Here is a 57,499-nt window from a genome sequence, read left to right as displayed (position 1 = left end):
GATCGTCGTGCCGGTTTCGGGAATGGAGCGGCCGCTCACCGCCGCCATGATGGCGAGGCCGGCGACATTCGAGGTCTTGCCCTGGTCGGTCGCCATGCCCAGCGTGGTGTAGCGTTTCAGGTGCTCGACCGATTCAAAGCCCTCGCGCTGCGCAAGCTCAATGTCGGAGGCGGTGACATCATGCTGCTGGTCGACGAAGGCCTTGCCCTTGCCGGCGACATGCCAGAGCGGGGTCAGCGAAAAAGCTTCGTCGTCGGCGACCGGCATCGAGCCGGAACCGCCGCCGCGTCCAGCATCGTGCGCCGCGGCAGTGCCCGCTGCAAACCCTTCGCGCAAGCAGGCGCCAAGGCCGAAGGAACCGGTGGCGGCGCCAGCGGCGACCACGCCGGGAGGAGCGCCGTCGGGCACGAAGGCGGCGATGTCTTCGCGCCATTTCGGCCGGCCTCGATGATAGGAGGTCAACCCGACAGCGGGGTTCCAGCCACCGGAAACGGCGAGACCGTCGGCCTCGACCTCGGCGCGCGCACCGCCGGTGAGGGAGACCGCGACTTTGCGGACGCCGTCCTTGCCGCCGTCGACACCGCTGACGGAGCCGTGCAGCACCGGGAATCCGCCCTTGGCTGCCAGCGAACGATGGGCCGGGGACACGTCAGGCCGTGCGTCGATCACCGCCGCGATTTGCAATCCCGCGCCGAGGGCGGTCTCGACCGTGCGCCAGCCGTCCTCATTGTTGGTGAACAGCGCGACCCGTTTTGCAGGCGTCGCCGCGAAGCGCGCAACATAGCTGCGCATCGCGGAGGCCATCATTACGCCTGGCGTGTCGTTGCCGGCAAAGACGATCGGCCGTTCGATGGCGCCGGCCGCGACCACACAGCGCTTGGCCACGATCCGCCACAGCCGCTGGCGCACCTGATGCTCGGGCGGTGAGGGGAGATGGTCGTTGACCCGTTCGATGGCGCCATAGGTGCCGCCGTCATAGACACCGAACAGCGTCGTGCGGGTCATGATGCGGACATCGGGCATCGTTGCGAGTTCAGCCAGCGTTCGCGACAGCCACTCTGCCGCCGGCAGTCCGTCGATCGTGCCCCCATCCGAGAGCAGGCGGCCGCCGAGCGCGAAATCCTCTTCGCACAGGATGACGCGCGCACCCGTGCGCCCAGCAGCAAGCGCCGCCGCGAGGCCCGTTGGACCGGAGCCGGCGATCACCACGTCGCAATGCGCCCAGGCTTTGTCGTAGTGGTCCGGATCGGCGATACCCGCGGCACGGCCGAGGCCGGCGGCGCGGCGGATCGCCGGCTCGTAGACCGCCTCCCAGAACTTCGCCGGCCACATGAAGGTCTTATAGTAGAAGCCGGCGACGAAGATCGGCGCGAACAACTGGTTGACCGACATGACATCGAAACGCAGCGACGGCCAGCGGTTCTGGCTGGCGGCCTCGAGCCCTTCATAGAGTTCGGCGGTCGTGGCCTTGGTGTTCGGCTCGCGCCTTGCGCCGGTGCGCAATTCGACCAGCGCGTTGGGCTCTTCGGAACCCGCGGTCAGGATGCCGCGCGGGCGGTGGTATTTGAACGAGCGACCGACCAGCTTGACGCCGTTGGCTATCAACGCCGAGGCGAGAGTATCGCCCCGGTAGCCGGAGAAAGTCTTGCCGTCGAAGCGGAAGTTAAGCGCTGCCGAGCGGTCGATGAGACCGCCCGATGTGAGGCGATGGGATTGGCTGGAACTCACCATGCCCGGCCCTCACGCAAAAAGGTCGCGCCGCCCCTCATCCGCCTGCCGGCACCTTCTCCCCGTATAGGGACGGGGAGAAGGGAGACGGCCGCAACGCTGGCGCCCTTCTTGCAATGCAGGCTATTGGCGAAATCATCGAAGACAGCGCCCCTCTCCCCGTCTCTATACGGGGAGAGGATGCCGGCAGGCAGGTGAGGGGTAGCGCCGAGGTGGCAGAAAATGTTCATTTCGCAACCTGCCTCGCACCGGCACCAGCCGCCGGCTCAACCGAAGAAATCTCATGCGTCAGCGTGTTGCGGGTGACCTTCAGCCACGCCCGGCAGCCGCCACCGTGATACCAGTTCTCCTCCATTACGCCGGCGATGTTGTCGCGCAGATAGACGTAGTCGTAAACAGCGTCGTCGCCGGCGTCCGCCGCCGGACGTTGTGGCTTGGCGTCGCCGAGATAGGTGAACTCGCCGAGTTCGCGTTCGCCGCAGAAGGGACAGACAATGCGCATGGTTCCTGACCGTCCTCAGTGAAGGTTCGGTTGGGCGCCCTGGCCCTTTTCGTCGATCATGGCGCCGGTGCGGAACCGGTCGAGGCGGAAGCGCGCGGCTTCCTTGTGCGACTCGTCTCGGGCCAGAAGATGGGCGAAGACGAAGCCGGATCCCGGCGTTGCCTTGAAGCCGCCGTAGCACCAGCCGGCGTTGAGGTAGAGGCCATCCACCGGTGTCTTGTCGATGATCGGCGAGCCGTCCATCGACATGTCCATGATGCCACCCCACTGGCGCAGCAGGCGCACGCGCCCGATCATCGGGATCAGCGCCATGCCGCCCTCGCAGACATCCTCCATCACAGGCATGTTGCCGCGCTGGGCATAGGAATTGTAGCCGTCGATGTCGCCGCCGAAGACGAGGCCGCCCTTGTCCGACTGGCTGACATAGAAATGGCCGGCGCCGAAGGTCATGACATTGGGGATCAGCGGCTTGATCGCCTCGGAGACGAAGGCCTGCAGCACATGGCTTTCGATCGGCAGGCGCAGGCCCGCCATCGCGGCGACCCGTGACGAGGAGCCGGCGACCGCCATGCCGATCTTGCCGGCGCCGATCCTGCCGCGCGAGGTCTCGACGCCCATTACCTTGCCGTTGGCATCCCTGACGAAGCCGGTAACCTCGCAATTCTGGATGATGTCGACGCCAAGCTCGCTCGCCGCATGGGCATAACCCCAGACCACGGCGTCATGCCGCGCGGTCCCGCCGCGTCGCTGCAGCAATCCGCCCTGTACCGGAAAGCGTGCATGGTCGAAATTCAGGAACGGCATCATCTTTTTGAGCGCCGGCTGGTCGAGCAGTTCGGCATCGATGCCGTTGATGCGCATCGTGTTGCCGCGCCGCGCATAGGCGTCGCGCTGGGCGTCAGAATGGTAGAGGTTGATGACGCCGCGCTGGCTGACCATGGAATTGTAGTTGAGGTCCTGCTCCATCCGCTCCCACAGCTTCATCGACAATTCATAGAAGCCGGTATTGCCGGGCAGGCCGTAGTTGGAGCGGATGATGGTGGTGTTGCGGCCGGCATTGCCGGAGCCGATCCAGCCCTTTTCGAGCACGGCGACATTCTTGATGCCGTACTCGCTGGCGAGGAACCAGGCGGTGGCCAAGCCATGGCCGCCGCCGCCGATGATCACCACGTCGTAGCGATCCTTCGGCGTGGCGTCGCGCCAGGTGCGCTGCCAGTTCTTGTGGCCGGAAAGGGCGGCCCGGGCGAGCGAGAAGATCGAGTATTTCATCAGGTCATTCCGAGGCCGCTCGCACCGCTGGACGGTTATATGTCCAGCGTGTGGTCGCGCTCCCATTGCGTGAAGTGCGAAGCATAGGAATTCCATTCCTGGTGCTTCAGCTTTAGATAAGCCGACGAGAATTCCTCACCTAGCGCCGCCTTGAGCGATTTGTCCTTGTCGAACTCGCGCAGCGCATCGAGCAGGTTGAGCGGCAGCTTCGGCGCGCCCTTCACCGTATGGCCGTTCTGGTACATGTCGATGTCGTAACGCCTGCCCGGATCGGCCTTGGAGCGGATGCCGTCGAGGCCGGCGGCGATGATGACAGCCTGCAGAAGGTAAGGATTGGCGGCCCCATCCGGCAGGCGCAACTCGAAGCGGCCTGGGCCGGGCACACGCACCATGTGGGTGCGGTTGTTGCCGGTCCAGGTCACCGTGTTCGGCGCCCAGGTCGCGCCGGAAATAGTACGCGGCGCGTTGATGCGCTTGTAGGAATTCACCGTCGGGTTGGTGATCGCGGCGAGCGCAGAGGCATGCTTCATGATGCCGCCGAGGAAGTTCCTGCCCTTGGCCGACAGGCCGAGTTCCATCGAATTGTCGGCGAAAACATTGGTCTTGCCGGATTTGTCCCACACCGAGATGTGAGCATGACAGCCATTGCCGGTCAGGCCCTGGAAGGGCTTGGGCATGAAAGTAGCGCGAAGGCCATGCTTTTCCGCGATCGACTTGACCATGAACTTGAAGAAGGAATGCTTGTCGGCGGTCGGCAGCGCATCGTCGAACGCCCAGTTCATCTCGAACTGGCCGTTGGCGTCCTCGTGGTCGTTCTGGTAGGCGCCCCAGCCGAGCGCCAGCATATGATCGCAGATCTCGGCGATGACGTCGTAGCGGCGCATCACCGCCTGCTGGTCGTAACAGGGCTTTGAGGCGGTATCGTATTCGTCGGAGATGGTTTTGCCATCGGGCGAGATCAGGAAGAACTCGGCCTCGACGCCGGTCTTCACATGCATGCCGTCGCTGGCGGCTTCGGCGATCAGCCGCTTCAGCGTGTTGCGTGGCGCCTGGTCGACATCCTTGTCGTCCATGATGCAGTTGGCGGCGACCCAGGCGACTTCAGGTTTCCACGGCAGCTGGATGACGGAGTCCGGGTCCGGCACCGCCAGCATATCGGGATGCGCGGGGGTCAGATCAAGCCAGGTGGCAAACCCGGCAAAGCCGGCGCCATCCTTCTGCATATCGGCAATCGCCTGCGCCGGCACCAGCTTGGCGCGCTGTCCGCTGAACAGGTCGGTATAGGAAATCATGAAGTATTTGACGCCGTTCTCCTTGGCGAATGCGGCGAGATCGTTCCCCATTATGTAGTTTCCTCGCTATGTGATCTGGGTAGTCTTGTCAGAAACCGTTCTTCCCCGGTATCCAATTGGTGCCGGCCAGCGGGACGCCGGCCATCGCGGCTGCCTCGATCGTCAGTGCGACGAGGTCCTCCGGTTCGAGATTGTGCAGGCTGTTCTTGCCGCAGGCACGGGCAATGGTCTGAGCCTCGAGCGTCATCACCTTGAGGTAGTTCGCCAGCCGGCGGCCGGCGGCCACCGGGTCGACCCGCTTCATCAGATCGGGATCCTGCGTGGTGATGCCGGCGGGGTCGCGGCCCTCGTGCCAGTCGTCATAGGCGCCGGCCGTGGTGCCGAGGTCGTTATACTCCGCCTCCCAGCGGGGGTCGTTGTCGCCAAGCGCGACCAGGGCTGCCGTTCCGATCGAGACCGCGTCGACGCCAAGTGCGAGCGCCTTGGCGACATCGGCGCCGTTGCGGATGCCGCCTGAGATGATCAGCTGCACCTTGCGGTGCATGCCGAGATCCTGCAGCGCCTGCACTGCCGGCCTGATGCAGGCGAGCGTCGGCTGGCCGACATTCTCAATGAACACTTCCTGCGTGGCCGCCGTGCCGCCCTGCATGCCGTCGACGACGACGACATCGGCGCCGGCCTTCACCGCGAGCGCTGTATCGTAATAGGGGCGGGCGCCGCCGACCTTGACGTAGATCGGCTTTTCCCAATCGGTGATCTCGCGCAGTTCGAGGATCTTGATCTCGAGATCGTCCGGCCCGGTCCAGTCGGGGTGGCGCGAGGCCGAGCGCTGGTCGATGCCTTTCGGCAGCGTGCGCATTTCGGCGACACGGTCGGAAATCTTCTGGCCGAGCAGCATGCCGCCGCCGCCGGGCTTGGCGCCCTGGCCGACGACGACTTCGATGGCGTCGGCGCGGCGCAGGTCGCGCAGGTTCATGCCGTATCGCGACGGCAAATATTGATAGACCAGTTGCTTGGAATGGCCGCGCTCTTCCTCGGTCATGCCGCCGTCGCCGGTCGTGGTCGAAGTGCCCGACAGCGTCGCGCCGCGACCGAGTGCTTCCTTGGCGGGGCCCGAGAGCGAGCCAAAGCTCATGCCGGCGATGGTGATCGGGATCTTCAGTTCGATCGGCTTCTTGGCGTGGCGCGAGCCAAGCACGACTGATGTGTCGCAGCGCTCGCGATAGCCTTCCAGCGGATAGCGCGAGATCGAGGCGCCGAGGAACAACAGGTCATCGAAATGCGGCAGCTTGCGCTTGGCGCCGGCGCCACGGATGTCGTAGATGCCGGTCGCCGCGGCGCGGCGGATTTCGGAAAGTGTGTAATCGTCGAAGGTCGCGGATTTGCGGGGCGTCGTCGGCGGGTTGCGATAGGTCATGCTGCCTCAATACGCGTCGGCGTTGTCGATGTTGAAATTGTAGAGGGTGCGCGCCGAGCCATAGCGCTTGAACTCCGACGGCTTGACCCCGGTGACGCCGGCACGGTCGAGCAGGCCTTGCAGCAATTCCAGATGCTCGGGCCGCATCTCCTTGGCGATGCAGTCGGCGCCGAGGCTGTCGACCTTGCCGCGCACGAAGAGCCGCGCCTCATAAATGGAATCGCCCAGCGCGTCGCCTGCGTCGCCCAGCACCACCAGGTTCCCAGACTGCGCCATGAAGGCCGACATGTGGCCGATATTGCCGTGGACGACAATGTCGATGCCTTTCATCGAGATGCCGCAGCGCGACGACGCATTGCCCTCGATGACCAGCAGGCCGCCCTTGCCGGTGGCGCCGGCATACTGGCTGGCGTCGCCTTTCACTGTTATCGAGCCCGACATCATGTTCTCGCCGACACCGGGTCCCGCCGAGCCATGCACGGTGATGGTGCCGCCGGAATTCATCCCGCCGCAATAATAGCCGACGCTGCCGCGCACATCGATGCTGACAGGCTGGTCGACGCCGACGGCGACCGAATGGTTGCCCTTCGGGTTGAGCACTTCCCACGCCGTTTCGTTCGAGCCGGGGGCCAGACCGTGCAGCGCCTGGTTCAATTCGCGCAGCGACATGGCGTCGAGGTCGAAGACGCGCGCATGGGCTTGATCGCGCGTTGCCTTGGAGGTTGCCGTCATGAACTCAATGCTCCCAGAAATAGACGGTTGCGGGCTCCGGCTCCCAGACCCTCGCATTGTCTATGCCGGGCAGTTTGGTCAGCGCGCGATATTCCGAGCCGAAGGCGACGTACTGGTCGGTCTCGGCCATGACGGCGGGCTTGCAGGCGATCGGGTCGCGCACGACGCCAAAGCCGTTCTTGGTGCCGACGACGAAGGTGAAGAAGCCGTCGAGGTCCGACAGCGTGCCTTCCAGCGCCTCGCCGAGATTCTTGCCATGCGCCATCTGGGAGGAAAGGTAGGCGGCCGCGACCTCGGTGTCGTTTTCGGTCTCGAAGCTCATGCCTTCGCGGATCAACTCGCGGCGGACATTGTTGTGGTTGGACAGCGAACCATTGTGCACCAGGCACTGGTCGGCGCCGGTCGAGAACGGATGCGCGCCCATCGTCGTCACCGCCGATTCGGTCGCCATGCGGGTGTGGCCGATGCCATGCGTGCCGGTCATCTTGCGGACATCGAAGCGATCGACGACCGCTTCGGGCAGGCCGACCTCCTTGTAAATCTCGACCACATCACCGGCGCCCATGATGCGGATGTCAGGGCGCAGCGCCTGGATGGCCTCGCGGGCCTCGTCGATCTTGTCGGGACGGGTCCTGACGACGGCGTGGGTCGACTTCACCGCGATGCTCACCGGCACGCCGAGCGCCTTGGCAAGCTGGGTATCGAGGTCGCGAAAATCGCGGTCTGGTTTCGCCGATTGGATAGTGATCTTGGCTTCGTTGCCGGATGGGGCGCCATAGATGGCGATGCCCGCGCTGTCCGGGCCGCGATCGCTAAGCGATACCAGCATTTCCGACAGCATCGCCCCGAGCTTGGGCTCCAACGATTTGTCCTTCAGAAACAGCCCGACGATTCCACACATGTCAGCCTCCGACCTTTGTTCTCTGGAGATGTACCGAATGAGTTCCGGGAATTCAATGGGATGAAAAAAATATTCCTGTAGTTATATATCTGCCTGCGCACCGCCACCGGCTGTATTGCCCTGGTGACGTTCGCTGTGGACCCATTTGGCGGTACGGATGCGGGCGCTCTTATAGGCGTCGAGTATCGACAGCGCATAGATCAGGAGACCACCCGCATGGCGGCCGACGAAGCTGGCGTCCGGCGGCGCGATCTTCATCGTTACCCACGCCAGGATCACCATGAAGAAGATGAACTGCAGGCCGCGCACCGGCACACCGAGAATGACGTGTCCGCTTGCCGGCAGGATGATTGCCGCGCCGAGAACCAGATACGGGTTCGGTGGAGCGGGCGCGTTGGTTGTGCTGGTCATGCGGCCTGCCTTTCAGCATGGTTGATGGCGTCGCGAAGCGCCGAAATCGAAGTGAGCAACCTTTCGACCAGTGCCGGATCGAGTATTGCACCGCCGAAATCGGCCTGCCGGAACACGCCGTAGCGGGCGCGCTGCGCCTCGGCCAGGAGCCAGACGATCCGTATCCCCTTGGGTGTGATGAGCAGCTCCTTGGCGCGTCCGTCGGAAAAGGGGTCGAGATGGCTGGCAATCAGGCCCTGCGGAAAGCGTGCGCCCCTGCCGTCTGTCCGCAGCACTGCCTCTGCCGGAAATCCCGGGGCCTTCGGCAGCGTGTGTTCCAGGTGGTCGAAATTGGAGAACGTCGTCGGCGACCCCGGCCGCATCATCATGTCGAAAGTGGCGGCGATCGCGATCTTTTCGAGGATCGAGATCGATAACCAGCGTGCCGGCAGTTTTCGCGTAGCCAGCGTATCGACGATGGTCCGCACCTGGACGCGCCGGCCGTTCCATGAGCCTTCCCAGGTGACGATTCCGGCGGTGCCGTCCGAGACATTGGCTGCATCCGAAATGACGGAACGAAGGTTGGCTTGTTCGACCGCGAGTGCGGCCGAAGCCCTGTTGCGGCTGGCGCGCACCAACCACATCAGGTGAAGGGCGAAAGCCAGGGCAATCGCCCCGGCGAGCAGTGCTGACGTCACCTCGGACACCTTATCATGCCATGCCCGCCCGGGGTCCGGACGGGCCTTCTTCCATCAATACCCCTGCGGCTTCGGCCACGGCATGGAGAACTGATCGCCGCGACGGACGAACTTGTAGCGGTAGAAATGAAACCATACCGAGATCAGGAAGTAGAACGCGACCATGGCGATCAACTGCGAACCGAAGCCGAGGAAGATGGCGAAGTAGGTGACCACGCACAGGCAGAACAGCACGATGGCCGGCAGCGGATGGAAAGGATGCGTGTAGCCACGGCGGATGGTACCCAGCGGCCACTTCTTGCGGAACATCATGATGTTGATGCTCATGAACGTGTATTGCAGCACGCCAGACAGGATCGAGAAGGTGATCGCCTGATTGAGGTCGGCGATGAAAGCGAAGGCGAGCGCGATCGGCAGCAGGAACAGGATCGAGCGGTAGGGTGTGCGATATCTAGGATGCACGGCCGAGAACCAGCTCGGCAGGTAGCGGTCGCGGCCAAGCGAGAACCAGGCGCGCGCGGCGTCATTGATGCAGCCATTGGCGGACGCGATGGCGGCAAGCAGCGTCGCGACGAACAGGAGGTTTTCGAGCAGCGGACTGCCGGTCAGCTTGCCCGCGTCCCAAAGCGGATAGGGCGTGATACCGAGATATTCCCATGGCATTAGCGAGGCGCAGACATACCAGGTCATCGCGGCCGCGATCAGAAGCGTGATCATGCCCGCCATGGTGCCGTAGGGCAGCGAGCGTGCCGGCGAGCGCACTTCCTCGGCGGCCTGCGTGGTGCCCTCGATGCCGAGGTAATACCAGATGCCGAACTGGAAGGCTGCGATGACGCCGATCCAGCCGTAGGGCAGCGCATTGCCAGGAGTGACCAGTTCGTTGAGCTTCAGCACCGCGCCTTGCGTCCATGGGCTGACCGAGAAGAACAGGATGACGATCGAGACATAGGCGATCGCGGTGATGACGAAGTTGACGTTGAGCGTCATCAGAACGCCGCGATAGTTGAGCCACGCCAGCACCACGATGGTGGCGGCGATGAAGGAATTGTGGGTGAGCCCATCGATCCCCGCCTTGGCGACGATCGTGTCGCCGAGCAGGATGGCGTCGGACACTTCGAGCATCGTGTAGGCGAAAACCAGGAACAGCGCGACGTTGAAGGCCATCAGCGGCCCGACGATGTGTTTGGCCTGGGCGTATTGGCCGCCCGCGGCGGCGACGGTCGACGTGACCTCGGAATCGATCATGGCGACGGAAGTGTAGAGCAGGCCCACGACCCAGCACACGATAAGGGCCGCCAGCGTACCGCCCTTGTCGGCGGAGAAGTTCCAGCCCGTGAATTCGCCGACCAGGACGATGCCGACTCCGAGCGCCCAGACATGGGCCGGGCCGAGCACCCTGAGCAGCGAAACCCTGTCGCCGCCATTTACCGCTGTTCCTGCCGTTTCAACCGCGACCGTCATCGTTCAATCCCCACTCAGATCCGGTGTTTTTCGGAAACGGCCTCAAGCTCGCCTTCGCGCGATGAGGTCAGAACGTCCTCGCTATAGGTCGTGTCGACCTTGAACCAGTCGAAGAGCATCCACAGGGCGAGCACGATCGAGATGCCCCAGCATGCATAAGAGAGTGCTATCCACATGATGCTTCCCCGGTCTACTTGTCTTCGAATTTTTCGTTGATGACGTCGCGATATTCCCGGTCGGATGCGCGGAACAGGAACACGAAATAGCCGATCAGCACGATCGCCATGATGATGAGCGTTGGCCAGTCGATCACATAGTGGAATCGGTTCTGGATGACGTCATGCGCCGTTTCCGGCGTGTAGCCCAGCTTTTCCCAGATCGAGGCCATGGTTGGATTCTGGCCGAGGGCTTCCCACGTCTTGGCGTCGAGTGCGTCGATGGATTTGGCCGCGCCGGCGAGCCCGAGCTTCAGCGGCAGCCATAGCGCCACGAATATGGCCACCACCACGACGACGATATCGAAGATCTGCCCGGTCTTGCTCTGCTCCGGCGGCGTATAGCGGGACATGGCTCCTACCTCTCAGGACTTGCGGTTGCGGAACGCGTCCGCGTTCTTGATGTCGAGCCCGTAGATGAACTCCTTGTCTTCCTTGTAGTGCCTGACCATCGCCAGAATGGCGGCCGTGTTGAAGATCAGCACGGCGGCGGCGGCAACTGCCACGACGGCCTTGATGCCGCTATGTGGGATGTAGGGCCATGTCATGGAAAGGACGAACAAGATCGTCGCCCACAGGCAGATGATCAGGAGCGCGGATCCACGCAAATCGGAACGGTACAGCGCCTCGATGCGCTGCTGCAGGTCTGACATCGGTTTTCCCCTTTTTCCGGCGTCCGGTTCCGAAGTTGCCGCTCGCCGCTCTCTTTCAAGAGAGTGAAATTTTTTTCACAAAATCAGGCCGATTTCCGCAATTGTCAAGATGAATTTACGCAGAGTTAACCGTTTGGCCCGGGCAATGAATTTTGCCTGACAATGAAATTATTTGCTTCAGGGGATTGCGGGCCTCCCTCGTTTGCGGTCAATATTCGCGCAAGGCCCCGGCCGCTGTGCAAAGGGGCAGGGAACATCAACGACTATCGGACGGAGGACGATCGGATGACGGCATCCTGGAGATTTTCGACCCTGGCGGATCGCCATCGCGCGCTGGGTTCGAAGCTCGAAGACTGGAGCGGCATGGGCACCGCCTGGACCTACGAGAAGGACGCCGACGAGGAATACATCGCCATCCGCACCAAGGCCGGGCTGATGGATGTTTCCGGCCTGAAGAAAGTCCATATCACCGGGCCGCACGCCTCGCACCTCATCGATCTCGCCACCACGCGCGATGTCGAAAAAATCTATCCCGGCAAGTCTGCCTATGCCTGCATGTTGAACGAGGCGGGAAAGTTCACCGACGACTGCATCCTCTACCGCACCGGGCCGAATGCCTGGATGGTCGTGCACGGCTCCGGCACCGGCCATGAGGAGTTGCAGCGGGCCGCCATGGGGCGTGACGTGTCGCTGCGCTTCGACGACAATCTGCACGACCTGTCGCTGCAGGGGCCGACAGCGGTCGACTATCTGGCCAAGCATGTGCCCGGCATTCGCGACCTCAACTATTTTCACCACATGCAGACGCAGCTGTTCGGGTTCCCGGTCATGATTTCGCGCACCGGCTACACCGGCGAGCGCGGCTACGAGATATTCTGCCGTGGCCAGGATGCCGGCACGATCTGGGACAGGATTCTTGAAGAGGGTAAGAGCGCCGGCATTATTCCATGCCGCTTCACCACGCTCGACATGCTGCGCGTCGAGAGCTACCTGCTGTTCTACCCCTACGACAATTCGCAGAAGTACCCGTTCGAGAATGAAGGCCCCGGCGACACGCTGTGGGAACTCGGTCTCGACTTCACCGTCAGCCCCGGCAAGACAGGTTTCCGTGGCGCCGAGGAACACTATCGCCTAAAAGGCAAGGAGCGCTTCAAGATCTACGGCGTGCTGCTCGATGGCAAGGAGCCCGCCGACGAAGGTGCGCCGGTCTATCGCGACGGCAAGAAGGTCGGCGTGGTGACCTGCGCCATGTATTCGCCGCTGGTCGAGAAATCGATGGGCATCGCCCGGCTCGACGTCGACTGCGCGGTGAAGGACACCAAGCTCGAAATCCGCAACAGGAGCGGTTCGATCAAGGCGACCGCGCAGCCCTTGCCGTTCGACGATCCCAAGAAGGCCAAGCGCACGGCGAAAGGCTGAGGCATAATCACCAGCGAGGGGTTCGAGGCACGAAGACTTAAATGGCAGCCAAAAGCATCATCAGCCGGCCGGTCTACGGAACGCTCTCTCCGCAGCCCGGCAAGCACCATCTTTTCATCGCCGATGCCGAGGGCGCGCTCGCTATATCCGAGATGGCCGCACGAGCTCCCGCTGGCTTTTTCGACGGCGCCGAGATCGTCTTCATCCCCGGTCCTGACGGCAGACACATCGCCGCCCTCGAAGCCTTGCAGCCTGCCCAGTTTCACCAGGCGCCGTCTTTCGCCAGCCTGCTGCCGAGGCTGAAGCAGACACTGAGCAATGCACATATGGGCCTGCGCCTCTATCTCAGCGGCACTGAAGGGCTGATCGGCCAGGCCATGCAGGTGGCGCTCGAAGCCGGTATCGATCACACTTCCATGCAGACCGAACATCGCGGCTCGCTGGCGCGGCGCATGCAGTGCGTGCACTGCAAGGGCATCACCGAGAATGTGACGACGCAGCCCGCCACCTGCTCGCATTGCGGCCTGCTGCTCCTGGTGCGCGATCACTATTCCAGGCGCCTTGCCGCCTTCCAGGGCGTGTGTATCAATGCCGAGGATCGCAGCGAAATTCCTCCGGTGGAGGAGGCCTTCCCATGAGCACCGGCACAACCAAGCTCGATGTGGTGGTCAGCGATGTCGTCCCGGTGAACGACCTTGTCACCCGCTTCCATTTCCGCCGGCGCGACGGCGAGCTCCTGCCGACTTTCTCCGGCGGCGCCCATGTGGTGGTCGAAATGCGGGACGGCGAGCGCACCAGGCTCAATCCCTATTCGCTGATGGGCTCGCCGCTCGACACGCGCGAGTACACGATCTCGGTGCGCCGCGACGATGTCGGTCGCGGCGGCTCGCTGTTCATGCACAGGAGCGTCAAGCCGGGCCTAGAGATGGTGATCAGCTATCCCGTCAACCTGTTCTCGCTCGATCTGCGCGCCAAAAAGCACCTGATGCTCGCTGGCGGCATCGGCATCACGCCGTTCATGGCGCAGACCGCGCAGCTGGCGGGGGAGGGCGGCAATTTCGAATTGCACTATACCTGCCGCACCGCTTCTCTCGGCACCTATGCCGATGTGCTGCGCGACCGTTACGGCCGCCGCGTCCGGCTCTACCATGACGATCGCGACGAGCGCATCGAGCTCGACCGTCTGTTGTCGACTCAGCCGCTCGGCACGCATCTCTATGTCTGCGGTCCCGCCGGCATGATCAACTGGGTGCGCGACCGCGCGGCCGCCTTGGGCTGGCCTTCCGAAGCCGTGCATTTCGAGCATTTTGCAGCACCCCAGCCCGGCGAGCCCTTCGATGTGACGCTGGCCGTCAGCGGCAAGACGATCCGCGTAGGTTCGCAGCAGAGCCTGCTCGAGGCGATCGAGGCAGCCGGCGTCGATCCGCCCTATCTCTGCCGTGGCGGTGTCTGCGGCCAGTGCGAAACCAATGTCATTTCGTATGACGGAAAGTTCATCCACAACGATCACTGGCTGAGCGAGGAAGACCACCGTTCCGGCTGCAAGATCATGCCGTGCGTGTCGCGCTTCGCAGGCAAATCGCTGGTCTTGGAAAGATAGGAGGCGAGCTTGGGAATCACCTTTCGCAAGGAAACGTTCCGCGACGATTTTACCTTCAGGAACAGCCCGGAACACATCAGGCGGTTCCCGTTTCCGTTCCACGAAGACGCCTACATGTATGCGGTCAACATCGAGCCGCATGTCGTCGGTCCCAAGGGCAGCGTGCTGGAAAACCTGATCGACGTCGACGAGCACTATGTCGCCGAGATGCAGGACCGCGCGCTGGTGCTGGCCGAGGATCCGCTGCGCTGCCAGTCGCTGCCGCACATGACACTGGCCGGTTGGGATCTGCTCGAGCTTTTGATGGAGCAGCAGGCGCTCGGCTATCCCGAGCATTTCACGCTGACGCGCGACGGTGACCGCTGGCGCTGGATCAACAGACCGCTCGGCATTGACGACACCTTCACCTTCGGCGACACCTCGACACTGCCTTACGGGCCGATGGAATACATCACCCGGCAGAGCCAGGGCGATTTCTGCATCCTCGACCAGCGCGACGGCAATCTGTGGATGGATGCCGGCATGGTCACCACCCAGGCCGACTGGTCGCTCGATTTCGACATCGGCATGAACTTCTTCGAATGGCACGCGCCGGTGCCGCTGGCGCATGAGAAGGGTATTTTCACGCGCGCGCTGAAGTTCCTCACCAACATCCAGCAGGGCAAGCCGGCGCGGCGTCTGAACTGGACGATGACCATCAATCCGCGTCTCGACACCAGCCCGGAGAATTACCACAAATGGGGGCCGGACCGGGCGACGGTCACGCCCGAGAATGTCGGCGACAAGGTGCATCTGCGCGTCGAATTGCAGAGCTTCTGGCGGCTGCCGCGCTCCAACGGCATCGTCTTCCCGATCCGCTGCTACCTGATCAAGATGGATGAGCTGGTGACGCAACCGAAATGGGCACGGCGCCTGCACCGCGTCATCCGCGACCTGCCCGAGGAACTCGCCACCTACAAGGGCCTGACGCGTTACCGGCCGACGCTGGTCGAGTGGCTGTCGAAGCTCGATGACGGCAGCCCGACGAGCCCGGGGTTTGGGCCGGACTGAGCGAGGCCCGCGAAGCTGCCGATCTCCCCCTCGAGGGGGAGATGTCGCCGAAGGCGACAGAGGGGGTTGCCGCGCGTGGAGCGCTAATCTCGTCCGCCGTAGAACGTTCAGCCTCCAGTCGAACCGACCCCCTCTGGCCTACCGGCCATCTCCCCCTCAAGGGGGGGAGATCAATTCCGTTACCCCGCACTATTCTGCGGGTAACAAATAATCGACAAATAACGCATCGGCAGCTGCGTCAGCTGCTCGGGCCCGTGCGGCGCGTCGGCGTCGAAGAACAGACTATCGCCGGGCTTCATCGGATAAAGATTGCTGCCGTGTCGATAAACGACCTCGCCTTCGAGCATGTAGAGGAATTCCATACCTTCGTGCTGAAAGGTCGGGAACACGTCCGAATCCTCGGTCAGCGTGATCAGGTATGGTTCGACGACGACGCCGCTGGTGTTGGAGCCGATATGGCCGAGCAGATTGTACTGGTGGCCGGCGCGCGTGCCTCGCCGCTCGACATCGAGCCCTTCGCCGGCCTTGACGAAGACAGCGCTGCGTTCTTCCTCGAAGCGGCGGAAGAAGGCAGTAACGGGAACGCCCAGCGCTCGCGACAGCGCCTGCAGGGTGGTCAGCGACGGCGAGGTGATGCCGTTCTCGATCTTGGACAGCATCCCCAGAGAAATGTCGGTGGCGACAGCCAGGTCGGCGACCGTGATGCCAAGCTTCTTGCGGAAAGCCCGCACCTCGCGGCCGATCGCAACCTCCAGCACTTTCTCGCGCGTGTCGCGGATGGCATGCGGGTTCTGCGTCAGCGGCGCGCGGATGGTCTTCCCGTCCACGGAAGCCTTCGGCTGCGGCTTTGCCTTGGCGCCGCCAGATCCGGCTTTGGAAACGGAAGTGTTTTTCGCCATGTCGCCCCCCGGACCGCGTGGATTTATTTCACTCAAGGTGAACATGACAGGTGCCGATACAGGAGCGCAACCACGACGGCAAGCCATCTTATGTCGCATGCGCCGGTCTTGCGATCTCAGTCGTCGCCGGTTTTCCGCATGAAATCCCTTGCGCGCAAACGCCGTTCCCGCAGATGTCTGTTGACAGCACCGAAGGGCCAATTACTGTCACTGTCAGTGAAATTTGTTTCGCTGGGGAAATCAAAAAAGTGGAGGCCCGGAAATGAACACTCGCGTTGCCGTCATCGGAGCCGGACCGTCCGGTCTGGCACAGCTCAGGGCCTTCAAGTCGGCGGCCGACAAGGGCGCCGAGATTCCCGAAATCGTCTGCTTCGAAAAGCAGTCCGACTGGGGCGGCCTGTGGAATTACACCTGGCGCACCGGCCTCGACGAACATGGCGACCCGGTCCATGGCTCGATGTACCGCTATCTCTGGTCGAACGGGCCGAAGGAATGCCTCGAATTCGCCGACTACACCTTCGAGGAGCACTTCGGCCGACCGATCGGCTCCTATCCGCCGCGCGCGGTGCTGTGGGACTATATCAAGGGCCGCGTCGAAAAATCGGGCCTGCGCAAATGGGTGCGCTTCAACAGTCCCGTGCGCATGGTGACCTTTTCGGACGAGACGAAGAAATTCACCGTCACCGCGCATGACCGCGCCAACGACGTGACCTATTCGGAAGAGTTCGACAATGTCGTCGTCGCGTCCGGGCATTTCTCGGTGCCCAACGTTCCCTATTTCGAAGGCTTTTCGACCTTCAACGGCCGCATCCTGCACAGCCACGATTTCCGCGACGCGATGGAATTCAAGGGCAAGGACATCCTGATCATCGGCCGCTCCTACTCGGCCGAGGACATCGGTTCGCAATGCTACAAATACGGCGCCAAATCGATCACCTCCAGCTACCGCTCCAAGCCGATGGGCTTCAAATGGCCCGAGAATTGGAAGGAAGTGCCGCTGCTGCAGAAGGTCGTCGGCAAGACCGCCCATTTCAAGGACGGCTCGACCAAGGATGTCGATGCCATCATCCTGTGCACCGGCTACCTGCATTCTTTCCCGTTCCTGACCGACGACCTCAAGCTCAAGACCGCCAACCGCATGTGGCCGCTCGACCTCTATGAGGGCGTCGTGTGGGAGAAGAACCCGAAGCTTTCCTACATCGGCATGCAGGACCAGTTCTACACCTTCAACATGTTCGACGCGCAGGCCTGGTTCGCCCGCGACGTCATCATGGGCCGCATCAAGCTGCCCTCCGCCGAGGCGATGGCCGAGCACAGCGCCAAGTGGCGGGCGCGTGAGGAAACGCTGGAAGACGCCGAGCAGATGATCTGGTTCCAGGGCGACTACACCAAGGAATTGATGGACCAGACCGATTATCCGGGCTTTGACGTCGAGGCGGTCAACCAGACCTTCATGGAGTGGGAGCATCACAAGGCGGAAGACATTATGAGCTTCCGCGACCACGCCTACCGCTCGCTGATGACCGGCACCATGGCGCCGCTGCATCATACGCCATGGCTGCAGGCGCTCGACGATTCGATGGAGAGCTATCTCGAAGTGAAGGGCGTCGCGGCGGAGTAGCCGCGGCGCATCTTCCTGCCTATCCCAGCCTTGCCCTGGCCTTCGCCGTCCAGGCGTTGAACAGCCGGTCGGCGACGATGCCGATGAAGGCGATGGCCAGGCCAGCGACGATGCCGCGGCCGGAATCGGCCTTGGAAAGTGCGATGAACACTTCCTGGCCAAGGTCGCGCGTGCCGACCATGGCGCAGATGATGATCATCGCCAGCGCCATCAGGATGGTCTGGTTGACGCCGAGCATGATCTCGGGAAGCGCCAGCGGCAATTGCACGCGAAAGAAGGTCTGGCGAGGCGTGCAGCCGGAAACCTTCGCCGCCTCGATCAGCGCCGGCGGCACCTGCCGGATGCCGTGATTGGTGTAGCGGATCGCCGGCACCACGGCGAAGGCGATCGTTGCGATCATCGCGGTGACGTCGCCAACGCGAAACAGCATCACCACTGGAATGATGAAACAGAAGGACGGCAGCACCTGTAGCGTGTCGATGATGGGTGTGACGATCTTCTCGAAGCGGTCACTGCGCGATGCCACGAACCCGATCGGGATGCCGATCAGGCAGGCGATGAAGGCCGAGATACCGCAGAGATAGACCGTTGCCATGGTCTTTTCCCAAAGTCCGGTCGCGGCGCAGAAGGCGGTCAGCGCTGCGACGAGTGCCGCCAGGCGCAAGCCTGAGAGCTGATAGCCGGCAAGGCCGAGCAGGAACACGGCACCCAGCCACGGAAAGCCCTCGCAGAAGGCGCGCACCGGGTTCAGCACGTTGAGGATGAGCGCCACGCGGAACGCCTCGATCGTGTCGAAGAAGTTGATCGTCACCCAGTTCACCGCCGCCTTCCACAGCGGCGCCGTTGTGAAGGTGATCGCCTTCGGCACCGCCGCGAAGGCCGGCACGAACAGGCCGAACAGCGTGGTGAGGGCAAGGATGGAGACTGCCAGCGTCAGATTGGGGTGGCGTCGCCAGAAGCGCGCGCTCACGTCCTGGTGGACATTGCCCTTTGCCTGCTTGTGGGCGATGGCCTGGCTCAGCCGGTCGAGCGCGATGGCGAGGGCCACGATCGCCAACCCTGCTTCCATGGCCTCGCCGACCTTCAGCGCGCGCAACGCCAGAAGCACGTCGTAACCCAGGCCGCCGGCGCCGATCATCGACGCGATGATGACCATGTTCAGCGCCAGCATGATCACCTGGTTGACGCCGACCATCAGCGTCGGCCGCGCCGAGGGCAGCAGCACCCGCCACAGTTTCTGCCGCGCCGTGCAGCCGGCCATGTCGCTGAATTCGCCGATCTCGAGCGGCACGCGCGATAGCCCCAGCATCGTGGCGCGCACCATCGGCGGCGTGGCGAAGATGGCGGTGGCGATCATCGCCGACACTGGGCTGTTGCCGAACAGAAGCAGCATAGGGATGAGATAGGCGAAGGTCGGGATCGTCTGCATCAGGTCGAGGGCAGGGGAGACCACCAGCCTTTCGGCCCACGGCTTGCGCCATGCCCAGATGCCGGCGAACAGCCCGGTGACGATGCAGAACGGCACGGCGATGGAGATCAGCGCCAGCGTCAGCATGGCGCTGGTCCACTGGCCGAACAGCGCGATGTAGAGGAAGCAGCCACCGACCAGCAGGCTGAGTTTCCGACCTCCCACGGCATGGCCGGCGAGGAAGGCGGCGGCGCACACGCCGACCCAGGACAGGCGCGGCAGGACATAGGCGTCCGCGCCATGACCGATCTTGAAATTCTTGGCCAAGAGATCGAGCGCGAAATCGAGCGGCACGCCGAGGACCGCTGTGATCGAACGGGTCAGCCAGGACAGGTTCGACTTGATCCAGCCCATCAGCGCGCCGACCCAGTCGGCAACGGGTACGACGGCGCCGGCGGGATAGTTCACCGCCCAAGGAATGGCGCCTTGCAGCAGGAACATCACGAGCACGGCGGTGAGCGCGAGAACCCAGATGACGAGCCACCGCTGAACGGGCGGTCTCACCTTGCTGGCGCTTGCCGTTACCGTCATGTGCCGGCTGCCGCGCGCTCGATGCCGGCCAGGAGATCGATGACCGCTTGCGGCGTCACTTCGCCGATCGGCTTGCCGGTGCCGTTGACCACTGCGAACGGCTTGCCGGCCGAAACGATGTCGGCCGAGAAACTGGCGATCTTGGCCTCCGGCGCGACCGTGCCGCCATGCTCCGAGCCTTCGCAGGCTCGCATCAGGCTGCGTGCCGAGATCACCTTGGCGCGGTCGACGTCGCGGGTGAATTCGGCGACATAGTCGGTCGCCGGGTTGACCACGAGCTCTTCCGGCGTGCCGATCTGGATGACCTCGCCATCCTTCATGATCGCAATGCGGTCGGCGAGCCTTATCGCCTCGTCGAAATCATGGGTGATGAAGACGATGGTCTTGTGCAGCATGGTCTGCAGCCGCATCAACTCGTCCTGCATCTCGCGGCGGATCAGCGGATCGAGCGCGGAGAACGGCTCATCGAGGAACCAGATCTCGGGCTTGGTCGCCAGGCTGCGGGCGATGCCGACGCGCTGCTGCTGACCGCCGGAGAGTTCGCGGGGGTAGAAATGCTCGCGGCCACGCAGGCCGACAAGTTCGATGACTTCGCGAGCGCGTGCTTCACGTGCAGCCCGGTTCTGCCCTTGGATGCTGAGCGGAAAGGCGATGTTGTCGAGCACATTGAGATGCGGCAGCAGGGCAAAATTTTGGAACACCATGCCCATGCGATGGCGCCTGAGTTCGATCAGTGCCGCGTCGGAAATTTTCAGGAGGTCCTTGCCTTCGAACTCGACCTTGCCATGGCTCGGCTCGACCAGCCTGGACATGCAGCGCACCAGCGTCGACTTGCCGGAGCCGGACAGGCCCATGATGATGAAGATCTCGCCCTGGCGTATTTCGAGGTCGACGGCGCGCACCGCGCCGACCAGCCCGGCCGCGGCCACGTCCGCCATGCTGGCCTTGCCGTCGCGCTGGCGGATGAAATTGGCCGCGTTCGCCCCGAACAGCTTCCAGACATTGCGGCAGGCAAGTTTTACCGGGCGGTTACCCGTGTCCGGTTGCGTCGCCCCCTGTTCAGTCCTGTCCGTCATCCAATCGTCCTTGTGGAACATCAACAGCCGAGGCCCGGCCGATCAACGGCCGGGTCTCACTTTCCAGTCGGAACGATCACTGCGCCCAGGCTTTCCAGTCGGCTTCGTGTGCGGCGATCCACGCTGCAGCAACATCCTCTATCGGCTTGCCATCCAGGTCGATCTCGCCGCTCATCTTGTTGAGCTCGTCGGTATCGATCGTGTAGGCCTTGGCCACCTTATAGGCGACCGGCCATTTGTCTTTCATGCCGTTCCAGGAGTACTTCCAGATCTCGCCATGCGGCTTGCCGCAGTCATATTTGGCGTCGGGGTTCACGCCCCATTTCGGATCGGTATAGCATTCGGGCGTGTATTCGGGGAATTGCACCCATTCGCCCTTGTATTTGGCCGGCGCCCAGTGCGGCGAGTAGATCCACAGCATGATTGGCGCCTTGCGCTGATAGGCCGACTCGAGCTCGGCGAACATCGCGGCATCGGTGCCGGCATGGATCACGGTGAAAGGCAGCTTCAGCGCGGCAACGCGCTCGTCGTCAAAGCCTTCCCATGTGACCGGACCTCCGAGATAGCGTCCCTTCGGTGCCGTCTCGGCGGTCGAGAATGATGCCGCGCAGGTGGCGTCGAGCAACGCATGCCAGTCCGGCAAGGTCGGGCACTTTTCCTTCATATATTCGGGGAACCACCACTCCTCCTTGGCCTTCGGCCCGAGCTTGCCGAGCCGCTCGGTCTGGCCGGTGGCATCGGAAGCCTTCATGGCCTCGCCAGCGGTCGTATCCCAGAATTCCAGGCCGACATCGATGTCGCCATTGGTGAGGCCGGTGGTCAGGCTGGAGAGGTAGTCGGCGGTCGGATACTCGACCGTGTAACCGAGTTTTTCGAGGATGCCACCGAGGATCTTGGCGTTGAGATTGACGCTGGTCCAGTCGAACAGCGCGATCTTGATCGGGTCGTTGGATTCCGGTGCGGCGGCATTGGCTATCGGACTGATGGCGCTTGCCGCGGCAAGAGCCAGGGCTCCCATTGAGAATTTCGAAATCACACTGCGAAATGGCATTGCTTGTTCTCCTTCAAGCTGTGACGGTTATGGTCGTTCCCTTCTTGCGTCTTTTCTTGATTGTTCTGAAAAAAGCGGATCGTTGCGCAAGGCCTCTGACATGCCGCGGGCCAAGGCCGGCGCGATGATGCTCGATTTCTGTGGTGACGGATACTGCCGAGGCGGCCAGTCTCATGGCCGATGCGTCGCTGCGGGAGCGATCATCCGCGGATCGATTGCCAGTCCTGCGGCGCCCTGCGAGGTGCGAGCCATCACGGTCCCATGATCTCGGCTGTTGGCCCGGCGAGCCCCATCTCGCCAAGGCCGTTTCATGGGATGAAATTATATATACCAACGTTCATGCGGCGCAACGATTAACACTTCGCCTGTCGCGGAATTTCAGACTGCAGGCGAAGTTGTGCGGATTTGCTCAGAAATAACCGTTCGAGGCGGCCGTGGCTTCCTTCGGAACTTCGACGCCGTCGACCAGGATCTTGTCGACCAGTTCGTGGTGGAAGCAGACCAGCCCTTTGATACGCTCCGCCTCGTGCACCGGCTCCGGATAATACCAGACGAGGTTCTCGTGCCGCTTCTTGGCTGTCGTCACGTGATAGTAGTTGGAGATGCCCTTGTAGGGGCAGCGTGAAATGTAGCGGCTTGGCGCGAACATATCGAGCCGCGTGTCCGAGATCGGCAGGTAGTGGCGCACCGGGTGGCCGGTCTCGAACAGGAACACGCCACGCCGTGAATCGGCAACCTGCTCGCCATCGAGGATAACCTGCACCCGCCGCGACGAGGGCAGGCAGTCGACCCTGCGGAACGGGTCGCGGGCATGGACGAAAATCTCTTCGTCCTCCTCATACCAATGCGTCATCTTGGGCCAATAGAAGGACATGTAGTCCGTCAGCAGCGGGGACCCCTTGACCGGGTCGAGATAGCGCCAGGCGGCATCCTCGACCAGCGTGATGCCGGTATTGAGCGAATAATGCGTGGCGACGCCCTTGAATGGGCTCTCGGTCGTCGTCGTGCTTGGCAGCAGGAACTCCTCGCGCACGTCGCTCATCGGGAAATAATAGACGGGCAAATGGTCGGATTCGTAGAGCACCAGCGCTCTGGTCGTATCGGCGACGATCATCGACCCCACTTGCACGCGAAGCCGCTTCTGCATCGGCATGGTGAAGGCGACATATCCCGGCTCGAACTCGTACTGGACGATGTTGTCGAGCACGGGGAAATGCGGCCCGCGGCCGCGCAAATGAGGTTTGCGAATGGTAGTCTCCCGTTTCTTTTCTTTTGTCATCGAACGTAGGCCAAAAGCGAGTTGAGCTAATGTATCGGAGAGGGGTTCCGGGCGGCGGGTTTCTCCTGCATCAAGCTGCCGGAACGATGGCCCCCCATCGGTCTGTGCAGTCCCTTCTGCCGCATAGCCTCACCGCCCGAAAGCGGAGTTGTCCCAGCCGGGCCTCTATCCCAGGGACACACGATCCAGCAGCAGCCCGGCGGCGATCGGCGGCAGGCCGCTGACATTCTTGCGCACCGGCACCAGCAGATCCGGGAAGTAGCTGAAGATGACCGGCGTCTCGTCGAGCAGCAGTTTCTGGATGTCTGACGCGGCCGCACGCTGCGCGCCAATGTCGAGCGCCTTCAGGTAGGAGGTGACCATGCCGTCATAGGCCGGGCTCTTGAAATGCGCCGCGTTCCACGGCCCGTCGCTGACCAGCGGGCTCTTCAGGAAGACGTTGGGCACGCTGCGATGGGCGTAATCGGTGATGCCGAGCGGGCTGTCCAGCCAGTCCGACTGGCCGAACACCGCCTTGCCGTAATATTTGTCCTGGTCCTCGATGTTGAGCGCGATGCGCGCGCCGATCTCCTTGGCGAAGTTCTGGAACAGCTGTGCGTAGCCTGGAATGTCGGAATAGCGCAGCGTCGTCAGCGTGATGTCGAAACCGCTCGCGAACCCGGCCGCCTCCATCAACTGTTTGGCCTTGGCGATATCCTGCGTACGTTGTGGCACCGACTTGTCGGTGGCGGGGAAGGCGGGCGCGAACGGGCTGTCATTGCCGGTCGCGGCCATGCCGCGGCAGAGGCCATCGACCAGCTTGGAGCGATCGATGCACAGCGCCAGCGCCTGGCGCACGCGCTTGTCGGTGAACGGCGCCATGTCGCAGCGCATATGGAGCTGGCGGTGCGCGGTCGAGGCGACGCGCAGCACCGTTATGTCGGAGCTGTTCAGCACCACCTGGCTGACGTCGAGCGGAACGGCGTCGAGGACGTCGACCTCGCCGGCCTGCAGCGCCAGGATGCGCGGCTGCACATCGCCGTAGAACTTGAATTCAAGCCGGTCGGGCAGCGCCTTCTCCCCCCAATAGTCGGGATTGCGCACGAAGGTCGCGCCGACCTTCGGCGTGTAGCTTTCCAGCCGGAACGGTCCCGTGCCTTCAAAGGTCTTTTCGTAGTCGCCCTTGTAGCTCGCCGGCAGGATGACGGCGTTGTAATTGTCGATCGACACCGAATAGGGAAAGCTGCCGTTGGGCGCGTCGAGATGGAAGGCGACGGTGTGGTCGTCGACCTTTTGCGTGCCTCCCTTCGACAGCAGGCCCTTGAACACCGACAGCGCGTTGGAAGCGCCGTTCGGGTCGGCCAGCCGGTCGAAGGTCGCGACGACGTCATCGGCCTTGAAGTCCTCGCCATTGTGGAATTTCACGCCCTTGCGCAGCTTGAAGGTCCACACGCTGCCATCCTCGTTCGGCGACCAGCTTTCCGCCAGCACCGGTTTCAAGGTGAGGTCGGGCTGGGTGACGCAGAGAAACTCGGCGGTCTGGAAAACCAGCTGATAGCTGCCGCTGTCATAATAGGTGACGGGATCGATGGCGCCGCCGGGCGTGGCGACGCCGGCGCGCACAGTGCCGCCCGGCTTCCCCTCGGCGCGGGCTTGCTGCATGCCGAGACCGGCTGCGGCGACAACGCTGCTCAGGAACGGCAGGGAAAGGCCAAGCACGCTGCCGTGGCGCAGGAAACCGCGCCGGTCGAGCCTGCCGGCCAGCAATTCGTCGACAGCGGAATTTTCGATTGCGGTGAGGCTTCTGCGAGCGGCGTCGATCATCCTGAAATGCCTTGGCATGGCTGCATTCCTCGCTTGCCCTTGGGGGAATGGCCATTTAGGTCATTGTTGACCGCGACCGGAAAGCGATATTTTTTGATGAGGTCCATCGAAATTTTCGATGCAGGAGTGTTTCATGGATACCGAGAACCTTCGCAGTTTCCTGGAGGTCGCCGAACATGGCAGCTTCACCGTCGCGGCCAACCGCCTCAACCTCGCGCAATCCACAGTCAGCGCGCGGATCAGGGGGCTGGAAGAGCAGTTGGGGCGCCGGCTTTTCGTCAGGGATCGCGATGGTGTGACGCTCACGCCGGCCGGCCGGCAGTTCCTGCCGCACGCCTCCTCCATCACCCGCACCTGGGAGCAGTCCAGGCAGGACATCGCCGTTCCCGATGGCTATGAGAGCCTGCTGCGGCTGACGGCTCCCGCCTATTTATGGGAGCGTATCACCTCGCCATGGGTCGAGTGGATGCGCGCCGAACGGCCAAATGTGGCGCTGCGGCTCGAAGGCAGTTTCCCGGATCTGGCGATCGATCAGCTGGCGGAAGGCTTGCTCGATATCTGTATCCTCTATCTGCCGCGCCCGCATCCAGGCATCGTCTATGAGACGCTTGCCGTCGATCAGGTCGTGCTCGTCCAGCATGCCGCGCAGACGAAGCCATGGACCGAAAATTACATCCTGATGGACTGGGGCCTCGAATTCCGCATCGAGCATGACCGTGCCTTTGGCGGCATGGTCAAGCCGGCGATTTCAGCTGGGCTGGTCTTCATCGGGCTGCAGCATGTCCTGTCGCAGCAGGCGGCGGCCTATCTCCCGCTCAGCGCTGTCAGCGGCCATATCGAGCGCGGCGAGATGCGGCGCATCGACAACACGCCGGTGTTCCAGCGGCCGATCTATCTTGCCTATCCCTCGAACCCGGTTTCCTCGGATGTCCTGGATGTCGCGCTCACCGGGTTGCGTACGCTGGCCGGGGACTGGCACAGCGATCAGGGTTTTTCGGAAGGCGATCGTTCGCTGGGCATGGCCGGGCGAATGTGACGGCCGGCATGGCGAGCATGGAATGCCGCTATGCCGCTTCGATGACGACACCCTTCTGCAACCTCGCCAGCTCCGGATAGGGGATGTGGCAACGGATCGAATGTCCGGGTTGCGCCTCGGCAAGCGGCGGTTCCTGCTGTTCGCAGATCGGACCGATCTTTCGCGGGCAACGCGTGTGGAACACGCAGCCAGAGGGCGGGTTGACGGCGCTGGGGATTTCGCCGTCGAGCCGAATGCGCGCGGTCTCGGTCTGGTCGAGCTTTGGCACCGCCGAGAGCAGCGCTTCTGTATAGGGGTGGTGGGGCCCGGAGAAGACTTGCTCCGATGGTCCAAGCTCCATGATGCGGCCGAGATAGAGCACGGCGATCTTGTCGGAGAGATAACGCACCACGCCTAGGTCATGCGAGATGAAAATGTAGCTGACGTCTTCCTTCGATTGCAGATCGGCGAGCAGGTTGAGGATCGCCGCCTGGACGGAGACGTCGAGCGCCGATGTCGGCTCGTCGCAGACGACGATGCGCGGATCGCCGGCGAAGGCGCGGGCGATGGCGACACGCTGCTTCAAGCCGCCCGACAGCTGGCGCGGCTTGACGGCCAGATGCCGGTCGGTGAGCCGCACCGAGCGGACGAGATCGTCGAGACGCGTCTCCAGCGCCTTGCCGGACAGGCCGGCCAGCCGCTTCAACGCCCGGCCAAGGATGTGGCGGATCGAATGCGAGCGGTTGAGTGCTGAATCCGGATTCTGGAAGACGATCTGCATCGCCTTGACCTGGTCGTCGCCGCGGTTCTCCAGCTTGGGCGCCAGCGCCTTGCCCTCGAGTTCTATGAGGCCGCCATCATCGGGCGGTACCAGGCCGAGCAGCAGCCTGGCGAAGGTGGTCTTGCCGCTGCCGGATTCGCCGACCAGCCCCAGCGTCTCGCCGGGCCTGAGATCAAGCGAGACGTCCTTGACGGCGCGCAAGGGATGGCCATGGCTGGCATAGGTCTTGTTCACTCCCGCCACCCGCAACACAGGTTGGGCCGCAGGCTTTGGCGCGGGCGCCACATCGCTGGGTGTGGCGCGCGGCAGGGCCTGCGCCTTGTCGTGATAGTGGCAGCGCGACAAGCGCTTGCCGCGCTCGTCGCTCAGATCATAGAGCGGCGGCAATTCGGTGCGGCAGCGTTCGGTCGCCAGCGCGCAGCGGTCGGCGAAGGCACAGCCGGTGATGGTGGCGCCAATGCCGGGCAGGAAGCCGGGAATGGTGTCGAGGCGGCCCTGGTCCTTGCGCTGGCCACCGCGCGGCAGGCAGCGCAGCAGGGCGACGGTATAGGGATGGCGGGGATCGTTGAAGACGACCTCGGTCGGCCCTTCCTCGACCAGCATGCCGGCATAGAGCACGCCGACGCGGTCGCACATATTGGAGACGACGGCGAGGTTGTGGCTGATGAACAGGATCGAGGCCGAGAGTTCTTGCCGCAGTTGCGCGATGAGATCGAGCACCTCGGCCTCGACCGTGGCGTCGAGCCCGGTGGTCGGTTCGTCGAGGATCAGCATGGAGGGATCGTTGGCCAGCGCCATGGCGATCGCCACGCGCTGCTGCATGCCCCCCGACAGCTGGTGCGGATAGCGCTGCATGACGCTTGGCGGGTCGGAGATGCGCACGCGGTTGAGCATGGCAATCGCCCGATCGGTGGCGGCGTGTCCTGTTATCCCCCCGAGTTCAAAGATCTCGGTCAACTGCCGACCGATGCGGATCGACGGGTTCAGCGCCTTGCCCGGATCCTGATAGACCATGGACACGCTTTCGGCGCGTGCCCGCCGCAGCGCCTCGGCATCGAGCTTCATCAGATCCTGGCCGTCGAGCGAGATCGCGCCGCCGGTGATCGAACCGTTCCTGGGCAGATAGCGGACCACTGTGAGCGCGACGGTGGATTTGCCGCAGCCAGACTCCCCGACCAGCCCATAGGCCTCGCCCTGGCCGATCGTGAGGCTCAGATTGCGCAGCACCGCGCGGTTGCGGCCGGCGACACGGTAGGCGACCGAGAGATCCCTGAGCTCGAGCGCGTTTTTTGCCTTTGCGTCCTGTGCCTTGACGGGTTCAGTCATTGAAGGCTCCATGAACGCCGTCGGCGGCAAGGTTGACGCCGATCACCAGCGAGGCGATGGCCAATGCGTCGAACAGCACCGTCCACCAGAAGCCGCCGCCGATCATGCCGTAATTGCTTGAAATCGACAGTCCCCAGTCGGGTGAGGGCGGCTGGATGCCGAAGCCCATGAAGGAGAGCGTGGCGACCGCGAAGATAGCATAGCCCAGCCGCACGGTCGTCTCGACCAGGATCGGCGGGATGACGTTGGGCAGGATCTCGACGAACATCGTGTGGAAGGCGCTCTCGTGCCGGAGCTGTGCGGCGGCGACATAGTCGAGTTCGCGCTCGGCCAGCACCGCCGAGCGCACGGTGCGCGCGATGATCGGCGCGAAGCTCAGGCCGATGACGATGATGACGGTGGTCTTGGAGGTGCCGAGCGCTACGATGGCGAGCAGCGCAACGATAACCACCGGGATTGCCATGAAGGCTTCGAGGATGCGGCTGACGACATCGTCGACGATGCCGCGGAAGTAACCGGTAAGCAGGCCAAGCGCGGTGCCGGCGACAGTCGCCAGCAAGGTGGCGAGCGGTGCGACGGTCAGTATATCGCGCGAGCCGACAATGACGCGCGAGAAGACGTCGCGGCCGATCTGGTCGGTGCCGAACCAGTGTTCGGCCGAAGGCGGCGACAGCGCGTTGATGATATCGTCGGCAAGCGGATCATAGGGCGCGAAATGTTCGCCGAACAGCGCGCAGGCGACCCAGAACAGGACAATGGCCAGGCCGGTCAGAAAGGTGCCGGAACGCATGAGCGAGGACAGGACCTCCGCCGCCGGGCTGCGCCGGCGCGTGTCGTCTTGTCGGGCGGGAGAGGTGGTCTGGACGGCGCTCATTGGTCTGTCCCCAGCCGGATGCGTGGATTGAGCACGGAATAGAGGAAATCGGCGATCAAGGTCGCCACGGCATAGACGATGCCAATGGTGAGGATGCCCGATTCCAGCATTGGAAAGTCCTTGCCGCGCGCGGCGGTGAAGATCAGCGAGCCGATGCCCTGGTAACGGAACAGCGTCTCGATCACCACCAGGCCGCCGATGAGATAGCCGGTCTGGGTGGCAATGACGGTAATGGTCGGCAAGAGCGCATTGCGCAGCACGTGGCGCCAGATCACCGTGCGCCACGGTAGGCCTTTCAGCACGGCGGTTCGCGTGTAATCGGAATCGAGCGCCTCGATCATGCCCGAGCGCGCCATGCGCGCGATGTAGCCGAACAGCACCAGGAACAACGGCAAAGCGGGCAGGATGAGGTAGTAGAGCTGGGTGAAGAAGCCGGCATCCCTGGGCCATGCCGCCGAGATCGGCAGCCAGCGCAGCCACACACCGAAGATCAGGATCAGGATGATGCCGGTGACGAACTCCGGCAGCACGGTCACCGACAGGCCGCCAAGGCTGATGACGCGGTCGAGCGGCCGGTTGAGATTAAGCGCTGCAATGACGCCGCCCAGGATGCCGATCGGCACCACCAGCACGAAGGCGACCGCGGCCAGCTTCATCGAATTGCCGAGCGCGTTGATGACGAACGGCGCGACCGGCGAGCGAAAGATGTAGGAGGTGCCCATGTCGCCCCGGACAAAGTTCCAGATCCAGGTCGCGTATTGGGTGAGCAGCGGGCGGTCGACGCCGAGGGAGTGGTTGAGCGCGTCCACGGCCCGCTGGTCGGCGAACGGGCCCAATATCGCGCGTCCGACATTGCCGGGCAGAACCTGGCCGCCCAGAAACACCATGATGCTGAGCAAGAACAATGTGATCAGCGACAGCGACACACGCCGGGCGAAGAAGGAGAGAATGGCATCGGCTCCTTATGAACGAGGTTTCGGCCCGGCCACGCCAGGCAGGTTCGGTGAACTTACTGTGACAGGCGGATCGAAGGCTGTCACCGCCGGAATGACCCCGGCAAACAGCGACACCTCGACCAGCGTCGAATTGCAGGTCGGTGACTGGGCAAGGCGCGACGTCCCCCGGTCTGGTGTCAGCACGTTCGGGTTGCCATGCTTTTCCAGGCTATGCGACTGTCCTGGCTCGGCAGGGTCGAACCATGCGCCGGTCGGCAGCTGGACGACGCCAGGGATCAAGCCGTCCGTCAGCACGGCGCCCGCCAGGCACGACCCGCGATCGTTGGAAACGAGGACGACCGCCCCGTCCTGTATGCCGCGTGCCGCGGCATCCACCGGATTGATCCACAGCGGTGCGCGGTCCGACACCTTGCCCGCGCGGCTGACCGAGCCGTGATCGTACTGGCTGTGGAGCTTGTCCGCAGGCTGCGGCGACAGGAGATGCAGGGGGAACCGCTCCGCAAGGTCGCTGCCCAGCCATTCCCTGGGCTCCCGCCACACCGCGTGGCCGGGACAGTCGTCATAGCCGAAACCATCGATCGTCGAGGAAAACAGCTCTATGCGGCCTGACGGCGTCGCCAACCGGTTCCGCTCCGGATCGGCGCGGAAGGAGCCAAGCAATGTCTGCGAGGTGACTTGCCGGGCAAGATCCGCATGGCCATCCTGCCAGAAACGGTCGAATGACGGCATCTCGACCCCGGCCGCGCCCGCATTATCCTTGGCCTGTTCGTAAAGCACACGAATCCATTGCGAGGCATCGCGCCCTTCGGTGAAGGCTTCGCTGGCACCGAGTCGCGCCGAGAGACCGCAGAAGATCTGGTAATCGTCGCGCGCCTCCTGCACCGGATCGATGGCCTGTTTCATGGCGACGACGAGATTTTCACGGTTCGAGAAAGCGAGGTCATTCCTCTCCAGCGGCGTGGTGACCGGCAGCACGATGTCGGCATGGCGTGCTGTTGCCGTCCAGAACGGCTCGTGGACGATGATCGTCTCAGGCCGTTGCCATGCCTCGACGAGACGGTTCAGATCCTGATGGTGGTGGAACGGGTTGCCGCCGGCCCAGTAGACGAGCGTGATGTCGGGATAGGACATCGCAGCGCCATTGAATTCGAACGATCCGCCTGGATTAAGCAGCATGTCGGCAATGCGGGCGACGGGAATGAAGTCAGGCACGCGGTTCTTGCCTTGCGGAACGGATGGCCAGCGAAATCCCATCTCCGGTCTGCCGGCGCCATTTGTCGACGAATAACCGAAGCCAAACCCGCCGCCCGGCAGCCCGACCTCGCCAAGCAGTGCGGCAAGCGTAATCGCGGCCCAGTAAGGTTGTTCGCCATGGTCGGCCCGCTGCAGCGACCAGCTGACCATCAACATGGTGCGCTTGGCGGCCATCTCCCTGCCCAGGGCGACGATCCGGTCCTCGGCCACGCCGCTCAGGGCGGCAGCCCATGCCGCGTCCTTCGGTTGCCCGTCGCTTTCCCCGAGGATGTAGGCGCGAACGATCTCGAAACCGGTGCAGTAGCGCGCCAGAAACCCCTCGTCGTGAAGGCGTTCGCTGACCAGGACATGGCACAAGGCCAGCATCATCGCCGTGTCGCTGTTCGGCCGAAGCGGCAGCCATTCGGTGTCGACACCGCGCGGCGCGTCGTCGCGCACCGGCGAAACATTGACGAGGCGGGCGCCATTGCCGACGGCTTTGCGCAGGGCGGCCGCAGCCTCGTGGCGTGCCGAGCCGCCGCCCTGTATCTGCGTATTGCGCCAGGGCAAGCCGCCAAAGGCGATGATCAACTCGCTATGCCGTTCGATCCCATCCCAGGTGGAATGATTGCCCGTCAGGCCATCGGTCCCGCCAAGCACATGCGGCAGGATGATCTCGGCCGCGCCATAGGAATAGCTCAGCACCGAACTCGTATAACCGCCGATCGTGTTGAGGAAGCGGTGCACCTGGCTCTGGGCGTGGTGGAATCTTCCTGCGCTCGCCCACCCATAGGATCCCGCATAGATTGCACTGTTTCCATGCTCGACGCGAACCCGGTCCAGTTCGGCCGCCACGATGTCCAGTGCCGTTTCCCACGACACTTCGACAAAGGGCTCGCTACCCCGCCGGCCATTGGCGGTGGACCTGTTTCCCTCGAGCCAGCCGCGCCTCACGGCGGGACGTGCCACGCGCAGATCCCCCTGTACCGTGCCGAGCATGGACTTGCCGATCGGCGATGGATCGGGGTCGCCGCTCCATGGCTCGACGCCAACGAGCCTGCCGTTCTCGGCACGGATTTCGTAGGTCCCCCAATGCATGGTGGTGAGCAGCGTCTCGGACTCCATCGGGCCGGTCAATGATCAATCGTCCCGCAGGCGAGGGTCCGCGTCAGGCCGGCGTGCAACGCCTTGCCTCGGCCTGGCCGCGAAAGCGCCAGCCCCGATGGGGACTGGCAGTTGCGGGATGGGCTGTCTCCTCGCGCTTAGGCCTTCGACGCCTTTTCGAGGAACAACTGCGACATGGCGGTCGGCTGCACGCCGGCCACACCCTTCGCCGTTGCCGTCAGGTAGTCGTAGAAATAGCCGAAGATGACAGGCGTTTCCTCGAGCAGCAGCTTCTGGATCTTGCCCGCCGTCGCCTTCTGCGCTTCGAGGTCGAGCGCGGCGATATAGCTGGTCGCCAGCGTGTCATAGTCCTTGTTCTTGAAATGCGCGGCGTTCCAGGTGCCGTCGCTCTTCAAGGGAGCCGCGAGATAGACGTTCGGCACGCCGCGATGGCCATAGTCGGTGATGCCCATCACCGAATCCAGCCAGTTCGATTTGCCGAACACCGCGTCTCCATAGTAGGCGCTCTGGTCGAGGATGTTGAGTTCGAGCTCGATACCGATCTCCTTGACCCAGTTCTGGATGAGCTGGGCATATTCCGGGATTTCGAGGTAACGCTCGGTGGTCAGCGTTATCTTGAAGCCCTTGCCGGCACCGGCGGCTTCCATCAACTGCTTGGCCTGCGCGATGTCCTGCTCGCGCTGTGGCACGCTCGCATCGGTGGAAGGGTAGACCGCGGCGAACGGACTGTCATTGCCCGCCACGGCGCGCCCCTTCATCAGACCTGCGACCAGCTTTTTGCGGTCGATGCTGAGCGCGATGGCGCGGCGCACGCGCGCATCCTTCAGCGGGCCGTCGTCGCAGCGCAGATGCAGTTGCTGATGCGCTGAAGACTTCAGACTGATGATGTCGACACTCGGATCGTTGAGCAGGGCGACGCCAGCCAGCACCGGCATCTGGTTGATGATGTCGACCTGGCCGCCTTGCAGCGCCAGGATCATCGGCTGCACATCGGTGAAGAAGGTGAATTCCGTGCGATCCGGCAGCGCCTTCTCGCCCCAATAGTCGTCGTTGCGGACGAAGGATGCACCGACTTTCGGTGTGTATTTCTCAACCTTGAACGGCCCGGTGCCGTCGAAGCTCTTCTCATAATCGCCCTTATAGCTCGCCGGGATGATGACGGCGTTGTAGTTGTCGGACGACAGCATGTAGGGGAAGTTGCCGTTGGGCGCGTCGAGGTGGAATTCCACCGTGTAATCGTCGACCTTCCTGCTGGCGCCCTTCGACAGGATGCCGGTGAACACCGACAGAGCGTTGGACGAATTGGCTGGATCGGCGAGGCGGTCGATGCTGGCCACCACGTCCTCGGCCTTCATCTCGCCGCCTGAGTGGAACTTCACGCCCTTGCGCAGCTTGAAGGTCCACACCGAGCCGTTGTCGTTCGGCTTCCAGCTTTCGGCCAGTGCCGGCTTGAGCACGAGATCGGGACCGTCGACGCAGAGGAATTCAGCAACCTGCTGCATGACCAGCAGGCCGCCGGCATCCGCGATGGTGACGGGGTCGATGGCTGCTGCCGGCACGCTGCTGGCGACGCGGATTGTGGCGCCGGGTGCGCCAGCGGCGCGGGCGAGCGACGGCATGCCGCCCAGGCCGGCCGCCGTGGTTATGCCGCCAAGCAGCGGCAGCGACAGGCCGAGCAGGCTGCCATGCCGGATGAAGTCGCGGCGGCTGACACGGCCATCGACGAGGCCATCGATCAGATGGTTTTCGAGCGGCGTGCGGTTACGGCGGATGAGATCGAGAATGCGGTAATTCTTGTTCATGGGTTCTAAGCCCTTTCCCCAGTTGTTGTGATTGGCGAAGCATTCCAGTTGACGAGTTCCGTGGAGTTCTCCTGTCCAGGCATTCATCACTATCGGTCGACGGACTGTAGCATGGGGTTCTGTCTGGTCCATCCGCCCCTTGGGTCGGAAAGGTCAGATTTTCTTGATGCATTTTCTGTCGCCAGGCGACCGGATTGAAGCGTGGCCGCCTTTTCTCCGATATGTCCTCCTTCCTTTCAGCGTCCTTCTAGTTCAGTGGCAATCTGCGGTAAGTGCCGGGCTTTTCCGGGTCATGATATTTATTGCATGGCCCGTTCTCGACGAAGTCGCGATGGCAGGCGGCAAGCTTCTCGCGCGACAGCGTGATGCCGAGGCCATGTCCTTCCGGCACCGGCACCACATTGTTTTTCGGCGAAAACGGCCCTTCTTCGATGATGTCCATCGGCTGCATGCGAAACAGCGACTGGTTGGGCTCCCGGATCCAGCCGAGCGCGGCGCACAGATGCAGATAACAGGCGCTGCCGATGCCCGTGTCGCCGCTGTAGCACCAATAGTCGATACCGGCGTGCTCGCAGGCGCCGACGAAGCGCAGCATGCGGCCGATGCCACCATGCGCCGTCGGGTTGCCGACGAAGGCGTCCGGAACCTTGAGGTCCATGGCGCGCGCAACGTCGATGTTGTGCGTCGAGAACGGGATCGAGCAATGGCGGCGCAGTTCGCGCATCTCCTCGATGGTCGCCACCGGATCCTCCCAGTTGCGCACGCCGAGTTCCTCCAGCGGCCGCGCCAGCCGCCGCGCGGTGCTGAGCGAATAGGCCTGATTGGAATCGATGCGGATCATCGCGTCGTCGCCGAGCTTGCGGCGGATCAACTCGACCATCGTCAGTGAGATTTTCGGATCGTCGGTCGAGAATTTGCCCTCGAAGAAGGTCGTGCCATGCGTCTCGTGCAATTCGACGCAATAGTCAGCGACTTCTTCCGGCGTCGTCTCGCCCTTCACATCAGGTCCGTCGCCGCGCAACGAGAAATAGTCGGTGAACGGGATGTCCTTGCGCACCGCGCCGCCGAGCAGTTGATAGAGCGGCTGGTTCCACGCCTTGCCGCGCAGGTCCCACAACGCCATCTCGATGGCGCCGAAGGCCATGATGCGGGCGCGATCATTGATCGACTGAACGCCGGCCCAGAAGGGCAGGCAGACATGCTCCGCACCGGCGATGTCGAAGGCGTCGCGGCCGACGAGCCGTTGGGCAAGCACGTCATTGATGATCGCGGCCGCGGCCGGCGTCGGCGCCTCGCCGAGGCCAACAAGCCCGTCCTCCGTCTCGACCTCGACGATGGTCGGCGAGAAGCCGTCGAGTTCGCCGAAGACCCAGACGTAAGGAGCTTCCAGCCGGTAGTTGATCGGTGTTGCCCTGATGCGCCTGATCTTCATCTCAGCGGCCGATCTCGAAGAAGGGCTTGCCGAGGAGGTCGGGAACGACGTCGATGCCAAGGCCCGGACCGTCCGGAATGCCCATGCGGCTGCCCGTGACCGGCGGCATGTTCGATGCGGTGCGCACCGTCACCCATTCGTGGAAGGCGATGGCATGCAGCCGGCGCTCCTCCGGCGTCGACAGCGACAGGTGCGCCATCGCCGCTGTATCGATCTCGGCGCCGCCAGTGTCCTCGACCGTGATCATGAAGCCGAGGTCGACGGCAACGTCGCGGATCAATTGGGTCTTGGTGATGCCGCCGAGCCGCGAAATCTTCAGCGTCAATCCGTCGGCCGCGCCCCGGCGATGGATTTCCAGCATCTCCTCCAGCGAGGTGACGGATTCGTCGAGCACCATCGGCTTGTCGAGCATGCGGCGCACCGACATGTTCTCGTCGATCGTCGTGCAGGGCTGCTCGAACGTATAGTCGATTGCGCGCGTCGCGTCGGCGAACTGGCGCGCCTGATAGGGCGTCCAGCCGGCATTGGCGTCGCAGAAGATCACAGTGCCTTTCGGCACCGAGCCAGCGACCGCGGTAACGCGCTCGATATCGTCGCGGACATTGCCGCCGACCTTGACCTGCAGCCGGTGGAAGCCGTCCTTGACGATCCGCTCGGCCAGCGCCGCCATTTGATCGACCGTGCCATGGGTGACGACCTTGTAGAGCTCGGCCGTGTCGCTCTCCTTGCCGCCGAGCAGCGTGACCAGCGGCACGTCGGCGGCGCGTGCCGCGAGATCCCAGCAGGCCATGTCGAGCGGCGACTTGATGTAGGGATGGCCCTTGAACACAGTGTCCATCAGCCGGCCGATGCTGGCCAGCCCACGCGGATCCTGGCCGATAAGGTGCGGCCCGATTTCCGGCACGCCCGCGCGTGTCCCCGCTGGAAACGCCGCCGAGTAGAAATTGCCGAGCGGCGCCATCTCCCCCCATCCGGTCAAACCGCTGTCCGAGGTGACGGCGACAATCACCGCGTCGAAAGCATCGGCGACGCGTCCCTTGGACATGCGGTAGGGGCCGTCAACGAAGGGCTGCACGACATGATAGGCTTTGATGGTTTCGATCTGCACTTTGGTGTCCGTTCTCAGCGATGAGGAGAGATGATCAGGCGCCTTTTGGCGTGCGCGCTTCGAGGCCGCGCGCATAGGCAAGAAGCTCTTCGAAATCGAGGTCGATGTGCTCGCGGGCGTGACGCTGGGCGGCGCGCATGTCATCGCCCTTGAGCAGCCGCACATAGGTCTCATGGACGTCCGCGGCCGGCACGGCTTCCTTGCGCGCCTGCTGGTGCAGGGCGAAATACATCTGCAACCGGCTGGTCAGCCGCTGCCATGTTTCCAGGAGCACCGAATTGTCGGCCCATTCGTGGATCAGGCCGTGCAGCTGCAGCGCGGTTTCGATCTGCCTTGTGGTGTCGCGGTCGCGCGTTGCCTGCTTGACCGCCTCGTGGCGCCGGTCGAGCTCATCGAAGAAACGCTGGTCGCGCAGCTTCCAGGTCCGCTCGATGGCGAACTCGTCCAGCACCTTGTTGAGTGAATAGGCATCGTCGATGTCCTTGGCGGTGACGTCGATGACGAAGGTCCCGGCATAGGGAATGCTGGTCAGGATGCCTTCCTGCACCAGTTCGCGCATCGCCTCGCGCAACGGCGCGCGGCTGACCCGCATCTGTTCGGAAATACGGAGCTCGTTGAGCTTCTGGCCTGGTTCGAGCTGGCCGGTCAGGATCGCACGCCGCAGCAGATACACGATTTCGGCCCGGCGCGTCGTGTCGGCAATTGGGCTGAACTCCGTCTTCACCATTCGGCCGACTCCAGCGAGAAAGAAGGCTAGACAATCAGGTTGTCGACAATCTGACAAGGCGTCATTTTCGTTTTTACCCGACACTCCGGCCCGATGCGGTTCGGGGCAACTCAGGCCGCGCGGCCGTAGAAGCCGACCCGCTCCTCGGCACTGAACATCACCCCCGGCCTTTCATAGTAGGAGAACACCGCGATCATGCGTTCGCGTTCGCCTTCGACGGTGGTGACGCGGTGCGCGGTATTCTTGCCGCGAAAGACGTTGAGCGTACCCGGCTTCATGCGCAGGATCTTGGCTTCGGGATCGCGGCCTTCGAGCAGCTTGGCGACGCCTTCGTAGTTCGGGTTGTCATCCGATCTGAGATCGGTGCGGTATTCTAGGTCGCCGCCGCGTTGCGCCTGCTGCAGCAGCAGCGTTGTGGTGAATTCCGAGCGGTCGAAATGCCAGTTCAGCGCCTCGCCGGCGCGGTAGGCCATGACATTGGCGCGGGCCAGCGGATCCTGCATGACATGCAGCCTCTCCTTGCCCATCGTCGCGGCCAGGAACCGCACCAGCGGTTCATACTCGTAGATCGTCATCACCGTGCTGCCGGGGATCTGGTCGGCGCAGACGGTGTGGCTGATGGTTTCGACCTTGCGCAGCGCGGGATGATCGGGCGCGAGTTCGGGGATATCGGGTTTGAAGTAGATGTTGTGCATGCGCTTGTGGACGTGGGATTGCGTGTCCATCACCGGCTTGATTTCCCGCACCGCCTTTTCGGCGACGCCGGGCCTCAAGAAACCTTCGAGATTGAACATGCCGTCGGCTTCGAGCGCTGCGATGGACTGTTCTACGAGGCGGTTCCATTCGGCGCTGCCCTCACGGTCGAGCGGATAAAGGTCGAGATCGAGAATGTCTTTCATGTCGCGTGCTCCATAGGTTGGGCACAGAAGAGGGCAAAAAATTCTTTCTCTCAACGCGGAAAATTATTAGGAATGGCCAAGAAAAACTTATGGAGACTGCATGGAGCGCCTGCCGCCGCTGAATGCGATCAGGGCCTTCGAGGTCGCTGCCCGCGTTGGCAGCTTCACTCTGGCGGCGAGTGAGCTTGGCGTGTCCTCGGCGGCGGTCAGCCAGCAGATACGCAACCTCGAAACCTGGTTCGGCAAGCAATTGTTCGTGCGCACCGGCAACCGCATCACGCTGACCGATGCCGGCCATGCCATCTATCCGCAGACCGCGCGTGCGCTGGGCGACATTGCCGCCATCGGCCAGCGCATGCTGGAAGGCGGCTTGAGGACACGGCTTGTGGTCAGCGTGCCGTACTCGCTGGCCGAGCTGTGGCTGGCGCCGAGACTGGCAGCACTTCTTGAAGCTTTCCCGCACATGGCGATCGACGTGCGGGCGGAAGACGATCCGGTCGACCTGACGCGCCAGGGTGTCGATCTGCGGATCTCCTATGGCGACTACCACTATCCCGGCCTGCGGATGGTCCGTCTTGTCCATGACGATGTGCTGCCGGTCTGCGCGCCAGGGTTCTGGCACCGGCATGGCAATGGCGACACAGGTCTGGCGAATCTGCATGAGAGCCTGTTCATCCACACCAATTGGGGTCCGAACTATGCCTCGCACCCGACCTGGGCGGATTGGTTCGCGGCATGCGGCGGCAACCGCTCGCCAGACCCGTCGCATGGCCGTCGCGTCGGCCTGTCCAGCCTGGCGATCGCCTCGGCACGCTTGGGCCTCGGCATTGCCCTTGGCCAGCGGGTGATGGCGCAGGCCGATCTGAAGGCAGGGCGCCTGATCGCGCCGTCATCGGTCTCGGTGCGCCTCGGTCATCCCTATTGCGCCTTCATGCCGCCAGCCGAGGCCGACCGCGCCGATGTGGCCGCTCTTGTCGGCCTGCTCGTGAAAACGGCGCCCACGACCTGAGAAAAGGTCGAGGACGCCGCGCGGAAACCGGGCCTGCGGGGGAGTCAGGTAGCCGGTTTCTGTGGCAGTGGCGAGATCGGCATTCCGGGTCCGATCTTCTGCAGATTGCCCGTGATCACCTGGTCGCCTTCGGCGACGCCGCTCAAAATGGCGATCTGGTCGCCGCTGGTCGGTCCGAGCGAAACCAGCCGCTGGTCGACCGTGTTGCCCTTGCCGACGACATAGAGATATTTGCCGAGCTGGCTCGAGCCGAGCGCCACCTGAGGCACCATCAGCGCATCGGGCTGCTGTTTGACGTGCAGCCGCACGCGCACATATTGGCCCGGCAGCAAGGTGAACTTCGCATTGCCGATGGTGGCGCGGGCCGTAATCGTGCCGGTCGAGTGGTCGACGGTGTTGTCGATGAAGGTCAGCTGACCCTTCTGGCTGGCTTCCGTAGCGCCGGGCAGTAGGACTTCGACTTCGATCGGCCCCGATGCCCGGGCTTCTTCGATCTGCGCAAGGTCCGTCTCGCTCGGATTGAAGGTAACGTAGATCGGGTCGAGCTGCACCAGCGTGTTCAGCACCGTGCCGGCGACGCTGACCAGCGTTCCGACCGAGGCCTGGTTGCGGCCCAGGCGGCCAGTGAACGGCGCATGGATTTCCGAGTAGCTCAGATTGAGTTCCGCCGTGCGCACGGCCGCCTGGTTAAGCGCCAGCGACGCCTGTGCCTCGCGCAAGGTGCTGGTGCGCTGGTCGAAGCTGTCCTTGGCCAGATAACCGCTCTTGGCCAGTTCGGAGCCGCGGCCGAGGTTGGACCGCGCATAGTCGAGCGTCGCCGTGTCGCGCTGCACCTGGGCTTTCGCCTGGTCGAGCGCGGCCTGGAAGTCGTCGGGCGAGATCTTGTAGAGCAGATCGCCCTGCCGCACATCGGCGCCGTCTTGCGCCGTCTGTTCTTGCAGATAGCCCGGCACTCTGGCCTGCAAGGTGATGCTGCGGATCGGCTCGATGCGGGCGGCGTAGTCGAGATAGATCGGGATCGTCTTCTTGACGACGCTCGCCACCGGCACGGGCATGACAAAGGCTGCCGCGGCCGGCGTCGCCGCTCCAGCCGTGCCGGCGCTCAGCCTGAGGTTGCCCATGTCGAGCAGGTGGACGCTCGCCACCGAGATGGCGCCCAGCGCGACAGCCGTTCCCAACGCGATTTTCCATTTACGCATGATCAGTCTCCAATCTTATTCGGCCGCTTGCGCCAGGGGAGGGAAGGCGGGTTCGGCGGTTGGTTCAGTGTGCGTGGCGACAGGCTCATCACCGCCACGGCGTTCGCGGAATTGTTCGATGACCGCGTAGAAGACCGGCACGAACACCAGCGACAGGATGGTCGCGGCGACCATGCCGCCAAACACGGTGGTGCCGATCGATTGGCGGCTTGCCGCGCCCGCACCCGTGGCGAACATCAGCGGCAGCACGCCGAGGATGAAGGCGAAGGCGGTCATCAGGATCGGCCGCAACCTGAGCCGCGCGGCCTCCATGGCCGCCTCGACGATGCTCAAGCCTTCCTCGCGCCGCCGTCTTGCGAACTCGACGATCAGGATCGCGTTCTTGGCCGCCAGGCCGATCAGCATGACGAAGCCGATCTGCGAGTAGACGTCGATCTGCATGCCTCGCGCCCAAAGTGCGGCGAACGCGCCGAACAGAGCGAGCGGCACCGCCAGCAGCACCATGAACGGCATCGCCCAGCTCTCATATTGAGCCGCTAGGATCAGGAAGACGAAGACGATGGCAAGGCCGAAGACGACCGACGCAATCGATCCTGCCTTGAGTTCCTGGAAGGTGATGCCGGTCCACTCGAAGCCGAAATCCCTGGGCAGTGCGGTGGTGGCCGCCCGTTCCATGGCAGCGACAGCTTGACCGGACGAGAAGCCGGGTGCGGCGCCGCCATTGATCGTGGCCGAGGCGTTGTTGTTGTAGTGCGGCACGGTCTCCGGACCGACGAACGGTACCAGCTTGCCCAGCGTGCTGAGCGGCACCATGCCGCCGGAAGCATTGCGCACATAGAGCCGCGAAATGTCTGCCGCACCCGCGCGAGCATCCTTGTCGGCCTGGATAGTCACCCGGAAGGTGCGGCCAAACAGGTTGAAGTCGTTCACGTAAAGCGAGCCGAGATAGATCTGCAGCGTGTTGAAGACGTCGGGCAGGTTGAGGCCGAGCAGCTTCGCCTTGGCTCGATCGAGGTCGTAATTGAACTGCGGCGTCGAGGTCGAGAACGGCGAGAACAGCTGCTGCGGATTGATCTCGGGCTGCTTGCGCGCCTCGGCGATCACGGCCTGCGTTGCGTCGTTAAGCGCATTGCTGCCGCGGCCGGTGAGGTCCTCCACGACGAATTCGAAACCGCCGGTCGTGCCGATGCCGGGAATGGACGGCGGATCGAAGGAGAGCGCGAAGGCTTCCGGTATCTGCAGCAGCTTCATGCGCACGTCGGCGACGAGTTTCGAGGCGCTCTGGTCGGGGCCGCGTTTCTCCCATGGCTTCAGGATGGCGAATTCGACAGCCGAATTCGACTGCGCGGCACTGGTCAGGAAGTTCAGGCCGCTGATCGAGCCGACGATGTCGACGCCGGGCGTTGCCTGCAGGATGTCACGCGCCTTCTGCGCCACCGCGTCGGTGCGTTCCAGGGAGGCGCCGTCCGGCAGTTGGATGACGACGAAGAAGTAGCCCTGGTCCTCGACCGGAAGGAAGGTCGAGGGCAGGCGCTGCCAGACGAAATAGGTGGCGACCAGCCCCGCCGCGAACAGGCCGAGCATGATCCAGCGCAAGCGGACGAGGAGGCGCACGCCATGGGCATAGGCATGCGACAGCCTGTCGAAGCCGGTGTTGAACCAGCGGAACAGCACGAATTGCGTGCCATGGCGATGGCGCAGGAAAGCGGCACTGAGCGCCGGGCTCAACGTCAGCGAATTGAAGGCGGAAATGCCGACCGAAATCGCCACCGTCAATGCGAACTGGTTGTAGAGCCGTCCCGAGACGCCGGGAATGAAGGCGACGGGTATGAACACCGCCATCAGCACGGCTGTCGTGGCGATGATCGGCCCGGTGACTTCGGCCATGGCGGCCTTGGTTGCCGCCAGTGGTCTCAGTCCGGCCTCGAGCTGTCGTTCGACATTCTCCACCACCACGATGGCGTCGTCGACGACAAGGCCGATCGCCAGCACCATGCCGAGCAGGGACAGCATGTTGAGAGAGAAGCCCAGCATCTCCATGACGACGAGCGTCGCCACCAGCGATACGGGGATCGCGATGGTCGGGATGATGGTCGTGCGCCAGCTCTGCAGGAAGATGAACACCACGGCGACGACCAGCACCAGCGCTTCGCCGAGCGTGATCAGCACGTCATGCATCGACGCCGAGACGAAGCGCGTCGTGTCGTAGTGCATGGCGTAGGAGACGCCCTTCGGGAATCGGGTCGATAGCTCCTGCATCTTGTCCTTGACGCGCTGCTGAAGGTCGAGCGCGTTGGAACCGGGCATCTGGTAGACGGCGAGCACCACCGTCGGGTCCTTGCCGAAGAAGGCCGAGGACGAGTATTGCAGCGCGCCGAGTTCGATGCGTGCGACGTCGCGTAGCCTCACCAGCGAACCGCTGGTCGTATTGGCGCGCACCACGATGTCGCCGAATTCCTTCGGGTCGCTGAGGCGGCCGACGGCGTTGACCTGCATCTCGAAGGCGGTGCCGGCCGGGGCGGGTGACTGGCCGATCTTGCCGGCCGCCACCTGCACGTTCTGCTCGGAAATGGCGTTCTGCACGTCGACGGCGGTGATGCCGAGATTGGCGAGCTTGTCCGGATCGAGCCAGACACGCATCGAATAGCGCCGCTCGCCGAAGATCTGCACGTCGCCGACGCCGGGCAAGCGCTTCAGCGGATCGACGACCTGCAGATAGGCAAGGTTCGAAAGCGCCACCGGATCGACGGAATTGTCGGGCGAGGTGAGGTTGACGATCAGCACGAAGTTCGGGTTCTGCTTCTTGATCGTCACGCCGCCCTGGTTGACGATCGCCGGCAGTGACGAAGCCGCCTGCGAGACGCGGTTCTGGACGTCGACGGCGGCAGTGCTCAAGGAATAGCCGACATCGAAGGTGATGGTGATGGTCGAGGAGCCGTCGTTGGAGCTCGTCGACGACATGTAGGTCATGCCTTGCACGCCGTTGATCTGCTGCTCCAGCGGCGTCGTCACCGTATCGGCCACCACTTGCGCGCTGGCGCCAGGATAGTGGGCGCTGACCACGACCTGTGGCGGGGTGATGTCGGGAAACTGCGAGACCGGCAGCAGGAAATAACAAATCGTCCCGGCGAGCACCATGATGATGGCGATCGCGGAGGCGAAGATCGGACGGTGGATGAAGAAATTTACCACGACACACACACCTCGCCTGCTGCTCTTGCCCTGCCGAATGCACGGGCAACGGTGGACAGCCGCTGGCGGCGCCTGGTGTCATTCCGCGTGCGGAGCAGCGGTTCGTCGCGGTTCTGCGCATCGGCGAGCGACCGCAGCATCGTTTCGAGGGCGTGCGGGTCGACGCCATCGGCTTTCATGACCAGCCGGATCATCGGATCCCGGACGGCTTCATCTATGGTAAGATCGCGGCGCTGTGACATTGGCCGGCTCCTTGTCTGTCGATTCGCAGCCCATGCTCGCGAACCGTTTTTCATCTCTTCACCGGCCGAGGCCGCATGATTGGCAATCGTCTCTCTCGATCTGGTAGGACCAGGTCACGACCTTGTTATTGACGGCGGACGATATAGGTGTTACCAGTAAGTAACATTCTGGAAGTTACAGACCGGTAACACCCTAGTCAAGAGGTGGCCGAGGGTTTTTTGGAAACGAAAGGAGATCATGATGACAGACGGCGTCGTGGAGCGCTCTCGTCCCCGGGATCGGATCCTGGAGACGGCACGCGACATGTTCCACAAGCACGGCATCAAGGGCGTCGGCGTCGACGCCATCACCGAAGCCGCCGGCACGAACAAGATGACGCTCTATCGTCACTTCGAATCCAAGGACGATCTCATCGTCGAGTGCCTGCGCGCCAATGCGGCCAAGGTCGGCGCGATGTGGGAAACATTCGAAGCGGAGCATCCGGGCGACAAACTCGCGCAGCTTCACGCCTGGGTTTCCAAGGCGGCCGCCATGCTCAATACCGACGGCCGTGGCTGCGACATGGCCAATGCCGCCGCTGAGCTGACCGAGCCAGACCATCCGGCAAGGCGCGTGATCAAGGAACTCAAGGAAGCCCAGCGCGAACGCCTGGTCGGACTCTGCCGCGATGCCGGCATCGGCCAGGCCGAGCTTCTCGCCGATACGCTGTCGCTGCTGTTCGAGGGCGCGCGTGTCAGCGTGCAGACCGTGGGCACCGAAGGCCCCAGCACGCAATTCGTGCGCATGGCGGAAGGCCTGATCGTTTCCTTCCGGGGCGCTGCGGCCGGCTGAAATTCGTCGCGGCTATCAGTCATTCCCCACCGCATCAGCGGGCGATGCCTGACGCCTTTGTTGGCCGGCTGCTACCGCACTACCCGCCGGCTGAACGAAAAAAGCCCGCTGCCGGGAGGAGGTGGCAGCGGGCTCGATTTCGAATGTGGTGCGGGAGGAGGTGCACCCCATTCAGCGCCAGCATCGCATCTGGGAGGAGTAGATGGCCGACAACCAGAAGCTACGAATTGCCCAATGATTCGGCAATCACGAATAGTGCATAGCAGCTGTGCAGATTTGCCGTGCCGCCCCGTGACATTCGGGTGCGACCTCACTGCACCGGCACGTTTTCCCTGAAAATCAGCCGCGGCTCGATAAATTTCCGGGTCAGATAGGGTGCCGATGACGCAATGGAGCCGAGCAGGCGGATGACCGATTGTTCTGCGATCAGCCTCGCATTCTGGTCGATGACGACGTCGACAAGGTCGTCGACGAGGTAGCCGCGCGTCTCCTTGGTCAGGTCGTGGCAGATGAACACCGGTTTGCGATTGGGCCGCGTCTCCCGGATGGCTTTCGCAACACCGGAGCGTCCGGCCCCGACGCAATAGATGCCGAGCAGTTCCGGTTCGTTGCGCAGCGCCTTCATGGTCTCGGCGTAGCTGGCATCCGGCTCGTCGTTGATCTCGACGGCGCTGCTGATGGTCAGGTTGGGAAACTCCTCGCCAAGCACCGAGCGGAAACCCATTTCGCGTTCTTCATGCCCACGATAGGAGCGTGAGCCGACGACCATCGCCAGCTGACCCTCGCGGCCGCCGAGGAAACGCCCCATCAACAGTGCCGCGGTTCGCCCCGCCACCCGGTTGTCGATGCCGACATAGGCCGAGCGGGGGGCGGCCGGAATATCCGACACCAGCGTCACCAGGCGGATGCCGGCTTCGACGATGTCGCCCAGTATGTTGCGGGTTCGTGGATGGTCGATGGCGATGACACCGACGCCATTGGCCTTCAGCGACAGGTTTTCCACGGCTGTCTGCAATGCGTTCGGCGAGATACCGGCGAGGTTGTGGATCCGGCAGGACGCGACCAGCGGCAGGCGCGACGCATAGTCCTCGATGTGCCTTGCCAGATCCTGCATGAAGGCGTTGCTGCCGATCGGCAGGAAGAATTCGAGGTTTGCGGGCTTGGAGGGCAGCGTCACCTGATCGGCGACCGGCAAATAGCCAAGCTGCTTGGCGGCCTCCATGACGCGCTGCCTGTTGGCGGCGCTCACGCCGGGCCGATTGTTGAGCACCCTGTCGACCGTCGCCGTCGAGAGCCCGCAGTTCCTGGCGATATCGGAGACGGTGGCCTTCATGCCGCAACCCTATGCGTCGACGCGTTGCCGCGCCAGACGGGTGATGTGAGAAGCGATGCGATCTGAGCAACGGATGATTGCCCACCATCATCCCATTCGCATTCGACGGTTTCGACAGGACGGCTTCCGCCCGTCCTCAGTGCGCCGGTTTGCCGTCGGCGATGGCGTCCCGGATTTCCTTGTCCGACATGCCGGTGATGATCCGTTCGACTTCCGCGACACTGGTCTTCTTCGGATCGATGTCGTCGGCGACCACCTTGCCCCGGCGCATGACGACGATCCGGTCGACCACCTGGAAGACATGGTGGATGTTGTGCGCGATGAAGATGCAGGAATGACCGGAATCGCGTGCGCTGCGCACGAAGCTCAGCACGCCCTGTGTTTCGGCCACGCCAAGGTTGTTGGTCGGTTCGTCGAGGATGATGAGGTCGCTGTCGAAATGCATGGCGCGCGCGATCGCCACCGCTTGCCGCTCGCCGCCGGAGAGCGAGCCGATCGGCGTCGTCGGTGGAATGTTCTTCGAAATGCCGACCTGCTTGAGCAGGTCGCGGGCGACCGTGTTCATCGCCTCCTGGTCCATGCGGTTGAGGAAGCGCGGCGGCCTGATCGGTTCGCGTCCCAGGAACAGGTTGCGGGCGATCGACAGTTGCGTGACCAGTGCGGAGTCCTGGTAGATGGTCTCGATGCCGTTGGCGATCGCGTCGCTGGTGCTGCGCAGGTTCACCTTCTTGCCGCGTATGAAGATGTCGCCGCTGGTCAGCGGCACGGCGCCGGACAAAACCTTGATCAGCGTCGACTTGCCGGCGCCGTTGTCGCCGAGCAGGCCGACGATCTCTCGTTCGTTGACGTGGAAATTGGCGTCCACCAGCGCCTGCACGCGGCCGTAGGACTTGCGGATGTTCTGCATCCGGATGAGCGGTTCAGCCATGGTTCAAGTCCCCGCCTGATGCCGGCGTTCCAGCCATGAGTGGAGTGCCATCATGCCAAGAATGATCGCGCCGATGAAGATGTTGTAGGCAAGGCCGGGTACACCGATCAGCACGATGCCGTTGCGCATCACGCGCAGGATCAGGATGCCGAGCACCGTGCCGATGATGGTGCCGCGCCCGCCGGTCAGCGCCGTACCGCCGATGACCACCATGGCGATCACCTCGAGTTCATAGCCGGTGCCGCTGTTGGGGTTGGCGGCGGATGTGCGCAGCGAGGAGATGACGCCGGCAAGCGAGGCCATGACCGACGATAGGATGAACAGGCCGATCTTGACGCGATTGACATTGACGCCGCGCGCGCGTGCCGCGTTGGGATTGCCGCCCGCCGCCTGAATCCAGTTGCCGGTCCGGCTTTGCGTCAGCACGTAACCAAGGGCAATCGCAGCGGCGATGAACCAGAACAGCGACATGTAGATGCGGAACGGGCCGATGAAGAAGTCGCCGACCAGCGCTTCCGACAGCCAGCTGCCCTCGGCGCTCCAGGTGCGCTGCGGAAAACCGTCGGTGATGAATAGGGCGCTGCCGCGCACCACCAGAAGCATGCCGAGCGTCACCAGGAAGGACGGGATCTTGAGCTGCGTGACGAACCAGCCATTGACCAGGCCGATCAGCGCGGCGACCACCAGCGCGACGACGAAGCCCATCTCCAGCGAGGTGATGCCGGCATTGAACAGCGTCCACATCAGCACCGGCGAGAAGCCGAACAGGGAGCCGACGGACAGGTCGAATTCGCCTGACGTCATCAGCAATGTCATCGCCAGCGCGATCAGGCCGAGTTCGACGGTGAAGGCCAGCGTGTTGGAGATGTTCTGCGGCGACAGGAAATCGGGGTTGATGCTCCAGAAAACGGCGATTTCGACGACCAGCAGGACGAAGGGTCCGAATTCCGGCCGCGCGATCAGGCGTTGGATGAGCGAATGATTTTCCACTGGGAACCCGCGACATGGTTGGAACGGGCCGCGACTCCCACCGCATCGGCGGGCAGTCGCGGCGCAAGAAGGCATCTGGCGCCGAGCCGGAACGGCGCGGCGCCAGGATCGCGGTTATTTGCCGGACAGGATCTTGTCGTAGACCCCGGCGGTGTCTTTCTCGTAGAGCGCGCCGGTGATGACGTTGAAGCCTGGAGGAATGCCGCTGGCGGCCATGTTGGCCAGCGACAGCGCGACATAGCTGGTCGCCTGCGGGTCCTGCCACTGGCCGGCATTGACATAGCCGTTCAGCACTTCCTGGGTGGTGTCGAGCGAATTGCCCCAGCCCACGACCGGGATTTCGCCGGGCTTGATGCCGACCTGGTCGAAGACCCGCTTGATCGAGCCGGTGACGAGATCGCCGAGGCCGATGATGGCCTTCACCTTGCCCTTGTGGGCGGTGAGGTAATCGACCATGCGGTTGATCACCTCGGCCTGGTCGAGCGTCGCCTCGGTGACTTCATAGGTGACGCCGAGAGGGCCGAAGACGCTCTTGATGCCTTCTTCCTCCTGGACGCCGTAGGTGGCGCCGGGGATCTCGACCGGCATCCAGACGAAGTCGCCCTTCTTCACCAGGCCCTTGTCGACCAGATACTGCGCCCAATGCTTGCCGAAGGTGACGTTGTCGCCGCCGACATAGGCATTGAAATTGGCCTTGGGATCGGGCGTGTTGAAGTTGATGATCGGGATGTTGGCGGTACGGGCTTCCTTGACGATTTCGACGAGGCTGCCCGGATCGGGGCTGGTGGTGACGATGCCGTCGGCCTTGGCCGAGATCGCGGCGCGAACCGCTTCCTGCTGGGAGGCGACATCGCCATTGTGGAACGAGGTGTTGACAGTGTTGCCGGTGTCCTTGGCCCATTGCTTGGCGCCGGCCAGGAAGTAGGTCCAGACCGGATCGGCCGGGCCGCCATGTGAAATCCAGTAGAACGTCTTGGCCTGGGCGGCTGCCGGTAGGACCGTCAGCGCGACCAGCAGGCCGTAGAGCACAAGTCTTAGTCTTGTCAGCATTTGATTTCCTCCCGGTTGAAGATGATCCGTCCCTTGTTCCGGCTTCAGCCGGATTGCGTCTTTTGCCAGCGCCGCTCGGATGCCCAAGAGCATTCTCTTTTTCGGCGGATGGCAAGCCTCCATCTGCAGATGTAGTTGGCGCCTGACGCAGCGCCATCAACGGACCCATCAGATTGCATCAGTTGGGGTGAGTTTTCAGCGGCAGTCGGTGATCGGCTTGGCCTTAGCGGAGCGTCTTGACGGAGGCGCAATGCTCAAAGCTAGAGCAGGCCGGCCTTGGCGAGGTCGCGCATCAGATGGCTGGCGCCGTATGTCCAGTGCGGGCAATCGGGCGACAGCCGCACCCGGTTGACCAGCGCGCCGAATTTTTCCGACGAGATGGTGACGATGTCGCCGACCTTGTGGGTAAAGCCCTTGCCCTTTTCGCCGCGATCCTTCGAGGGCACGAACATGGTGCCGAGATAAAGCGCCAGCCCATCCGGATATTGGTGATGCGGACCCATGGCAGCGGCGACCAGTTCTTCGGGCGAGCGGCTGATCTCGGCCATCGAGCTTGCGCCCTCCAGCGAGAACCCATCCTCGCCTTCGACCTTCAGGCGCACGACGGCGCGCTTCACGTCGTCGATCGAGAATGCGTCGTCGAACAGGCGGATGAAAGGACCGAGGGAAGCCGACGCATTGTTGTCCTTGGCCTTGCCGAGCAGCAGCGCCGAACGCCCCTCGACGTCACGCAGATTGACATCGTTGCCGATGGTGGCGCCGACGATCCTGCCGCTGCTGGCGGCGATCATGGCGATCTCCGGCTCCGGATTGTTCCAGGTCGACACCGGGTGAAGGCCCACATCGGCGCCGAAGCCGACCGAAGCCATCGGCTGGCACTTGGTGAAGATTTCCGCATCCGGGCCGATGCCCACTTCCAGATATTGCGACCAGGCGCCGCGCGAAATCAGCTTGGCCTTGATCTCCATCGCTTCGGGCGAACCGGGCTTGAGCTTCGAAAGGTCATGGCCGATCAGCCCGGCAATGTCGGCGCGGATGGCGTCGGCCTTTTCCGCCGAGCCGCGCGCCTGCTCCTCGATCACCCGTTCGAGCAGGCTGACGACAAAAGTCACGCCCGATGCCTTGATGGCCTGCAGGTCGACCGGGGACAGGAGGTATGGCTTTGCCGGATCACGCGTGGCCTCGAAACTGTTGGCCGCGATGTCGTCGAGGGAGCCGATCGGCTTGCCCTCGGCCGAGCGCACATGCCTTGCCGGATCGGCCATCTCGCAGACGTCGCGCACGGTCGGCGCCGCGCTCGACGTGATGTCGAAGACGATGCCGTCACGCACCGTGATCACCAGGGGATACAAGGCATCGCTGCTCCTGGCGCGGCCGACAAAAAGGCCCTCGGTCGGCAGATGCGTCGGGTTCGTCATGCGTGCGGTCCTCTGATCATCGAATGCGGGCTTGCCGGGTCGGCGCGGCACTTTCCCCGGATTCCGCCCAAAGGTCTATCCCATTCGACGGCGATTCAGACCGCCGTCTCGTCCATGAAATTCCGGCTTTCCGACAAGCGGGTCTGCGGCGGTCATTATCAAAACCCGACTGGTTCATTTCAAGAGTGTGAAACCTCCGGGTGTTTCATGTGGCCCGTTCAAACCTTGTCGAAACGGTTTCAGCAGATACCAGTCACAACCCACCCGCGGGATTTCGCTTGACAGTTTCACGAATATGAAAAACTCTTCGGTAATTTCAAGATTTGGGTGAGCCGGTCGATGTCGACCCTAGTTGCGGCACAGGTGTCCGAGGCCCGGTCTTCGTCGGGCTTCCGGTTCGCCATGCTGCTGCCGGGCGCGCTGGTCACTTTCCTGCTGATCCTGTTTGCGCTTGGCCTCGTGCTTTTCCTTGCCTTCCGCGGCAATGACGGTTCGCTGCTGGGCAGCGGCTTCGGCCTGGCGAATTTCGCCACGGTGGTTTCGGATCCGCTCTACTGGACGGTGACGCTGCGCTCGTTGGTCATCGCCGGGCTGGTGACCCTGGCCACGGTCGTCACCGCCTACCCCGTTGCATATTACCTTGCGTTCTATGCCGGGCGGCGGCGTGGCCTGCTCCTGTTCCTGGTGACACTGCCGTTCTGGACCAGCTACTTGCTGCGCGTCTTCGCCTGGAAGATCGTGCTCGCCTATAACGGCGTGCTGAACTCGGCGCTGATCGAAAGCGGCATCTGGTCCCAGCCGACATTGGCGTTTCTCAATACGCCAGCGGCTGTTGTCGTCACGCTTGCCCACGCTTATGCGCCGTTCGCGATCCTGCCGGTCTATGTGGCGCTGGAGACCATTCCGAAATCGCTGATCGAGGCCGCTTCAGACCTTGGCGCGCGGCCGTTCACGTCCTTTCGCCGGGTCGTGCTGCCGAACTCGATGCCGGGCGTCCTGGCCGCGGCCCTGGTCGTCTTCGTGCCGACGGTCGGCGACTATGTCACCCCGGCCATGGTCGGCGGACCGGCCAGCACCATGATCGGCACGCTGATCCAGTCGCAGTTCGGCAAGGCCAACGACTGGCCGTTCGGCGCGGCCCTTTCGGTCTGCGTCATGCTGGTCATCCTGGTCGTGGTGCTGGTCGCACGCGGCGCCGACCGCAGGTTTGGCAGCCGCACATGAGAGTGGAACGCCTCGGCACGCAACGAAATGGCCGCTGGCTAGGCCTTTATGTGCTCGCCTACCTCGTGTTTCTCTATCTCCCGGTCCTGCTGATCCCGCTGTTTTCCTTCAATGATTCCATCCAGGCGGCATTTCCGCTGCAGGGCTTCACGCTGCAGTGGTACGCGACCCTTTATGGCAATTCCGCCCTGTCCGGCGCGCTCCTGAACAGTCTCGTCATTGGCGCCATCGCGGCCTCCGGCGCCACGCTGTGCGGCATTACCGTGTCCTATATGGACCTCTACGGCCGCTCGCCCTTGGCCGCCACCGTCAGCGCCATCGCACGGCTGCCGATCCTCATTCCCGGCGTCATCGTCGGCATATCGCTGTTGATCCTGATCAACCTCGTTGGCGTTGGACCGTCGCGTGTCGCCATCGTGCTCGGCCATATACTGGTGGCGCTGCCAACCACCGTGGTCGTCATGCGCAGCCGCTTCGCCGCCATCCCCAGGACGGTTCGCGAGGCGGCGCTCGACCTTGGCGCCTCCGACTGGACGACGTTCCGGCGCGTCATGCTGCCGCTCAGCCTGCCCGCCGTGCTGTCGGCCTTCATGCTCGCCTTCCTGATCTCCTTCGACGAATTCATCGTTGTCTTTTTCCTTGCCGGCACCGAGCCGACCCTGCCGCTCTACATCTGGAGCCAGCTGCGCTTTCCCCGCTCGCTGCCCACCGTCATGGCGCTGGGGACGATGATCCTGGCCGTGTCCTTCATCATCGCCGGCACAGCCGAGATCCTGCGCCATCGCGGGCTTGGCGCGGTGCGCCGGATATCCGCCAATTCAGCCTGATCACAACAACGCCAACCACAACAAAGAAGAGGAGAACGAAAATGGCATTCCACCTGAAATCGATAGCCGGACACAAGGCCCGGGCCGGCCTTGCCGCACTGGCGCTCGCACTGTCGTCGACCGTGGCGTTGGCCGCCGAGAAGCTGCAATACTTCACCTGGTCAGGGTACGAGCTGCCCGATTTCAACAAGAGCTTCCTCGCCGCGCATCCCGATGGCGTCGAGGCCTCCATCTTCGGTGACGATGACGATGCCTTCACCAAGGTCAAGGCAGGCTTCCGCCCCGACATCGCGCATCCCTGCTACGACAAAGTGGCGCGCTGGAACAAGGAAGGCCTGCTGCAGCCGATCGACACCAAGCGCATCAAGAACTGGGATTCGGTCTTCCCCGTGTTCAAGAACCTGCCCGATTTGCAGGCGGGCGACGGCAAGGTCTGGATGGTGCCGTGGGACTGGGGCAACACCTCGATCCTCTACCGCACCGATCTGGTGAAGAACCCTGAGGCGAGCTGGAAACTTCTGTGGGACAAGCAGTATGCCGGCCGCATGGCGACCATCGACGCCGTCCACGACACGCCCATCGTCGCGGCACTGCTCGCCGGCGTGAACCCCTTCGACATGACTGCGGACCAGATGGACAAGGTCGCGGCAAAGCTGCGCGAACAGCGCCCGCTGCTGTCGAGCTACACCACCGATATGACTTCGGTCGAGCAGGCGCTGGCCAGCGGCCAGCTGGTCGCGGCGATGACCTGGAACGCATCGGCCACCTCGCTGAAGAAGCAGGGCGTGCCGGTCGAGTTCATGAAGCCGAAGGAAGGCATGCTGACCTGGGCCTGCGGTTTCGTCATGCTCAAGGACGCCAAGAATGTCGATCTCGCCTATGACTTCATCAACAGCCGGCTGGACGCCGAGTCGGGCAAATTTCTGATCCAGTCCTATGGCTATGGCAGCTCGCTCGGCACCGCTTTTGCTGGCGTGCCGAAAGAGGAACTGGAAAAGCTGCAACTGCCGTCCGATCCGGAAGTGATGCTGAAGAGCACGATCTTCACCGGGCCGATGAAGCAGAATGACGATGTCGCCAAGATGTTCGAGAAGGTGAAGGCGGGCGGGTGATGCTGGCCAGCCTTGTTGGAGGCGATTGGATTACTGAAGCTTGCGCCGCCCCTCATCCGCCTGCCGGCACCTTCTCCCCGTATAGAGACGGGGAGAAGAGGACTGGCCGCAACGTCGGCGACCCCCTCTCCCCGTTTTTCACGGGGAGAGGGTAAGGGTGAGGGGCAGCGCAAACGTGCGAACGACAATGCTGCGTTGCTCGATAAGGATGCGGCAAACGAGGACCGATGCATGGACATGCTGGACGAACAGGCCGAGAAACCCAAGGACGATGCCGACGTTCGCGTCGGTCGGCGCGTGCGGGCCCTGCGGCTCGAGCGCCGCCTTTCGCTGGCGGAGCTTGCCGCCAGGGCGGGCGTGTCGATCGGCGCGCTCAGCCAGATCGAGCGCGGCATGTCTTCGCTGCGCGTCAAGGTGATCTGGCCGCTCGCCGCGGCTCTGGACATCGAGCCGTCGGCGCTGATCGCCGACGGCGACGATGCCGCCAACGATCTCTACTGCGTGCGTGCCAACAGCCGCCGCGCCATCCCGGTGAAGTCGGAGGGCATCGCCAAGGCGCTGCTGTCGCCGCCGGGCGCGACGCTGACCGGCATGCTGGTAACGGTGGAAGCCGGCGGCGGCACCGCGGAAGCCTATGCGCATGCAGGCCATGAGTTTGGCTACGTATTGGCCGGCGAGGTCGAACTGGTGGTGGATTCGACAAAATACGTGCTGAAGACCGGCGACAGTTTTGCCTTCAAGAGCACGCTGTTGCACGCTTTCCGCAATCCTGGCGGCGAGGAATGCCGGATCCTCTGGGTCAACACCACGAAACCCTCCGAGGTTCGCGATGGCGCCTGATCCGCTCGTCCGCCTGCAGGCGGTATCGAAGATTTTTCCCGGCGGTATCGTCGGGCTCGACGCCGTCGATCTCGACATCATCAGCGGCGAGTTCATCACCCTGCTCGGACCATCGGGCTGCGGCAAGACCACCAGCCTGCGCGTCATTGCGGGCTTCGAAAGCCCGTCGAGCGGCGCGGTGCTGCTCGACGGCCGCGACATCACCGCGCTTCGACCTTACGACCGGCCGGTCAATACCGTGTTCCAGGATTACGCGCTGTTCCCGCACATGAACGTCGCCGAAAATGTCGGCTTCGGTCTGTCGCTGCGCAAATTGTCCGGAGCTGAACAGGCAAAACGCGTCGGTGAAGCCCTCGACATGGTCGGCCTCGCCGACAAGCTTCGTGCCCGCGTTTCCGAACTCTCCGGCGGCCAACGCCAGCGCGTCGCGCTCGCCCGCGCCATCGTCTGCGAACCGCGCGTGCTCTTGCTCGACGAACCGCTGTCGGCGCTTGACGCGCATCTGCGCGAACAGATGCAGGTCGAGTTGAAGCGGCTGCAGTCGCGGCTTGGCACCACCTTCGTCATGGTCACCCATGACCAGACCGAAGCGCTGTCGATCTCCGACCGCATCGTCGTCATGAACAAGGGCCGCATCGAACAGATCGCGCCACCGGCGGTACTGTACGACCGGCCCGCCACGACGTTCGTGGCGAGCTTTATCGGCACCATGAATCTCTTGCAATCCCGGTTTGTCGGCCGCGACGGCGATCGCCTGCGTTTCGCCGCCGGCGCCCTGGCGCTGGAGGCAACTTCTGAAACTGGGAAGTCACCCGGGCAAGGCGAGGTGCGGACCATCGGCGTGCGCCCGGAGGACTTGCTGGCAACGACCGAGGCCGCGCCGAGCACGGCGCCGGCGCGCGTCAACAGCGTCGTCTTTCATGGCCGCACGCTGCGGCTGCATGCCGAACTCGACCAAGGCGCACCTATTGTCATCGATGCGCCGCGCCAGGCCGAGGGTTTCCAATTCAGCGTCGGCGACGTCGCGCATATCAGCCTGCGCCGTGGCGCCAACTGCCCTATGCTGCCCAGCTGACCTGCTCCATCGGCGGCTACGGCAGTCGGGCAACGGCCGCGAATACGCCGACTGGGGTCCATGACTTTCTCGAGGTCAAGGGCATCGGCTGCGGGGTGGGGCTTCGAAGCAATCCACGCTTGACTCAAAGGGATGTTCCTGTTTTGTTCTACGCCGGAGCAAAATGGGAGCGTTCCTTGGCGAGCGTACGCGTATGTACCAAGGCGAGTTCGATTTCGAATTCCAGAGCCGCCATGGCGGCCTAAGCGGCCGGAGCGCGTCTTCTACGGCTTGTTTCTGCAGCAGAAGGACTATTCGCGGTTTGCGGATTGTCAAAGCCAGCTGTGCGGCCAATGTGAGATAACCGGCTCACGTCTGCTGTATCACCGGTTTCACGTCAGCCTGCAACATGTCGGTGACTACAAAAGGCTGCCAGAGAAAATCATCTTCGCAGCGGCCCGATCGGGGCGGCGCATCGCGATGTCTGAGTTTGATGTCACCTTTCGCCAATTCAGGAGCTTTCCCGGTCGCCCGGCGACGAGGAGCCGCCCGGCCAAGCATCCTTTCGTGCTTCTCGCCGATGACGGACCGGTTTGCGAATTGAGCAGGAAGCTCGGCGCTGAAATGTCGCGCGAAGGACTCAAAGCTTCAGACGGTTTCGTTCCACATTTGACGCTGGCCTATGACCAGAAACTTATTCCGCAACAGCCTATCGGCCCAATCAGCTTTGTCGCCCGGGAGTTCGTTCTTGTGCACAGCTTGCGCGGACTGAAGAAGTACGTTTTCCCGGACTGTTGGCCGCTCAGTGCGATGTGATGCGCCGATCGCTCGCCCTCAAACCGTCGTCCCAGAGCCGCGCTATGTCTATCGTCCTGACAAAGCTTGTCAGCTGTCGTGCGGGCAAAGCTGGCGGACTGGCGAGCGCTTTCCTACTTCGAGTGCGTCGGAACAGGAGGAAGACAAATGACCGTCGCGGAAATTGCCAAGGATTTCACCGAACTGCTCAGGCGGGGCGACAACGAAAGTGCCGCTCAGAAGTACAATGCCGACGAAATCGTCAGCTATGAAGCCATGGAGGGCCCTATGGCCGTCTGCAACGGCAAGGAAGCCGTGAAACAGAAGGGCCAGTGGTGGCAAGAGAACAACCAAGTGCACGGCGGCTCCGTCGAGGGGCCCTATATCAACGGCGACCAGTTCGCGGTGCGCTTCACGTTTGACATAACGCCCAAGGCTACGGGCGAGTGCGTCACCATGGATGAGGTTGGCCTGTACACAGTCAAGAACGGCAAGATTACCGAAGAGCGCTTCTACTATTGAGGCAATGCCGCCGGCTTTCCGGAGTCTGCTTTCTTCGCTGCAGGCGAAAAACGAGCATGGCGGCCGGGGCAATGCCCTGGCCGTTCATGCAAGGTTCAAATCATCTTCACATGGGATGCGGGCGCTGGCAAAGCGGGAAGGGCGGTTTTAGGGTGCGGGATGGATTCGACAATCAGCAGGGAAGCGCGCTTTGACGATCACCATGTATGGCATCACCAACTGTGACACGATCAAGAAGGCGCGCATCTGGCTGGAGAGCCATGACGTGCCTTATCGTTTCCATGACTATCGGGCCGACGGGATCGAAGCGGGCAGGCTGAATGGCTGGGTCGGCAAGGTCGGCTGGGAAAAGCTCCTCAACAAGGGCAGCACCACGTTCCGCGAACTGCCGGAGACAGACAAGCAATCGCTCGACGAAAAGCAGGCCAAGGCGCTGATGCTGGCCAGACCGACGATGATCAAGCGCCCGGTGCTGGAAATTGGTGACAGTGTTCTCGTGGGGTTCAAGCCGGATGTCTATGAGCAGGCGGTTGGTGCAAAGTAGATAGGCGGCGATCCTTCGCGCCCCCCTCTGTCCTGCCGGACATCTCCCCCACAAG

Annotated in this window: 52 protein-coding genes (1 of these 52 cut by a window edge); 16 read left to right on the top strand and 36 right to left on the bottom strand. The window is 63.2% G+C overall.

What is annotated here, in order from left to right; genetic code table 11:
• The 13 genes from FJ934_RS03865 to FJ934_RS03800 all read right to left on the bottom strand — a co-directional run.
• Positions 1-1,728 carry the 5' portion of a sarcosine oxidase subunit alpha gene (locus tag FJ934_RS03865; protein ID WP_140607456.1) on the bottom strand. Its footprint begins 1,254 nt before the window's first position, so the window shows 1,728 of its 2,982 coding nt (coding positions 1-1,728); its start codon is at positions 1,726-1,728; the stop codon falls past the left edge of the window.
• Between the two features lie 226 nt (positions 1,729-1,954).
• On the bottom strand, positions 1,955-2,230 hold the full coding sequence (locus tag FJ934_RS03855; protein WP_140607334.1) for a sarcosine oxidase subunit delta: 276 nt from the start codon (positions 2,228-2,230) through the stop codon (positions 1,955-1,957).
• 15 nt (positions 2,231-2,245) lie between these two features.
• Positions 2,246-3,499 carry a sarcosine oxidase subunit beta family protein gene (locus FJ934_RS03850; RefSeq protein ID WP_140607333.1) on the bottom strand — a complete coding sequence of 418 codons (1,254 nt, stop codon included), beginning with the start codon at positions 3,497-3,499 and terminating at the stop codon, positions 2,246-2,248.
• 35 nt (positions 3,500-3,534) lie between these two features.
• Entirely contained in the window at positions 3,535-4,842 is a 1,308-nt protein-coding gene (glnT, locus tag FJ934_RS03845) for a type III glutamate--ammonia ligase (protein ID WP_140607332.1), read from the bottom strand.
• A gap of 37 nt (positions 4,843-4,879) precedes the next feature.
• The gene (locus FJ934_RS03840; RefSeq protein WP_140607331.1) at positions 4,880-6,208 is read right to left on the bottom strand and encodes an FMN-binding glutamate synthase family protein; all 1,329 of its coding nucleotides are present in this window, start codon (positions 6,206-6,208) and stop codon (positions 4,880-4,882) included.
• A 6-nt stretch (positions 6,209-6,214) separates the two neighbouring features.
• Positions 6,215-6,940 (bottom strand): GXGXG domain-containing protein, encoded by a 726-nt coding sequence (locus FJ934_RS03835; RefSeq protein WP_140607330.1) that lies wholly within the window; start codon positions 6,938-6,940, stop codon positions 6,215-6,217.
• A gap of 4 nt (positions 6,941-6,944) precedes the next feature.
• On the bottom strand, positions 6,945-7,841 hold the full coding sequence (locus FJ934_RS03830) for a glutamine amidotransferase family protein (RefSeq protein ID WP_140607329.1): 897 nt from the start codon (positions 7,839-7,841) through the stop codon (positions 6,945-6,947).
• Between the two features lie 81 nt (positions 7,842-7,922).
• Positions 7,923-8,252 (bottom strand): hypothetical protein, encoded by a 330-nt coding sequence (locus FJ934_RS03825; RefSeq protein WP_140607328.1) that lies wholly within the window; start codon positions 8,250-8,252, stop codon positions 7,923-7,925.
• Positions 8,249-8,938, bottom strand: coding sequence for a hypothetical protein (locus FJ934_RS03820; RefSeq protein WP_181165505.1), 690 nt, complete (start codon positions 8,936-8,938; stop codon positions 8,249-8,251). The genes FJ934_RS03825 and FJ934_RS03820 overlap by 4 nt, the downstream gene beginning before the upstream one ends.
• Positions 8,939-8,983: 45 nt before the next feature.
• The gene (locus FJ934_RS03815; protein ID WP_140607327.1) at positions 8,984-10,390 is read right to left on the bottom strand and encodes an amino acid permease; all 1,407 of its coding nucleotides are present in this window, start codon (positions 10,388-10,390) and stop codon (positions 8,984-8,986) included.
• A gap of 14 nt (positions 10,391-10,404) precedes the next feature.
• Positions 10,405-10,566 (bottom strand): hypothetical protein, encoded by a 162-nt coding sequence (locus FJ934_RS03810; RefSeq protein WP_140607326.1) that lies wholly within the window; start codon positions 10,564-10,566, stop codon positions 10,405-10,407.
• A 14-nt stretch (positions 10,567-10,580) separates the two neighbouring features.
• Positions 10,581-10,958, bottom strand: coding sequence for a hypothetical protein (locus FJ934_RS03805; RefSeq protein ID WP_140607325.1), 378 nt, complete (start codon positions 10,956-10,958; stop codon positions 10,581-10,583).
• A 12-nt stretch (positions 10,959-10,970) separates the two neighbouring features.
• Entirely contained in the window at positions 10,971-11,258 is a 288-nt protein-coding gene (locus FJ934_RS03800; RefSeq protein WP_140607324.1) for a hypothetical protein, read from the bottom strand.
• Positions 11,259-11,543: 285 nt separating this feature from the next.
• Between FJ934_RS03800 and FJ934_RS03795 the strand changes: the two genes are divergently transcribed.
• From FJ934_RS03795 to FJ934_RS03780, 4 genes are read left to right on the top strand one after another with little or no spacing between them, the layout of a single operon-like run.
• Positions 11,544-12,677, top strand: coding sequence for an aminomethyltransferase family protein (locus FJ934_RS03795; RefSeq protein ID WP_140607323.1), 1,134 nt, complete (start codon positions 11,544-11,546; stop codon positions 12,675-12,677).
• A 41-nt stretch (positions 12,678-12,718) separates the two neighbouring features.
• The gene (locus FJ934_RS03790; protein WP_140607322.1) at positions 12,719-13,315 is read left to right on the top strand and encodes a dimethylamine monooxygenase subunit DmmA family protein; all 597 of its coding nucleotides are present in this window, start codon (positions 12,719-12,721) and stop codon (positions 13,313-13,315) included.
• The gene (locus tag FJ934_RS03785; RefSeq protein ID WP_140607321.1) at positions 13,312-14,277 is read left to right on the top strand and encodes a PDR/VanB family oxidoreductase; all 966 of its coding nucleotides are present in this window, start codon (positions 13,312-13,314) and stop codon (positions 14,275-14,277) included. The genes FJ934_RS03790 and FJ934_RS03785 overlap by 4 nt, the downstream gene beginning before the upstream one ends.
• 9 nt (positions 14,278-14,286) lie before the next feature.
• On the top strand, positions 14,287-15,327 hold the full coding sequence (locus tag FJ934_RS03780; RefSeq protein WP_140607320.1) for a DUF3445 domain-containing protein: 1,041 nt from the start codon (positions 14,287-14,289) through the stop codon (positions 15,325-15,327).
• Positions 15,328-15,506: 179 nt separating this feature from the next.
• Here the strand turns inward: FJ934_RS03780 and FJ934_RS03775 are convergent, their stop codons facing one another.
• Entirely contained in the window at positions 15,507-16,226 is a 720-nt protein-coding gene (locus FJ934_RS03775) for an XRE family transcriptional regulator (protein WP_140607319.1), read from the bottom strand.
• Between the two features lie 262 nt (positions 16,227-16,488).
• Between FJ934_RS03775 and FJ934_RS03770 the strand changes: the two genes are divergently transcribed.
• A complete protein-coding gene (locus tag FJ934_RS03770; protein ID WP_140607318.1) occupies positions 16,489-17,847 on the top strand; it encodes an NAD(P)/FAD-dependent oxidoreductase in 1,359 nt (452 codons plus the stop codon).
• Between the two features lie 19 nt (positions 17,848-17,866).
• Here FJ934_RS03770 and FJ934_RS03765 read toward each other — a convergent pair whose 3' ends face one another.
• From FJ934_RS03765 to FJ934_RS03745, 5 genes are all read right to left on the bottom strand, one after another.
• Positions 17,867-19,846 (bottom strand): ABC transporter permease subunit, encoded by a 1,980-nt coding sequence (locus tag FJ934_RS03765; protein WP_140607317.1) that lies wholly within the window; start codon positions 19,844-19,846, stop codon positions 17,867-17,869.
• The gene (locus tag FJ934_RS03760) at positions 19,843-20,922 is read right to left on the bottom strand and encodes a glycine betaine/L-proline ABC transporter ATP-binding protein (RefSeq protein ID WP_140607316.1); all 1,080 of its coding nucleotides are present in this window, start codon (positions 20,920-20,922) and stop codon (positions 19,843-19,845) included. The genes FJ934_RS03765 and FJ934_RS03760 overlap by 4 nt, the downstream gene beginning before the upstream one ends.
• 76 nt (positions 20,923-20,998) lie before the next feature.
• Positions 20,999-21,973 (bottom strand): ABC transporter substrate-binding protein, encoded by a 975-nt coding sequence (locus FJ934_RS03755; RefSeq protein ID WP_140607315.1) that lies wholly within the window; start codon positions 21,971-21,973, stop codon positions 20,999-21,001.
• A gap of 409 nt (positions 21,974-22,382) precedes the next feature.
• Positions 22,383-23,252: a DUF427 domain-containing protein gene (locus FJ934_RS03750; protein ID WP_140607314.1), complete on the bottom strand. Its 870-nt coding sequence runs from the start codon at positions 23,250-23,252 to the stop codon at positions 22,383-22,385.
• 165 nt (positions 23,253-23,417) lie between these two features.
• Entirely contained in the window at positions 23,418-25,073 is a 1,656-nt protein-coding gene (locus tag FJ934_RS03745; protein WP_140607313.1) for an ABC transporter substrate-binding protein, read from the bottom strand.
• Positions 25,074-25,188: 115 nt separating this feature from the next.
• On the opposite strand from FJ934_RS03745, the gene FJ934_RS03740 reads away from it, so the two are divergent.
• The gene (locus FJ934_RS03740) at positions 25,189-26,091 is read left to right on the top strand and encodes a LysR family transcriptional regulator (protein ID WP_140607312.1); all 903 of its coding nucleotides are present in this window, start codon (positions 25,189-25,191) and stop codon (positions 26,089-26,091) included.
• A 28-nt stretch (positions 26,092-26,119) separates the two neighbouring features.
• On the opposite strand, the gene FJ934_RS03735 is transcribed toward FJ934_RS03740, so the two are convergent.
• The 9 genes from FJ934_RS03735 to FJ934_RS03695 form a co-directional block, all read right to left on the bottom strand.
• Positions 26,120-28,177, bottom strand: a complete 2,058-nt coding sequence (locus FJ934_RS03735; protein ID WP_140607311.1) for an ABC transporter ATP-binding protein — start codon at positions 28,175-28,177, stop codon at positions 26,120-26,122.
• Complete coding sequence (locus FJ934_RS03730; protein ID WP_140607310.1) at positions 28,170-29,051, bottom strand: ABC transporter permease; 882 nt, start codon at positions 29,049-29,051, stop codon at positions 28,170-28,172. Before FJ934_RS03730 ends, FJ934_RS03735 begins: the two co-directional genes overlap by 8 nt.
• Positions 29,048-30,001 carry an ABC transporter permease gene (locus tag FJ934_RS03725; RefSeq protein ID WP_140607309.1) on the bottom strand — a complete coding sequence of 318 codons (954 nt, stop codon included), beginning with the start codon at positions 29,999-30,001 and terminating at the stop codon, positions 29,048-29,050. The genes FJ934_RS03730 and FJ934_RS03725 overlap by 4 nt, the downstream gene beginning before the upstream one ends.
• A 12-nt stretch (positions 30,002-30,013) precedes the next feature.
• On the bottom strand, positions 30,014-32,365 hold the full coding sequence (locus FJ934_RS03720) for a molybdopterin guanine dinucleotide-containing S/N-oxide reductase (RefSeq protein WP_140607454.1): 2,352 nt from the start codon (positions 32,363-32,365) through the stop codon (positions 30,014-30,016).
• A 137-nt stretch (positions 32,366-32,502) separates the two neighbouring features.
• Complete coding sequence (locus FJ934_RS03715; protein ID WP_140607308.1) at positions 32,503-34,167, bottom strand: ABC transporter substrate-binding protein; 1,665 nt, start codon at positions 34,165-34,167, stop codon at positions 32,503-32,505.
• A 247-nt stretch (positions 34,168-34,414) separates the two neighbouring features.
• The gene (locus FJ934_RS03710) at positions 34,415-35,599 is read right to left on the bottom strand and encodes a mandelate racemase/muconate lactonizing enzyme family protein (protein WP_140607307.1); all 1,185 of its coding nucleotides are present in this window, start codon (positions 35,597-35,599) and stop codon (positions 34,415-34,417) included.
• 1 nt (position 35,600) lies between these two features.
• Entirely contained in the window at positions 35,601-36,707 is a 1,107-nt protein-coding gene (locus FJ934_RS03705; protein ID WP_140607306.1) for a mandelate racemase/muconate lactonizing enzyme family protein, read from the bottom strand.
• Positions 36,708-36,741: 34 nt separating this feature from the next.
• Positions 36,742-37,434, bottom strand: coding sequence for a GntR family transcriptional regulator (locus FJ934_RS03700; RefSeq protein ID WP_140607305.1), 693 nt, complete (start codon positions 37,432-37,434; stop codon positions 36,742-36,744).
• A gap of 110 nt (positions 37,435-37,544) precedes the next feature.
• The gene (locus FJ934_RS03695; protein WP_140607304.1) at positions 37,545-38,333 is read right to left on the bottom strand and encodes a 2OG-Fe(II) oxygenase; all 789 of its coding nucleotides are present in this window, start codon (positions 38,331-38,333) and stop codon (positions 37,545-37,547) included.
• A gap of 100 nt (positions 38,334-38,433) precedes the next feature.
• On the opposite strand from FJ934_RS03695, the gene FJ934_RS03690 reads away from it, so the two are divergent.
• On the top strand, positions 38,434-39,342 hold the full coding sequence (locus FJ934_RS03690) for a LysR substrate-binding domain-containing protein (protein ID WP_140607303.1): 909 nt from the start codon (positions 38,434-38,436) through the stop codon (positions 39,340-39,342).
• A gap of 44 nt (positions 39,343-39,386) precedes the next feature.
• Here the strand turns inward: FJ934_RS03690 and FJ934_RS03685 are convergent, their stop codons facing one another.
• From FJ934_RS03685 to FJ934_RS03675, 3 genes are read right to left on the bottom strand one after another with little or no spacing between them, the layout of a single operon-like run.
• A complete protein-coding gene (locus FJ934_RS03685; protein WP_140607302.1) occupies positions 39,387-40,541 on the bottom strand; it encodes an efflux RND transporter periplasmic adaptor subunit in 1,155 nt (384 codons plus the stop codon).
• 15 nt (positions 40,542-40,556) lie between these two features.
• On the bottom strand, positions 40,557-43,733 hold the full coding sequence (locus FJ934_RS03680) for a multidrug efflux RND transporter permease subunit (RefSeq protein WP_140607301.1): 3,177 nt from the start codon (positions 43,731-43,733) through the stop codon (positions 40,557-40,559).
• On the bottom strand, positions 43,727-43,975 hold the full coding sequence (locus FJ934_RS03675; protein WP_140607300.1) for a hypothetical protein: 249 nt from the start codon (positions 43,973-43,975) through the stop codon (positions 43,727-43,729). Before FJ934_RS03675 ends, FJ934_RS03680 begins: the two co-directional genes overlap by 7 nt.
• A gap of 241 nt (positions 43,976-44,216) precedes the next feature.
• Here FJ934_RS03675 and FJ934_RS03670 point away from each other — a divergent pair, with 241 nt between their 5' ends.
• Entirely contained in the window at positions 44,217-44,807 is a 591-nt protein-coding gene (locus FJ934_RS03670; RefSeq protein ID WP_140607299.1) for a TetR/AcrR family transcriptional regulator, read from the top strand.
• 310 nt (positions 44,808-45,117) lie between these two features.
• Here the strand turns inward: FJ934_RS03670 and FJ934_RS03665 are convergent, their stop codons facing one another.
• The 5 genes from FJ934_RS03665 to FJ934_RS03645 form a co-directional block, all read right to left on the bottom strand.
• Positions 45,118-46,140: a LacI family DNA-binding transcriptional regulator gene (locus FJ934_RS03665; RefSeq protein WP_140607298.1), complete on the bottom strand. Its 1,023-nt coding sequence runs from the start codon at positions 46,138-46,140 to the stop codon at positions 45,118-45,120.
• Positions 46,141-46,276: 136 nt separating this feature from the next.
• Entirely contained in the window at positions 46,277-47,068 is a 792-nt protein-coding gene (locus FJ934_RS03660) for an ATP-binding cassette domain-containing protein (RefSeq protein ID WP_140607297.1), read from the bottom strand.
• A gap of 3 nt (positions 47,069-47,071) precedes the next feature.
• On the bottom strand, positions 47,072-48,058 hold the full coding sequence (locus FJ934_RS03655; protein WP_140607296.1) for an ABC transporter permease: 987 nt from the start codon (positions 48,056-48,058) through the stop codon (positions 47,072-47,074).
• Positions 48,059-48,172: 114 nt separating this feature from the next.
• The gene (locus FJ934_RS03650) at positions 48,173-49,108 is read right to left on the bottom strand and encodes a substrate-binding domain-containing protein (RefSeq protein ID WP_140607295.1); all 936 of its coding nucleotides are present in this window, start codon (positions 49,106-49,108) and stop codon (positions 48,173-48,175) included.
• A 260-nt stretch (positions 49,109-49,368) separates the two neighbouring features.
• A complete protein-coding gene (locus FJ934_RS03645) occupies positions 49,369-50,526 on the bottom strand; it encodes a fumarylacetoacetate hydrolase family protein (RefSeq protein ID WP_140607294.1) in 1,158 nt (385 codons plus the stop codon).
• Between the two features lie 339 nt (positions 50,527-50,865).
• Here FJ934_RS03645 and FJ934_RS03640 point away from each other — a divergent pair, with 339 nt between their 5' ends.
• The 8 genes from FJ934_RS03640 (at position 50,866) to FJ934_RS03605 (ending at position 57,444) form a co-directional block, all read left to right on the top strand.
• Entirely contained in the window at positions 50,866-51,750 is an 885-nt protein-coding gene (locus tag FJ934_RS03640; protein ID WP_140607293.1) for an ABC transporter permease, read from the top strand.
• A complete protein-coding gene (locus FJ934_RS03635; protein ID WP_140607292.1) occupies positions 51,747-52,577 on the top strand; it encodes an ABC transporter permease in 831 nt (276 codons plus the stop codon). The genes FJ934_RS03640 and FJ934_RS03635 overlap by 4 nt, the downstream gene beginning before the upstream one ends.
• Before the next feature lie 41 nt (positions 52,578-52,618).
• Positions 52,619-53,689, top strand: a complete 1,071-nt coding sequence (locus FJ934_RS03630) for an ABC transporter substrate-binding protein (protein ID WP_140607291.1) — start codon at positions 52,619-52,621, stop codon at positions 53,687-53,689.
• Between the two features lie 231 nt (positions 53,690-53,920).
• On the top strand, positions 53,921-54,529 hold the full coding sequence (locus FJ934_RS03625) for a cupin domain-containing protein (protein ID WP_140607290.1): 609 nt from the start codon (positions 53,921-53,923) through the stop codon (positions 54,527-54,529).
• Entirely contained in the window at positions 54,519-55,604 is a 1,086-nt protein-coding gene (locus FJ934_RS03620; RefSeq protein ID WP_140607289.1) for an ABC transporter ATP-binding protein, read from the top strand. Before FJ934_RS03625 ends, FJ934_RS03620 begins: the two co-directional genes overlap by 11 nt.
• A 270-nt stretch (positions 55,605-55,874) precedes the next feature.
• Entirely contained in the window at positions 55,875-56,399 is a 525-nt protein-coding gene (locus FJ934_RS03615) for a 2'-5' RNA ligase family protein (RefSeq protein WP_246671430.1), read from the top strand.
• 147 nt (positions 56,400-56,546) lie between these two features.
• Positions 56,547-56,900, top strand: coding sequence for a nuclear transport factor 2 family protein (locus FJ934_RS03610; protein ID WP_140607287.1), 354 nt, complete (start codon positions 56,547-56,549; stop codon positions 56,898-56,900).
• Between the two features lie 190 nt (positions 56,901-57,090).
• A complete protein-coding gene (locus FJ934_RS03605; RefSeq protein ID WP_140607286.1) occupies positions 57,091-57,444 on the top strand; it encodes an ArsC family reductase in 354 nt (117 codons plus the stop codon).
• The last annotated feature ends 55 nt before the right edge of the window (positions 57,445-57,499 follow it).

Source organism: Mesorhizobium sp. B2-4-12 (assembly GCF_006441575.1).
Taxonomy (GTDB): Bacteria; Pseudomonadota; Alphaproteobacteria; order Rhizobiales; family Rhizobiaceae; genus Mesorhizobium.
Note: the sequence above shows the minus strand (reverse complement) of the source record. Positions and strands in the feature narration are given on the sequence as shown.

Excerpts from the sequence above, each read along its gene's own strand:
- FJ934_RS03855 (WP_140607334.1), bottom strand. The coding sequence starts at position 2,230 with ATGCGCATTGTCTGTCCCTTCTGCGGCGAACGCGAACTCGGCGAGTTC.
- FJ934_RS03850 (WP_140607333.1), bottom strand. The coding sequence starts at position 3,499 with ATGAAATACTCGATCTTCTCGCTCGCCCGGGCCGCCCTTTCCGGCCAC.
- glnT (WP_140607332.1), bottom strand. The coding sequence starts at position 4,842 with ATGGGGAACGATCTCGCCGCATTCGCCAAGGAGAACGGCGTCAAATAC.
- FJ934_RS03840 (WP_140607331.1), bottom strand. The coding sequence starts at position 6,208 with ATGACCTATCGCAACCCGCCGACGACGCCCCGCAAATCCGCGACCTTC.
- FJ934_RS03835 (WP_140607330.1), bottom strand. The coding sequence starts at position 6,940 with ATGACGGCAACCTCCAAGGCAACGCGCGATCAAGCCCATGCGCGCGTC.
- FJ934_RS03830 (WP_140607329.1), bottom strand. The coding sequence starts at position 7,841 with ATGTGTGGAATCGTCGGGCTGTTTCTGAAGGACAAATCGTTGGAGCCC.
- FJ934_RS03825 (WP_140607328.1), bottom strand. The coding sequence starts at position 8,252 with ATGACCAGCACAACCAACGCGCCCGCTCCACCGAACCCGTATCTGGTT.
- FJ934_RS03815 (WP_140607327.1), bottom strand. The coding sequence starts at position 10,390 with ATGACGGTCGCGGTTGAAACGGCAGGAACAGCGGTAAATGGCGGCGAC.
- FJ934_RS03810 (WP_140607326.1), bottom strand. The coding sequence starts at position 10,566 with ATGTGGATAGCACTCTCTTATGCATGCTGGGGCATCTCGATCGTGCTC.
- FJ934_RS03805 (WP_140607325.1), bottom strand. The coding sequence starts at position 10,958 with ATGTCCCGCTATACGCCGCCGGAGCAGAGCAAGACCGGGCAGATCTTC.
- FJ934_RS03800 (WP_140607324.1), bottom strand. The coding sequence starts at position 11,258 with ATGTCAGACCTGCAGCAGCGCATCGAGGCGCTGTACCGTTCCGATTTG.
- FJ934_RS03795 (WP_140607323.1), top strand. The coding sequence starts at position 11,544 with ATGACGGCATCCTGGAGATTTTCGACCCTGGCGGATCGCCATCGCGCG.
- FJ934_RS03790 (WP_140607322.1), top strand. The coding sequence starts at position 12,719 with ATGGCAGCCAAAAGCATCATCAGCCGGCCGGTCTACGGAACGCTCTCT.
- FJ934_RS03785 (WP_140607321.1), top strand. The coding sequence starts at position 13,312 with ATGAGCACCGGCACAACCAAGCTCGATGTGGTGGTCAGCGATGTCGTC.
- FJ934_RS03775 (WP_140607319.1), bottom strand. The coding sequence starts at position 16,226 with ATGGCGAAAAACACTTCCGTTTCCAAAGCCGGATCTGGCGGCGCCAAG.
- FJ934_RS03770 (WP_140607318.1), top strand. The coding sequence starts at position 16,489 with ATGAACACTCGCGTTGCCGTCATCGGAGCCGGACCGTCCGGTCTGGCA.
- FJ934_RS03765 (WP_140607317.1), bottom strand. The coding sequence starts at position 19,846 with ATGACGGTAACGGCAAGCGCCAGCAAGGTGAGACCGCCCGTTCAGCGG.
- FJ934_RS03760 (WP_140607316.1), bottom strand. The coding sequence starts at position 20,922 with ATGACGGACAGGACTGAACAGGGGGCGACGCAACCGGACACGGGTAAC.
- FJ934_RS03755 (WP_140607315.1), bottom strand. The coding sequence starts at position 21,973 with ATGCCATTTCGCAGTGTGATTTCGAAATTCTCAATGGGAGCCCTGGCT.
- FJ934_RS03750 (WP_140607314.1), bottom strand. The coding sequence starts at position 23,252 with ATGACAAAAGAAAAGAAACGGGAGACTACCATTCGCAAACCTCATTTG.
- FJ934_RS03745 (WP_140607313.1), bottom strand. The coding sequence starts at position 25,073 with ATGCCAAGGCATTTCAGGATGATCGACGCCGCTCGCAGAAGCCTCACC.
- FJ934_RS03740 (WP_140607312.1), top strand. The coding sequence starts at position 25,189 with ATGGATACCGAGAACCTTCGCAGTTTCCTGGAGGTCGCCGAACATGGC.
- FJ934_RS03735 (WP_140607311.1), bottom strand. The coding sequence starts at position 28,177 with ATGACTGAACCCGTCAAGGCACAGGACGCAAAGGCAAAAAACGCGCTC.
- FJ934_RS03730 (WP_140607310.1), bottom strand. The coding sequence starts at position 29,051 with ATGAGCGCCGTCCAGACCACCTCTCCCGCCCGACAAGACGACACGCGC.
- FJ934_RS03720 (WP_140607454.1), bottom strand. The coding sequence starts at position 32,365 with ATGGAGTCCGAGACGCTGCTCACCACCATGCATTGGGGGACCTACGAA.
- FJ934_RS03715 (WP_140607308.1), bottom strand. The coding sequence starts at position 34,167 with ATGAACAAGAATTACCGCATTCTCGATCTCATCCGCCGTAACCGCACG.
- FJ934_RS03710 (WP_140607307.1), bottom strand. The coding sequence starts at position 35,599 with ATGAAGATCAGGCGCATCAGGGCAACACCGATCAACTACCGGCTGGAA.
- FJ934_RS03700 (WP_140607305.1), bottom strand. The coding sequence starts at position 37,434 with ATGGTGAAGACGGAGTTCAGCCCAATTGCCGACACGACGCGCCGGGCC.
- FJ934_RS03695 (WP_140607304.1), bottom strand. The coding sequence starts at position 38,333 with ATGAAAGACATTCTCGATCTCGACCTTTATCCGCTCGACCGTGAGGGC.
- FJ934_RS03690 (WP_140607303.1), top strand. The coding sequence starts at position 38,434 with ATGGAGCGCCTGCCGCCGCTGAATGCGATCAGGGCCTTCGAGGTCGCT.
- FJ934_RS03685 (WP_140607302.1), bottom strand. The coding sequence starts at position 40,541 with ATGCGTAAATGGAAAATCGCGTTGGGAACGGCTGTCGCGCTGGGCGCC.
- FJ934_RS03675 (WP_140607300.1), bottom strand. The coding sequence starts at position 43,975 with ATGTCACAGCGCCGCGATCTTACCATAGATGAAGCCGTCCGGGATCCG.
- FJ934_RS03670 (WP_140607299.1), top strand. The coding sequence starts at position 44,217 with ATGACAGACGGCGTCGTGGAGCGCTCTCGTCCCCGGGATCGGATCCTG.
- FJ934_RS03665 (WP_140607298.1), bottom strand. The coding sequence starts at position 46,140 with ATGAAGGCCACCGTCTCCGATATCGCCAGGAACTGCGGGCTCTCGACG.
- FJ934_RS03660 (WP_140607297.1), bottom strand. The coding sequence starts at position 47,068 with ATGGCTGAACCGCTCATCCGGATGCAGAACATCCGCAAGTCCTACGGC.
- FJ934_RS03650 (WP_140607295.1), bottom strand. The coding sequence starts at position 49,108 with ATGCTGACAAGACTAAGACTTGTGCTCTACGGCCTGCTGGTCGCGCTG.
- FJ934_RS03645 (WP_140607294.1), bottom strand. The coding sequence starts at position 50,526 with ATGACGAACCCGACGCATCTGCCGACCGAGGGCCTTTTTGTCGGCCGC.
- FJ934_RS03640 (WP_140607293.1), top strand. The coding sequence starts at position 50,866 with ATGTCGACCCTAGTTGCGGCACAGGTGTCCGAGGCCCGGTCTTCGTCG.
- FJ934_RS03635 (WP_140607292.1), top strand. The coding sequence starts at position 51,747 with ATGAGAGTGGAACGCCTCGGCACGCAACGAAATGGCCGCTGGCTAGGC.
- FJ934_RS03630 (WP_140607291.1), top strand. The coding sequence starts at position 52,619 with ATGGCATTCCACCTGAAATCGATAGCCGGACACAAGGCCCGGGCCGGC.
- FJ934_RS03625 (WP_140607290.1), top strand. The coding sequence starts at position 53,921 with ATGGACATGCTGGACGAACAGGCCGAGAAACCCAAGGACGATGCCGAC.
- FJ934_RS03620 (WP_140607289.1), top strand. The coding sequence starts at position 54,519 with ATGGCGCCTGATCCGCTCGTCCGCCTGCAGGCGGTATCGAAGATTTTT.
- FJ934_RS03610 (WP_140607287.1), top strand. The coding sequence starts at position 56,547 with ATGACCGTCGCGGAAATTGCCAAGGATTTCACCGAACTGCTCAGGCGG.